Source organism: Fictibacillus barbaricus (genome assembly GCF_014635025.1).
GTDB lineage: Bacteria > Bacillota > Bacilli > Bacillales > Fictibacillaceae > Fictibacillus > Fictibacillus barbaricus.
On record NZ_BMCE01000001.1, the window covers coordinates 1,671,607 to 1,728,594 of the forward strand.

At 39.3% G+C, this 56,988-nt stretch carries 64 protein-coding genes, 1 pseudogene and 2 riboswitches (1 of these 67 only partly in view); of the genes and pseudogenes, 60 read left to right on the top strand and 5 right to left on the bottom strand.

The features are described from left to right. From deoB to IEV52_RS08370, 16 genes are all read left to right on the top strand, one after another. Positions 1-514, top strand: partial view of a phosphopentomutase gene (deoB, locus tag IEV52_RS08290; RefSeq protein WP_188401976.1) — the end only. The gene continues 671 nt to the left of window position 1, outside the view; 514 of the gene's 1,185 nt are visible here — the last part of the coding sequence; the start codon falls outside the window, past its left edge; it ends in the stop codon at positions 512-514. A gap of 18 nt (positions 515-532) precedes the next feature. Then, on the top strand, positions 533-1,345 hold the full coding sequence (locus tag IEV52_RS08295; protein ID WP_188401977.1) for a purine-nucleoside phosphorylase: 813 nt from the start codon (positions 533-535) through the stop codon (positions 1,343-1,345). A 161-nt stretch (positions 1,346-1,506) separates the two neighbouring features. Next, positions 1,507-2,811, top strand: a complete 1,305-nt coding sequence (locus IEV52_RS08305; RefSeq protein ID WP_188401978.1) for a pyrimidine-nucleoside phosphorylase — start codon at positions 1,507-1,509, stop codon at positions 2,809-2,811. Between the two features lie 175 nt (positions 2,812-2,986). Beyond that, positions 2,987-4,153 carry a D-alanyl-D-alanine carboxypeptidase family protein gene (locus IEV52_RS08310; RefSeq protein ID WP_188401979.1) on the top strand — a complete coding sequence of 389 codons (1,167 nt, stop codon included), beginning with the start codon at positions 2,987-2,989 and terminating at the stop codon, positions 4,151-4,153. A gap of 115 nt (positions 4,154-4,268) precedes the next feature. After that, a complete protein-coding gene (gene spoIIAA, locus IEV52_RS08315; protein ID WP_188401980.1) occupies positions 4,269-4,619 on the top strand; it encodes an anti-sigma F factor antagonist in 351 nt (116 codons plus the stop codon). Then, positions 4,620-5,060, top strand: a complete 441-nt coding sequence (spoIIAB, locus tag IEV52_RS08320; RefSeq protein ID WP_188401981.1) for an anti-sigma F factor — start codon at positions 4,620-4,622, stop codon at positions 5,058-5,060. Between the two features lie 12 nt (positions 5,061-5,072). After that, positions 5,073-5,831 (top strand): RNA polymerase sporulation sigma factor SigF, encoded by a 759-nt coding sequence (sigF, locus tag IEV52_RS08325; RefSeq protein WP_188401982.1) that lies wholly within the window; start codon positions 5,073-5,075, stop codon positions 5,829-5,831. Positions 5,832-5,954: 123 nt separating this feature from the next. Continuing rightward, positions 5,955-6,575 carry a stage V sporulation protein AA gene (locus tag IEV52_RS08330; protein ID WP_188401983.1) on the top strand — a complete coding sequence of 207 codons (621 nt, stop codon included), beginning with the start codon at positions 5,955-5,957 and terminating at the stop codon, positions 6,573-6,575. After that, positions 6,565-6,987, top strand: coding sequence for a stage V sporulation protein AB (locus IEV52_RS08335; protein WP_188401984.1), 423 nt, complete (start codon positions 6,565-6,567; stop codon positions 6,985-6,987). Before IEV52_RS08330 ends, IEV52_RS08335 begins: the two co-directional genes overlap by 11 nt. Before the next feature lie 15 nt (positions 6,988-7,002). Then, positions 7,003-7,458, top strand: a complete 456-nt coding sequence (spoVAC, locus tag IEV52_RS08340) for a stage V sporulation protein AC (RefSeq protein WP_188401985.1) — start codon at positions 7,003-7,005, stop codon at positions 7,456-7,458. 11 nt (positions 7,459-7,469) lie between these two features. Next, entirely contained in the window at positions 7,470-8,486 is a 1,017-nt protein-coding gene (gene spoVAD / locus IEV52_RS08345; RefSeq protein WP_188401986.1) for a stage V sporulation protein AD, read from the top strand. A gap of 1 nt (position 8,487) precedes the next feature. After that, entirely contained in the window at positions 8,488-8,838 is a 351-nt protein-coding gene (gene spoVAE / locus IEV52_RS08350) for a stage V sporulation protein AE (RefSeq protein ID WP_188401987.1), read from the top strand. A 5-nt stretch (positions 8,839-8,843) separates the two neighbouring features. Beyond that, complete coding sequence (spoVAEA, locus tag IEV52_RS08355; RefSeq protein WP_188401988.1) at positions 8,844-9,452, top strand: stage V sporulation protein SpoVABEA; 609 nt, start codon at positions 8,844-8,846, stop codon at positions 9,450-9,452. After that, entirely contained in the window at positions 9,403-10,884 is a 1,482-nt protein-coding gene (locus IEV52_RS08360; RefSeq protein WP_188401989.1) for a spore germination protein, read from the top strand. The genes spoVAEA and IEV52_RS08360 overlap by 50 nt, the downstream gene beginning before the upstream one ends. 58 nt (positions 10,885-10,942) lie before the next feature. Continuing rightward, positions 10,943-11,119, top strand: a riboswitch (Lysine riboswitch). A gap of 95 nt (positions 11,120-11,214) precedes the next feature. Continuing rightward, a complete protein-coding gene (lysA, locus tag IEV52_RS08365; RefSeq protein WP_188401990.1) occupies positions 11,215-12,537 on the top strand; it encodes a diaminopimelate decarboxylase in 1,323 nt (440 codons plus the stop codon). 73 nt (positions 12,538-12,610) lie between these two features. Further along, positions 12,611-13,045: a peptidylprolyl isomerase gene (locus IEV52_RS08370; RefSeq protein WP_188401991.1), complete on the top strand. Its 435-nt coding sequence runs from the start codon at positions 12,611-12,613 to the stop codon at positions 13,043-13,045. 301 nt (positions 13,046-13,346) lie between these two features. On the opposite strand, the gene IEV52_RS08375 is transcribed toward IEV52_RS08370, so the two are convergent. After that, positions 13,347-13,859 carry a DUF309 domain-containing protein gene (locus tag IEV52_RS08375; protein ID WP_188401992.1) on the bottom strand — a complete coding sequence of 171 codons (513 nt, stop codon included), beginning with the start codon at positions 13,857-13,859 and terminating at the stop codon, positions 13,347-13,349. A gap of 138 nt (positions 13,860-13,997) precedes the next feature. Between IEV52_RS08375 and IEV52_RS08380 the strand changes: the two genes are divergently transcribed. The 17 genes from IEV52_RS08380 (at position 13,998) to IEV52_RS08460 (ending at position 29,150) form a co-directional block, all read left to right on the top strand. Further along, positions 13,998-14,741: a segregation/condensation protein A gene (locus IEV52_RS08380; protein ID WP_188401993.1), complete on the top strand. Its 744-nt coding sequence runs from the start codon at positions 13,998-14,000 to the stop codon at positions 14,739-14,741. 6 nt (positions 14,742-14,747) lie between these two features. Further along, entirely contained in the window at positions 14,748-15,341 is a 594-nt protein-coding gene (scpB, locus tag IEV52_RS08385; protein WP_188401994.1) for an SMC-Scp complex subunit ScpB, read from the top strand. Between the two features lie 14 nt (positions 15,342-15,355). Next, on the top strand, positions 15,356-15,724 hold the full coding sequence (locus IEV52_RS08390; protein WP_188402311.1) for a hypothetical protein: 369 nt from the start codon (positions 15,356-15,358) through the stop codon (positions 15,722-15,724). A 114-nt stretch (positions 15,725-15,838) separates the two neighbouring features. Next, on the top strand, positions 15,839-16,915 hold the full coding sequence (locus tag IEV52_RS08395; RefSeq protein ID WP_188401995.1) for a type III polyketide synthase: 1,077 nt from the start codon (positions 15,839-15,841) through the stop codon (positions 16,913-16,915). Between the two features lie 34 nt (positions 16,916-16,949). Then, complete coding sequence (locus tag IEV52_RS08400; RefSeq protein ID WP_188401996.1) at positions 16,950-17,471, top strand: isoprenylcysteine carboxyl methyltransferase family protein; 522 nt, start codon at positions 16,950-16,952, stop codon at positions 17,469-17,471. A 78-nt stretch (positions 17,472-17,549) separates the two neighbouring features. Beyond that, positions 17,550-18,719 (top strand): D-alanyl-D-alanine carboxypeptidase family protein, encoded by a 1,170-nt coding sequence (locus tag IEV52_RS08405; RefSeq protein WP_188401997.1) that lies wholly within the window; start codon positions 17,550-17,552, stop codon positions 18,717-18,719. Next, complete coding sequence (locus IEV52_RS08410) at positions 18,713-19,306, top strand: nucleoside recognition domain-containing protein (protein ID WP_188401998.1); 594 nt, start codon at positions 18,713-18,715, stop codon at positions 19,304-19,306. The genes IEV52_RS08405 and IEV52_RS08410 overlap by 7 nt, the downstream gene beginning before the upstream one ends. Before the next feature lies 1 nt (position 19,307). After that, the gene (locus IEV52_RS08415; RefSeq protein WP_188401999.1) at positions 19,308-19,835 is read left to right on the top strand and encodes a spore maturation protein; all 528 of its coding nucleotides are present in this window, start codon (positions 19,308-19,310) and stop codon (positions 19,833-19,835) included. A 99-nt stretch (positions 19,836-19,934) separates the two neighbouring features. Then, a complete protein-coding gene (locus IEV52_RS08420) occupies positions 19,935-20,681 on the top strand; it encodes a pseudouridine synthase (RefSeq protein ID WP_188402000.1) in 747 nt (248 codons plus the stop codon). Positions 20,682-20,735: 54 nt separating this feature from the next. Continuing rightward, entirely contained in the window at positions 20,736-21,260 is a 525-nt protein-coding gene (gene resA / locus IEV52_RS08425) for a thiol-disulfide oxidoreductase ResA (protein ID WP_188402001.1), read from the top strand. Positions 21,261-21,273: 13 nt separating this feature from the next. After that, entirely contained in the window at positions 21,274-22,866 is a 1,593-nt protein-coding gene (gene resB / locus IEV52_RS08430) for a cytochrome c biogenesis protein ResB (RefSeq protein ID WP_188402002.1), read from the top strand. Positions 22,867-22,906: 40 nt separating this feature from the next. Further along, the gene (gene ccsB / locus IEV52_RS08435) at positions 22,907-24,091 is read left to right on the top strand and encodes a c-type cytochrome biogenesis protein CcsB (RefSeq protein WP_188402003.1); all 1,185 of its coding nucleotides are present in this window, start codon (positions 22,907-22,909) and stop codon (positions 24,089-24,091) included. A gap of 156 nt (positions 24,092-24,247) precedes the next feature. Continuing rightward, positions 24,248-24,964 carry a response regulator transcription factor gene (locus IEV52_RS08440; protein ID WP_066241957.1) on the top strand — a complete coding sequence of 239 codons (717 nt, stop codon included), beginning with the start codon at positions 24,248-24,250 and terminating at the stop codon, positions 24,962-24,964. Further along, positions 24,961-26,760, top strand: coding sequence for an ATP-binding protein (locus IEV52_RS08445; protein ID WP_188402004.1), 1,800 nt, complete (start codon positions 24,961-24,963; stop codon positions 26,758-26,760). The genes IEV52_RS08440 and IEV52_RS08445 overlap by 4 nt, the downstream gene beginning before the upstream one ends. Before the next feature lie 93 nt (positions 26,761-26,853). Next, a riboswitch (cobalamin riboswitch) is annotated at positions 26,854-27,034 on the top strand. A gap of 137 nt (positions 27,035-27,171) precedes the next feature. After that, complete coding sequence (locus tag IEV52_RS08450) at positions 27,172-27,573, top strand: DUF4430 domain-containing protein (RefSeq protein WP_188402005.1); 402 nt, start codon at positions 27,172-27,174, stop codon at positions 27,571-27,573. Further along, the gene (locus tag IEV52_RS08455; protein WP_188402006.1) at positions 27,566-28,093 is read left to right on the top strand and encodes an ECF transporter S component; all 528 of its coding nucleotides are present in this window, start codon (positions 27,566-27,568) and stop codon (positions 28,091-28,093) included. The genes IEV52_RS08450 and IEV52_RS08455 overlap by 8 nt, the downstream gene beginning before the upstream one ends. A gap of 244 nt (positions 28,094-28,337) precedes the next feature. Further along, on the top strand, positions 28,338-29,150 hold the full coding sequence (locus IEV52_RS08460; RefSeq protein WP_188402007.1) for a histidinol-phosphatase: 813 nt from the start codon (positions 28,338-28,340) through the stop codon (positions 29,148-29,150). A 101-nt stretch (positions 29,151-29,251) separates the two neighbouring features. On the opposite strand, the gene serA is transcribed toward IEV52_RS08460, so the two are convergent. Together serA and IEV52_RS08470 are read right to left on the bottom strand one after the other, a co-directional pair. Then, positions 29,252-30,826 (bottom strand): phosphoglycerate dehydrogenase, encoded by a 1,575-nt coding sequence (gene serA, locus IEV52_RS08465; protein ID WP_188402008.1) that lies wholly within the window; start codon positions 30,824-30,826, stop codon positions 29,252-29,254. A gap of 189 nt (positions 30,827-31,015) precedes the next feature. Next, a complete protein-coding gene (locus tag IEV52_RS08470) occupies positions 31,016-31,264 on the bottom strand; it encodes a ferredoxin (RefSeq protein WP_188402009.1) in 249 nt (82 codons plus the stop codon). Between the two features lie 229 nt (positions 31,265-31,493). On the opposite strand from IEV52_RS08470, the gene IEV52_RS08475 reads away from it, so the two are divergent. From IEV52_RS08475 to IEV52_RS08495, 5 genes are all read left to right on the top strand, one after another. Beyond that, entirely contained in the window at positions 31,494-32,564 is a 1,071-nt protein-coding gene (locus IEV52_RS08475; RefSeq protein WP_188402010.1) for a YpbB family protein, read from the top strand. Further along, on the top strand, positions 32,542-34,041 hold the full coding sequence (locus tag IEV52_RS08480; RefSeq protein ID WP_188402011.1) for a RecQ family ATP-dependent DNA helicase: 1,500 nt from the start codon (positions 32,542-32,544) through the stop codon (positions 34,039-34,041). The genes IEV52_RS08475 and IEV52_RS08480 overlap by 23 nt, the downstream gene beginning before the upstream one ends. An 11-nt stretch (positions 34,042-34,052) precedes the next feature. After that, positions 34,053-34,667 carry a CPBP family intramembrane glutamic endopeptidase gene (locus IEV52_RS08485; protein ID WP_188402012.1) on the top strand — a complete coding sequence of 205 codons (615 nt, stop codon included), beginning with the start codon at positions 34,053-34,055 and terminating at the stop codon, positions 34,665-34,667. Continuing rightward, positions 34,657-34,965, top strand: a complete 309-nt coding sequence (locus tag IEV52_RS08490) for a hypothetical protein (RefSeq protein ID WP_188402013.1) — start codon at positions 34,657-34,659, stop codon at positions 34,963-34,965. The genes IEV52_RS08485 and IEV52_RS08490 overlap by 11 nt, the downstream gene beginning before the upstream one ends. A gap of 97 nt (positions 34,966-35,062) precedes the next feature. Next, complete coding sequence (locus tag IEV52_RS08495) at positions 35,063-35,515, top strand: DUF2663 family protein (protein WP_188402014.1); 453 nt, start codon at positions 35,063-35,065, stop codon at positions 35,513-35,515. 6 nt (positions 35,516-35,521) lie between these two features. On the opposite strand, the gene IEV52_RS08500 is transcribed toward IEV52_RS08495, so the two are convergent. Beyond that, positions 35,522-35,737, bottom strand: coding sequence for a hypothetical protein (locus IEV52_RS08500; RefSeq protein WP_188402015.1), 216 nt, complete (start codon positions 35,735-35,737; stop codon positions 35,522-35,524). A 177-nt stretch (positions 35,738-35,914) separates the two neighbouring features. Between IEV52_RS08500 and IEV52_RS08505 the strand changes: the two genes are divergently transcribed. The 6 genes and pseudogenes from IEV52_RS08505 (at position 35,915) to IEV52_RS08530 (ending at position 42,044) form a co-directional block, all read left to right on the top strand. Then, on the top strand, positions 35,915-36,667 hold the full coding sequence (locus IEV52_RS08505; protein WP_188402016.1) for a metallophosphoesterase: 753 nt from the start codon (positions 35,915-35,917) through the stop codon (positions 36,665-36,667). A gap of 65 nt (positions 36,668-36,732) precedes the next feature. Continuing rightward, a complete protein-coding gene (locus IEV52_RS08510; protein WP_188402017.1) occupies positions 36,733-37,644 on the top strand; it encodes a MerR family transcriptional regulator in 912 nt (303 codons plus the stop codon). Between the two features lie 100 nt (positions 37,645-37,744). Then, entirely contained in the window at positions 37,745-38,335 is a 591-nt protein-coding gene (locus IEV52_RS08515; protein ID WP_188402018.1) for a genetic competence negative regulator, read from the top strand. A gap of 177 nt (positions 38,336-38,512) precedes the next feature. Next, positions 38,513-39,430 (top strand): D-alanine--D-alanine ligase family protein, encoded by a 918-nt coding sequence (locus tag IEV52_RS08520; RefSeq protein WP_188402019.1) that lies wholly within the window; start codon positions 38,513-38,515, stop codon positions 39,428-39,430. Between the two features lie 240 nt (positions 39,431-39,670). Further along, entirely contained in the window at positions 39,671-40,954 is a 1,284-nt protein-coding gene (locus IEV52_RS08525; protein ID WP_188402020.1) for a Glu/Leu/Phe/Val family dehydrogenase, read from the top strand. Between the two features lie 104 nt (positions 40,955-41,058). Further along, positions 41,059-42,044: pseudogene (locus IEV52_RS08530) on the top strand (YpdA family putative bacillithiol disulfide reductase). Positions 42,045-42,073: 29 nt separating this feature from the next. On the opposite strand, the gene IEV52_RS08535 reads toward IEV52_RS08530, so the two are convergent. Next, positions 42,074-43,042, bottom strand: a complete 969-nt coding sequence (locus tag IEV52_RS08535; RefSeq protein WP_188402021.1) for an asparaginase — start codon at positions 43,040-43,042, stop codon at positions 42,074-42,076. A 90-nt stretch (positions 43,043-43,132) separates the two neighbouring features. On the opposite strand from IEV52_RS08535, the gene prsW reads away from it, so the two are divergent. The 16 genes from prsW (at position 43,133) to spoIVA (ending at position 56,773) form a co-directional block, all read left to right on the top strand. Continuing rightward, a complete protein-coding gene (prsW, locus tag IEV52_RS08540) occupies positions 43,133-43,813 on the top strand; it encodes a glutamic-type intramembrane protease PrsW (protein WP_188402022.1) in 681 nt (226 codons plus the stop codon). A 116-nt stretch (positions 43,814-43,929) separates the two neighbouring features. Next, positions 43,930-44,787 (top strand): spore cortex-lytic enzyme, encoded by an 858-nt coding sequence (sleB, locus tag IEV52_RS08545; RefSeq protein ID WP_188402023.1) that lies wholly within the window; start codon positions 43,930-43,932, stop codon positions 44,785-44,787. Between the two features lie 19 nt (positions 44,788-44,806). Further along, positions 44,807-46,156, top strand: coding sequence for a germination protein YpeB (gene ypeB / locus IEV52_RS08550; RefSeq protein ID WP_188402024.1), 1,350 nt, complete (start codon positions 44,807-44,809; stop codon positions 46,154-46,156). Between the two features lie 103 nt (positions 46,157-46,259). Then, positions 46,260-46,925, top strand: coding sequence for a flagellar brake protein (locus IEV52_RS08555; protein ID WP_188402025.1), 666 nt, complete (start codon positions 46,260-46,262; stop codon positions 46,923-46,925). 76 nt (positions 46,926-47,001) lie between these two features. Beyond that, positions 47,002-47,169: a DUF5359 family protein gene (locus IEV52_RS08560; protein ID WP_268234764.1), complete on the top strand. Its 168-nt coding sequence runs from the start codon at positions 47,002-47,004 to the stop codon at positions 47,167-47,169. Between the two features lie 120 nt (positions 47,170-47,289). Beyond that, positions 47,290-47,964 carry a (d)CMP kinase gene (gene cmk / locus IEV52_RS08565; protein ID WP_188402026.1) on the top strand — a complete coding sequence of 225 codons (675 nt, stop codon included), beginning with the start codon at positions 47,290-47,292 and terminating at the stop codon, positions 47,962-47,964. Position 47,965: 1 nt separating this feature from the next. Beyond that, positions 47,966-48,547, top strand: coding sequence for a lysophospholipid acyltransferase family protein (locus tag IEV52_RS08570; protein WP_188402027.1), 582 nt, complete (start codon positions 47,966-47,968; stop codon positions 48,545-48,547). A gap of 79 nt (positions 48,548-48,626) precedes the next feature. Continuing rightward, positions 48,627-49,766: a 30S ribosomal protein S1 gene (gene rpsA, locus IEV52_RS08575; protein WP_188402028.1), complete on the top strand. Its 1,140-nt coding sequence runs from the start codon at positions 48,627-48,629 to the stop codon at positions 49,764-49,766. A 96-nt stretch (positions 49,767-49,862) separates the two neighbouring features. After that, positions 49,863-50,465 carry a YphA family membrane protein gene (locus IEV52_RS08580; protein ID WP_205724063.1) on the top strand — a complete coding sequence of 201 codons (603 nt, stop codon included), beginning with the start codon at positions 49,863-49,865 and terminating at the stop codon, positions 50,463-50,465. Between the two features lie 135 nt (positions 50,466-50,600). Beyond that, a complete protein-coding gene (gene der / locus IEV52_RS08585; RefSeq protein ID WP_188402030.1) occupies positions 50,601-51,914 on the top strand; it encodes a ribosome biogenesis GTPase Der in 1,314 nt (437 codons plus the stop codon). A gap of 6 nt (positions 51,915-51,920) precedes the next feature. Next, complete coding sequence (plsY, locus tag IEV52_RS08590) at positions 51,921-52,502, top strand: glycerol-3-phosphate 1-O-acyltransferase PlsY (protein ID WP_188402031.1); 582 nt, start codon at positions 51,921-51,923, stop codon at positions 52,500-52,502. 20 nt (positions 52,503-52,522) lie between these two features. Then, the gene (locus IEV52_RS08595; RefSeq protein WP_188402032.1) at positions 52,523-53,548 is read left to right on the top strand and encodes an NAD(P)H-dependent glycerol-3-phosphate dehydrogenase; all 1,026 of its coding nucleotides are present in this window, start codon (positions 52,523-52,525) and stop codon (positions 53,546-53,548) included. 119 nt (positions 53,549-53,667) lie between these two features. Beyond that, positions 53,668-53,928, top strand: a complete 261-nt coding sequence (locus IEV52_RS08600) for a stage VI sporulation protein F (protein WP_188402033.1) — start codon at positions 53,668-53,670, stop codon at positions 53,926-53,928. Positions 53,929-54,105: 177 nt separating this feature from the next. Continuing rightward, positions 54,106-54,306, top strand: coding sequence for a DUF2768 domain-containing protein (locus tag IEV52_RS08605; RefSeq protein ID WP_188402034.1), 201 nt, complete (start codon positions 54,106-54,108; stop codon positions 54,304-54,306). 15 nt (positions 54,307-54,321) lie between these two features. After that, positions 54,322-55,032, top strand: coding sequence for a hypothetical protein (locus tag IEV52_RS08610; RefSeq protein WP_188402035.1), 711 nt, complete (start codon positions 54,322-54,324; stop codon positions 55,030-55,032). 262 nt (positions 55,033-55,294) lie between these two features. After that, the gene (gene spoIVA, locus IEV52_RS08615; RefSeq protein WP_188402036.1) at positions 55,295-56,773 is read left to right on the top strand and encodes a stage IV sporulation protein A; all 1,479 of its coding nucleotides are present in this window, start codon (positions 55,295-55,297) and stop codon (positions 56,771-56,773) included. Positions 56,774-56,988 lie beyond the last annotated feature (215 nt).

Genomic DNA, 56,988 nt, shown 5'->3' on the forward strand with positions numbered 1-56,988 from the left:
CCGAACGGTAATGAACGAGCTTCAAGATCAAGGTTACGATAGCATCGCATTAGGGAAGATTTCGGACATCTTTGATGGAGAAGGAGTCACAAAGGCGATCCGTACAAAATCAAACAAGGACGGTATGGATAAGCTCATCGAGTCCATGGATGAGGATTTTACAGGGTTAAACTTCTTAAACCTTGTTGATTTTGATGCCTTATTTGGGCACAGAAGAGATCCTAAGGGATATGGAGAAGCATTGCAGGATTTTGATGCTCGTTTACCTGAAGTACTTGAGAAGTTAAAAGATGATGATCTGCTTATGATCACAGCTGATCATGGGAACGATCCTGTCCATCATGGAACTGACCATACTCGTGAATATGTGCCATTGATGGTATACCACAAAGGAATCGAAAAAGGTAAGAAGTTGGATGTTGGCAATACTTTTGCTGATATTGGAGCAACGATCGCTGAAATCTACGATGTAAAGAAACCTGAGATCGGTCAGAGTTTTTTAAGCCAGCTATAAATTAAGGGGGAAAATACCATGTCAAATCAATTACAGACGTCTGCAGAATTTATTCAATCAAAACTTACTACTACACCTAAAATAGGTTTGATCCTCGGTTCTGGATTAGGAATCCTTGCTGAAGAGATTGAAAATCCGGTTGTTATACCATATTCCGATATTCCTGAATTTCCTGTGTCAACGGTTGAAGGTCATGCGGGACAACTTGTTATCGGTGAACTAGCTGGGAAACAGGTAGTAGCGATGCAAGGGCGTTTTCATTATTACGAAGGATATTCAATGGAGAAAGTAACATTTCCTGTTCGTGTCATGAAGTTGATCGGTGTTGAAACGATCTTAGTAACTAATGCCGCAGGAGGAGTCAATAAAGACTTTGAAGCTGGAGATCTAATGCTAATAACAGATCATATTAACAATCTTGGTGACAACCCTCTAATTGGTGCAAATGATAACTCATTCGGGGTGCGTTTCCCGGATATGAGTGAGGCATATACAGCTTCACTGCAGGAAGTGGCACGTAAAGTATCCAAAGAATTAAACATCAATTTAAAAGAAGGTGTTTATGTAGGAAATACTGGACCTTCCTATGAAACTCCTGCTGAGGTAAGAATGCTTCGAATCCTTGGAGCGGATGCTGTAGGAATGTCCACAGTTCCAGAAGTTATCATCGCACGACATGCGGGTATGAAGGTGCTTGGAATTTCATGTATTTCAAACATGGCAGCAGGAATCTTAGACCAGCCGCTGACTCACGATGAAGTAATGGAAACAACAGAAATGGTAAAGGCTAATTTTCTGTCCCTGGTAAAAGGAATCGTAAAAGAAATTTAAGGGAAATCTCTTGTGTAACGGACATGGCTATTGCCGATGAACTTGAGCCATTAACACATGAACAACTAGTTGCGGTGGCAAACCGTGCAAAACCAACATTTATAAAGCTTGTTAAACAAATCGTTTCAGATGTATCGTTATAAGAAAGTGGTGTTATTTATATGAGAATGGTTGATTTGATTCAAAAAAAGCGTGATGGCAAAGAACTAACAAAAGCGGAGATTGATTACATCATTCAAAACTATACGAGTGGTGCTATTCCAGATTACCAGATGTCTGCTTTTGCTATGGCAGTCTATTTTAAAGATATGTCTACTGAAGAACGTGCTAATTTTACGATGGCGATGGTAGAATCTGGTGATCAGATAGACCTTTCTGCTATTGAAGGAATCAAAGTTGATAAGCACTCCACAGGCGGTGTAGGTGATACTACAACACTTGTTTTAGCACCTTTAGTTGCTGCACTTGGTGTACCTGTAGCAAAAATGTCAGGAAGAGGACTTGGTCATACAGGTGGAACGATCGATAAATTAGAGGCTGTTCCTGGGTTCCATGTTGAGATTGATAACGATCAGTTTATTGATCTTGTAAACAAGAATAAGCTTGCCGTTATCGGACAGAGCGGCAACTTAACGCCTGCTGATAAAAAACTCTACGGTCTACGTGATGTAACAGCAACTGTTAATTCCATTCCGCTGATTGCGAGTTCAATCATGAGCAAGAAAATCGCGGCAGGTGCTGATGCTATCGTACTGGATGTAAAAACAGGTGCTGGAGCATTCATGAAGACACCGGAAGAAGCAGAAGAACTAGCAAACGCGATGGTGAAAATCGGAAATGCTGTTGGAAGAAATACGATGGCTGTTATTTCAGATATGAGCCAGCCACTTGGTCTTGCGATCGGAAATGCACTTGAGATTAAAGAAGCGATCGATACACTTAAAGGGAATGGTCCTAAAGATCTTGAAGAGCTATGTTTAACGCTCGGATCTCATATGGTGTATCTAGCAAAAAAAGCAGATTCGCTTGAACAAGCCCGTGAAATGTTAAAAGAAGCTATCTCTTCAGGTAAAGCTCTTGAAACGCTAAAAGTTTTCTTAAAAGCACAGGGCGGAGATGAATCGGTTGTGGATCATCCAGAAAACTTGCCTCAAGCGGCTCATACTTTTGAGTTAACAGCAGATGAAGAAGGCTATGTTTCAGAGATCATCGCCGACGAAATCGGAACTGCTGCTATGATCTTAGGCGCAGGAAGAGCAACAAAAGAATCTGAGATCGATTTGGCTGTAGGCTTAATGCTTAATAAAAAAGTCGGAGACTCTGTTACAAAAGGTGACTCACTTGTAACGATCTACAGCAACACGGAAAATGTGGAAGATGTTAAGAAGAGAATCCGAGATGCTTACACGATCTCAAAGAGTGCTGTCGATGCACCACCTTTGATCTATAAGGAAATCAAACAATAAAACATGCCAGGGGCTGACTCAATAGGAGTCAGCCTCTTTTTTGTGATTCAGGAAGAACTAAAATGAACACGGCAAGTGGCCTTTTGGTTACTTTTTTTCATATAGCTAGATGGAAGATCCGGTATAAAGTGAAAAATTATGGAAAAAATAAAGCTATATGAATGGAGGGAACTGTATGAAAGCGGTAATTTCAGGTCTACTTAGCATTTGTTTGCTAGCTTCTTTTTCCATCCCAAGAGCGGATGCAGCCGAAAAAGAAAAAATGAAGCTTGCTGAACAGAGCCAATCGGCGATTCTAATGGAGCAAGACAGTGGGAGTGTACTATTTGAAAAGAATAGTCATGAAAAGCTTCCGCCAGCAAGTATGACAAAAATCATGACACTAATCTTAATCATGGAAGCGATCGATAAAGGAAAAATCAGCTGGAACGATAAGATCCGAGTTAGTGATTATGCAGCAAGCATGGGAGGATCACAGATTTTCCTCGAACCTGGTGAAGAGATGCGTGTGGAAGATATGGTAAAGGGAATTGCGATCGGCAGTGCAAATGATGCCTCTGTAGCGATGGCAGAACATATCGCAGGTACAGCTGAATCATTTGTTAATATGATGAACAATAAAGCAAAAAAATTAGGTTTGAATGATACATTCTTTAAGAATCCAACAGGACTTCCTGCAGCAGGTCATTATACATCAGCGCACGACATGGCAATCATGGGGAAAGAGCTCTTAAAACATGAAGAAGTTACAAAGTTCACCGGGCTCTATGAAGATTACTTAAGAGAAGAAACAGATAAGAAGTTTTGGCTTGTGAACACCAACCGACTAGTTAAATTCTATCCAGGTGTAGACGGGTTGAAAACAGGATTTACGAATGAAGCAAAGTACTGCTTAACCGCAACTGCTAATAAGAACGGGATGAGGGTAATCGCTGTAGTTATGGGAGCACCTTCACCAAAAGATCGAAATGCTCAAGTAACTTCAATGCTTGATTATGCCTTTACCCAGTTTTCAACAAAAAAGCTCTATGACAGACATGAAATTGTAAAAGAAGTAAAGGTGCAAAAAGCAGAAAAATCAAAACTCCCTGTTGTCACTTCTGAAAATATCTCTCTTTTATTAAAAAAGGGCGAGACAGCTAAGAAAGTAAAAACAGAGGTTAATGTTGATAAAGATTTAAAATTACCTGTCAAAAAAGGGCAGCAGATCGGTTTCCTTAAAATTTATAGTGGTGACAAACTAATTACGGAAAGTCCTGTTCTCGCTTCAGAAACAGTAAAAAAAGCATCATGGTGGAAACTTTTTAAACGAACCGCAGGACAAATGTCAAAATCCTCCTGATTATGAAGTATTCGTGACAGTTATAGGCGAATTCCCACTAGTTTTGTCAGGAGTGAAGGAATTCGTCTATTTTTATAGAAACTTCACGTTATCCAAAAAAGAAGGAGAGGATAGCGTGGGACTAGCTGTCAATCTGGAACTTAAACATACCGTATTATGTATCCGCTTAGATGGAGAACTTGATCACCATACAGCCGATATGCTTCGGTCACAAGTTGAAGATTATTTGAAAAAACATACGGTGAACCATATTGTTTTAAATTTAGAAGGTTTAAGTTTTATGGATAGCTCTGGCTTAGGTGTAATATTAGGGCGCTATAAACAGATCAAGAGTCAGAATGGGGAAATGGTTGTATGTGCCATCTCGCCAGCTGTCAAAAGACTTTTTGAAATGTCAGGTCTATTTAAGATAATCAGGCTTGAAGAAGATGAAGAGCTAGCCCTTCAGGCTTTGGGGGTGGCTTAAATGAGAAACGAAATGAAGATTCAATTTTCAGCATTAAGTCAAAATGAATCCTTTGCCCGTGTTACTGTTGCAGCGTTCATCGCACAGATTGATCCTACAGTCGATGAACTGACAGAGATCAAGACGGTAGTATCAGAAGCTGTAACAAATGCGATTATTCATGGCTATGAAAATAAGGCAACAGGTATGGTCTATATTGAAGCCGCTATTGAAGAGGATACGATCCACCTTACGATACGGGATGAAGGTATGGGAATAAGTGATCTTGATCAGGCGAGACAGCCGCTTTATACTTCAAAGCCAGAACTAGAGCGTTCCGGTATGGGCTTTACAATTATGGAAAACTTTATGGACAGTGTGGAAGTCATCTCAGAACCATCATACGGCACTACGATTCACTTGACAAAATACTTAACCAAAAATAAAGCAATGTGCAATTAAGGGAGTATGTCTATGGATGTCGAGGTGAAAGGCAGCAAAAGTGAACCGTTTCTTAAGGATGAAGAGATTAAATTATTGATCAAACAGAGTCAGGAAGGAGATCAGTCAGCCCGGGATACGATTGTTGAAAAGAATATGAGGCTTGTCTGGTCTGTGGTTCAACGCTTTTTAAACAGAGGTTATGAAGCAGATGACCTCTTTCAAATCGGCAGTATCGGTCTATTAAAATCAGTAGATAAATTTGATCTTTCCTATGATGTAAGGTTCTCAACCTATGCTGTTCCAATGATTATCGGTGAGATTCAGCGTTTCATTCGAGATGATGGAACAGTAAAAGTGAGCCGCTCATTAAAAGAGACAGGAAATAAAGTTAGGAAAGCAAAAGATGAGTTGTCAAAATCTCTCGGGCGAACCCCGACCATATCAGAAGTGGCCGAATTTCTTGATGTAGCAGTGGAAGATGTGATCATGGCACAAGATGCTGTAAGGGCGCCACAGTCAATACATGAGACTGTTTATGAGAATGATGGTGATCCGATCACACTTCTCGATCAAATCTCAGACCATTCAGAGAATAAATGGTTTGACAAGATTGCCCTAAAAGATATTATGGACAAGCTGGATGAAAGGGAACGCCTTATTGTTTACTTGAGGTATTTTAAAGATCAAACGCAATCGGAAGTTGCAGATCGGCTTGCCATCTCACAAGTCCAAGTGTCAAGGCTCGAAAAGAAAATATTATTGTTTATGAAGAACCAGATGGAGACTTAATAAGTCCTTTCTGGTTTTTTTATGTTTCTGGTAGTTTTTGGGAGGCGCTCTAAGGGAGGCATGATAAGAAATCCCATATCGCATACTAAACACAAATGCGCCTAAGAAAGAGGTGAAGTTGAATTGGATAAAACGATATACCTTCGTATGCGTCAGCGTGTACAAGTTCTTTTGCATCAGAAAGTAACGATTGGTGATGTTGCTCAGATTGTAGCATCTGATGATCTAGAAAGGAACATTAAGGGATATGTTATCCATGAAGTAACCCCTGAAGATAAGCATTTGATCGTTGTCGATGTAATGCGTGTGATCGGAACCATCCAAAAGAGGAATGAAGGCTTAGACGTTCAAACCATAGGTCCTGCTCAATCCATTTTGGAGATTCAAATGAAGCAAAAAACGTTAGCCCCGGTTTATTTTGTACTCGTTTGGCTGCTTCTTTTTATCGGATCAGCTCTAGCGATCATGAATTTTCATGAAGACGTAAGCATGCAGCTAGTTCATCAGAAAATCTATTTTATGATTACAGGGCATTATAAGGAACAGCCATTATTGCTGCAGGTTCCCTATTCATTCGGTCTCGGATTAGGAATGATCTTATTCTTTAATCATCTGTTCCGTAAAAGGCTTAATGAAGAACCAAGCCCGTTAGAAGTCGAGATGTTTAATTATCAGCAAGATCTCGACCAGTATGTGATCGTTCACGAAAACAAAGAAACAGAGAAAAAGATCAATGGGAATTAAAGTCTTGATTGTTGCTTTTATTGGGTTTGGCGGTGGTCTAACGGTTGGTTCAGGCTTGGTTGCGTTAATCACTGTGCTAGGTATAGTGCCGAGACTTATGCAGCTTTCAAAAACATACCGATTCATAAGAGGTTATGAATTAAGCATCATACTAGGTGCTGTTTTAGGCGGATGGATGAATTTAAGAAACGCGTCCATGTCCTTTCCAGCAATATTCCTTGCACCCATTGGCTTACTTGCAGGTATTTTTGTTGGGATGCTGGCTGCAGCTCTAACGGAAGTCCTGAACGTTCTCCCGATTCTTGCCAAACGAGTGGGCTTTGGTGAGAAGATCATCATCATATTAATGGCTATCGTTCTTGGGAAGATCACAGGGTCTTTGTTTCATTGGATGTACTACATTAATCATTAAGGATGTGAATGTGTTATGGCAACAAAGGAAGAACAGCAGGCATATGCCAAAAAAATTAAACCGATACAGCCTAAACCTCCGTATGTGCTGAATTGTGTAAAAGCATTCTTGGTAGGCGGACTTATTTGCTTGATAGGGCAAGCCATTCAAAAGTTTTATATGACATACTTTAATTTTTCAGAAGAGACAGCAGGGAATCCGACTGTTGCGACCCTCATATTAATTGCGGCCCTTTTAACAGGTTTGGGGGTTTATGATAAGATTGGACAATTTGCAGGTGCAGGGTCGGTAGTACCTGTAACAGGTTTTTCAAATGCGGTGACAAGTGCTGCTTTAGAGCATAAAAGTGAAGGGTTGGTACTTGGCGTAGCGACTAACCTCTTTAAGCTGGCAGGAGCAGTTATTGTTTTCGGAGCAGTAGCAGCTTACATCTTCGGAATGATCAGATATATCTTTCAGCACGTGATATAAGGAGTGAGGGCATGAATTTATTAGGCAGACAAACGTGGAAATTTCAAAATAATGTATACCTAAATGCTGCTGGAACTGCGGTAGGCCCAATGGAAAGTGAAGGACCATTAGGAAGTTACTTCGATAAAACATATAACAGCTTACATTGCGGACAAAAGAACTGGGAGTTGGCAGAAAGACAATTGATGGAAGATGCTATCGATGCTTGTTTACAAAAAGCGAAAATGCAGCCTGAGGACATTAATTTTCTGTTAGCTGGTGATCTCTTAAACCAGATCGTCTCGGCGAATTACACTGCAAGAGGAAATGGTATCCCTTTCCTGGGAGTTTTCGGTGCATGTTCCACATCAATGGAATCTTTAGCGTTAGGAGCAGCATTAGTTGATGGCGGGTATGCTAACCGAGTTATTGCAGCAGTAAGCTCACATAATGCGACAGCAGAACGGCAGTTTAGATATCCGACCGAATACGGGGGTCAGAAGCCAGATACTGCTACTTTTACGGTAACAGGAGCAGGTGCTGCTCTTGTAAGTAAAGAGATATCGGATATTAAGATCACATCGGCAACTGTAGGAAAAGTGGTCGATTTAGGAATAAAAGACCCATTTGATATGGGATCTGCTATGGCTCCAGCAGCTGCAGATACGATAGCAGCTCACTTTAAAGAGATGAACGTTCAACCAGAGGAGTACGATCTAATTGCTACAGGTGATCTGTCTGGTGTTGGTGCTCCGATCATGAAAATGCTATTAAAAGAACAAGGATATGATGTATCAGATAATCACCGCGACTGTGGACTTATGATCTATCGGCCTGATCAGCAAGTGTTTGCGGGTGGAAGCGGCTGTGCATGTTCTGCAGTTGTAACGTATGGCTATATCTTGGATGAGATTCGGAAGGGTAATCTAAAAAAAGTTTTAATGGTCGCAACGGGAGCTCTATTGAACCCCGTGATGGTTCAGCAAAAAGAAACGATTCCCACGGTTGCTCATGGAGTTGTGTTAGAGCGGGCGGAAGGAGGTCAATAAGATGGAATTTTTTTGGGCGTTCGTTATCGGAGGAGCCATTTGTGTCGTCGGGCAGTTGATGATGGATATTTTTAAATTAACCCCAGCCCATGTCACAACATCTTTTGTTGTTATTGGAGCACTGCTTGATGCCTTTGGAATCTATGATAATTTAATCAAGTTTGCCGGTGCAGGGGCGACGGTACCGATCACAAGCTTTGGTCATTCACTGCTTCATGGTGCTATGGCTTCAGCAGATGAACACGGATTTATTGGGATTGCGATTGGTATCTTTGAACTAACCTCGGCAGGGATTTCTTCAGCAATTTTGTTTGGCTTTTTAGTAGCAGTCATCTTTGAACCAAAGGGGTGATAACTATGGTGAAAAAACGGGTCATTTTCATTACGGATGGAGATCTTTATGCATTGCGAGTGGTAGAACATGCCGCCAAAGAAATAGGAGGTCGTTGTATTTCGCAGTCCTGGGGCAACCCATCGAAAAAAAGCGGAGAAGAACTTGTTGAGATGATCCGGAAAACACCGCATGATCCAGTACTTGTCATGTTTGATGACTGTGGTTTTAAAGGAGAAGGACCGGGAGAGCACGCGATGAGATATATCCACAAGCAAGACGATATAGATGTAATCGGCGCTGTAGCTGTAGCCTCAAAAACCCATTTTGCCGAGTGGACAAAAGTACATTGTTCAATGGACAGGTATGGTGAACTAACAGAGTTTGGCATTGACAAGAGCGGAATCCCTGACCTAGAGACAGGAAGGATTAATGGAGATACCGTCTATATTCTAGACGAATTAAATCTTCCCTTTGTAGTTGGAATAGGAGATATCGGTAAAATGGCCGGTTTTGATTCGGTTGAAAAAGGGGCTCCCATAACAGTAAAGGCTATTAAACTCATTTTAGAAAGGAGCGACTTCAATGAATCGAACAAAAGAGAAAGAAAAAATGCCGATAAGCAAAAAAATTAAAGAGAATGAAGAATTATTAAAAGATAGGCTGGGGATCGGGGTAACCTTTGATATCGGTGTACGAAAATTGTCGTTACTGAAAAAGGAAGTTCAAATTTATTATTTAAATGGACACTGTGAAACATTATTCATTATGGAAATCATGAAAGAGCTAATGGATATGGACCACGGTCACAGGGCCCCTTCCAATGTGAAAGAAATTATTCACAACCATCTAACCCATCCTCAAGTAGAAGTAACAAAAAACCTGAAAGATGCAATTGACAAGCTGGTTTCAGGTTTGATCATCATTCTTGTGGAAGGTGAAGATGAAGCGTTTATCGTCGACGTCCGAAGTTATCCTGGCAGACAACCGGAAGAGCCCGATACCGAGAAGGTGGTTCGGGGTTCAAGAGATGGTTTTGTAGAAAATATTATTATGAATACATCATTAATACGGAGAAGAATAAGAGACGAACGGCTACGAAATGAAATGATACAAGTTGGTGAGCGATCCAAAACGGATATTTGTATATCCTATTTAGAGGATGTAGCAGATCCCGGACTAGTGAAATTAATCAAAAAGGAAATAAATAGCATTGTAATTGACGGTATTCCTATGACGGATAAAACAATTGAGGAATTTCTCGTCAAACAAGGATTTAATCCATTTCCGCTTGTGCGTTATACAGAAAGGCCGGACGTAGCCTCACAACATATAATGGAAGGTCATGTCGTAATTATCGTTGATACATCTCCAAGTATCATGATTGCGCCTACTACCTTTTTTCACCATGTGCAGCATGCAGAAGAATACCGCCAAACTCCTGTGATTGGTGCTATGTTACGGTGGGTTCGTTTTGGCGGCATGCTCGCTTCTGTGGTTTTGCTCCCGCTTTGGCTGCTCTATGTCCTTGAACCTGATTTGCTGCCAAAGGTAATTGATTATATTGGTCCAAATAAAAAAGCGAATGTACCAATTTATATTCAAATCATGTTAGCAGAATTCGGTATCTATTTATTGCGATTGGCATCTATTCATACACCGAACTCGCTGGCTATATCCATGGGTCTGATCGCCGCTGTGTTAATTGGACAAATTGCGATCGATGTAGGATTGTTTGTACCTGAAGTCATTTTGTATGTGGCAATGGCGGCCATCGGTACGTTTGTAACGCCAAGCTTTGAGCTAAGTTCAGCAAATATTCTGATGCGATTGGTACTGCTTACCCTTGTTATGATTTTTAAATTGCCCGGTCTTGTCATTGGCCTCACAGTGTTTATTCTATATTTGGCGAGCTTAAAAAATATAAATACTCCTTATTTATGGCCGTTTTTACCGTTTAACGGAAAAGCATTCTTTCAGGTAATGGTTAGAGTGGCGGTTCCATTATCGAAGGTTCGTCCAAGTATCGTCCATCCGCAGAACAGAAAAAAGCAGCCAATTAGATAATCTGTCCCTTGCTGATCGTTGAAAATTATGTTAAATTCATACTAATTAAATATGCCTCATTTGAGGTAGAGGCGCAAAACGAATGAGTAGCATATGGAGTTTATGGAAGACGATGATATATGTTGAAAGGTCAATTTGCCGAAGTGTGAAAAGGGATCCATCCCTTTTCATGCTGGGTCGCTGCTGAATAAGCAACGGACTGTCACTACAACAGTAGTGGAGAGCTATTCCGACACATGAGGGTACGGTTATGACAGCCTGCCTTAGTTGCGGCTGTCTTTTGTATTAGTCGGGATTGAATTCTCTATCAACAACGAGAGGGGATTTTTTGTGAATTTACATGGTACAGCACAAATCGGACAAAATCATCATCTATGGATCGGTGGGACAGATACGGTTGAGCTAGCTAAAAAATATGGAACACCACTATATCTATATGATGTTGCTTTAATAAAAAATAGAGCAAGAGGCTTTAAGAAGGCCTTTGAAGAAAAAGGTGTAGGCTATCAAGTAGCGTATGCTTCTAAAGCCTTTTCATCTATCGCTATATTTCAGCTGATCGAACAAGAAGGGCTAAGTCTTGATGTTGTTTCAGGTGGAGAGCTGTTTACAGCACTTCAAGCCGAGTTTCCTGCTGAAAGAATTCATTTTCACGGCAACAATAAAAGCCCTGAGGAATTAGAATTTGCTCTTTCAGCAGGGGTAGGATGTATTGTGGTGGATAATTTTTTTGAAATTTCTTTATTAAAAACGCTAAGCAGCAAGCTAAATAAAAAGGTGAACATCTTAATACGATTAACACCTGGTATCGAAGCACATACCCATGATTACATCATCACGGGTCAGGAAGACTCGAAATTTGGTTTTGACCTTAGTAACGGTCAAGCGGATAAGGCATTAAAAGAGGTTCTTGATTTTGAGCATTTTCACGTTTTAGGCGTGCACTGCCATATCGGTTCTCAAATCTTTGAAACAGAAGGATTTACATTAGCAATAGAAAAGTTATTTGGACACTTTAAGAAGTGGGAAGAAAATTATAACTATTTTCCGAATGTCGTTAACCTTGGCGGCGGTTTTGGAATCCAATATACGTCTGAAGATACGCCGCTCGCTCCAGAACAATATGTGACAGCCATGATAGAAGAAGTGAGCAGACAAATGCATCGTTTTGAAGGAAAAGAACTTCCTGAACTCTGGATCGAGCCTGGCCGATCATTGGTGGGTGATGCAGGAACGACAATTTATTCGATTGGATCTCAAAAAGAGATTGAAGGCGTTCGCCATTATGTATCCGTGGACGGCGGAATGACAGATAATATCCGTCCAGCTCTCTATCAAGCCAAGTATGAAGCATATGTTGCCAATAAGATGAACGAAAAGCCCTGTCAGACCGTTTCAATCGCAGGAAAATGCTGCGAGAGCGGTGATATGCTGATTTGGGATATCGAGCTTCCGAAACTAACAGATAACGATTATCTGGCTGTTTCATGTACAGGAGCATATGGATACAGCATGGCGAGCAATTACAACCGAATTCAGCGCCCAGCTGTAGTGTTTGTAGAGAACGGTGAAGAACAACTTGTCGTAAAACGAGAAACTTACGAAGATCTCATTAAGAATGATTTACCGCTAAAATCAAATGTTTTTGTGTAAATTAGTTTACGGAGCGGTCAATTAACCGTACAATGGTAGGGTAGTTTATGAAGTAGAAGGAGGCCTGTTTTTTATGAAAAAAGGTTCTATTGAATTTGAAAACGGCGAAAAAATCGTATTTGATTTGTTTCCAGAAGAAGCACCTGGAACTGTAGAAAACTTTGAAAAACTAGCAAATGAAGGGTTTTACAACGGTGTAACATTCCACCGCGTTATTCCTGGATTCGTAGCTCAAGGTGGAGATCCAACGGGAACTGGAGCTGGCGGCCCTGGTTATTCTATCCCATGTGAAACGGAAGGAAACCCTCATAAGCACGTAGCTGGTTCTCTATCTATGGCGCATGCTGGCCGTGATACAGGTGGAAGCCAATTCTTCATCGTGCATGAGCCGCAGCCTCACTTGAACGGTGTTCACACTGTTTTTGGACAAGTTACTGAAGGCATGGAAACGGTACTTCGCATCAAGCAAGGCGATGTTATGAAAGAAGTTAAAGTTTGGGAAGAGTAAGTTTTACTAATGAAAGCTCCGGATTTTCCGGAGCTTTTTTATTTTTATGATAAGACTGGATGATTATTAGAAGAATGTCGGATGATGTCGATTCGCCGGTAAATGATGAAAACTCGCCGGATTGATGCTTAAACTCGCTGAATTATTGTTATTTTTCGCCGGATTATAGGCTGAATTTCTTGAATTATGAGATCGCGACATTTAAAACCCCTGTTAGCACCAAGGCAGACAGGGGTTTTTACTTATTTCATGACTGATTCTCAATAGTAGACGAGATGTGGTGCAAAGTCTTAAAAAACAGTTAAAAAACCCTGTTTTTTTTAAGTTTTTGTCTCTGCCGTTCATCAACCACAGAAGATCGGTCTCTATATGCATGTTTATGGATGATGTTTTCGTCAGCGCTATCTGTTGAGAACCATTCATCTTCAGTAACATTAGCTTCGTTCAAGCATGTTTTAAGTAGGGATGGCGTTAAAGGCAATGTGATCGGCTCAAAAGGTCCATCTTTTTCAATCTCTTGTTTTCTGCCATTCAACACGACAAAAAAAGGTTCTGTATCAATCCCCAGGTCTCGTAATCCATCTATTTCCGTTTGAAGTTTTATAACACTGCTTGTGATCATTCTCCTTGCACCGTTCTTGTTTCCTCTTCTCTGATGGTAGAGGGCCACAGCGATCTGGATAAGTCCTGGCCAAAGGTTACCTTTCATCCCTTCGTTCTTCCACTGTTCTTCAAGTACTTCATGACATTCAAAATAATCTTGTGTCGTATGAAAATGAATTAAGTATTCAAGCCATGCATTTGGATAAGTCAACTCTTTTACACACCCCTTCATAAGCTCGTTTTTAAGTTTATCATACGGTTAATGTGAATAAAAACAGGCCGCTGAATTATGAAACTATGATATAATTTTATAATACAAAAATGCTGAAAAACTGGGGAAATGTTAATAATGCAATATAGTGTGAAGCTTGATGGATTTGAAGGTCCGCTTGACTTACTGCTTCATTTAATACAAACATACGAAGTGGATATTTATGATATTCCGGTAGCCATTATAACTGAGCAATACCTTCAATATATACATACGATGAAAGAATTAAAACTGGATGTGGCGAGTGAATATTTGGTGATGGCTGCGACACTTCTTGCTATTAAGAGTAAGATGCTCTTACCAAAGCATGAGGAAGAGCTTTTTGATCACCAGATGGAACTAGAAATGGAAGAAGATCCGCGGGATGAGCTTGTTAGAAGACTTGTTGAATATCGAAAATATAAACATGCCGCAGATGAACTAAAAGAAAGAGAATCTGCAAGGAGCCTCATCTACACGAGACAGCCAGCCGACCTCAGTCCGTTTGAAAAAGAAGAGAAAGAAAAACAGGTAACGAATGTAACGCTTTATGATATGTTACAGGCCATGCAAAGAGTCTTTCAGGAAAAAGTGGCACGAGCACCTAAACAAACAACGATCGAACGTCAAGAAATACCTATCGAGACAAGGATGGAACAAATAAAAAATTCGCTTCTTTCTGTAGGAGGACGAAAAAAGTTTACTGAGCTGTTCGAAAAAGGTACAAAAGAGCACGTTGTTGTCACTTTTCTTGCGATCTTGGAACTGATGAAAGTAAAGTCGATTAATTGTGAACAGAAAGATCATTTTAGTGAAATTTATATAACGATGTTAGAGGAGTAATACGATTTGGAACGAAATGAAATAAAAGCAGTTATTGAGGGTTTGCTTTTTGTCAGCGGTGACGAAGGGATAGACAGAAAACAAATCGCTCAGGTACTTGAGATCGACGTCAAAGAACTTGACCCCTTTATAGACGAATTGAAAAAAAGCTATGAGGCGTCAGATAGAGGGATGTCTATTGTTGAATACGCAGGATCCCTTCAATTTGTTACGAAACCAGAACACGCTGTATTCTATGAACGCCTTGTTGAAACGCCAGGGCATTCGACCCTCTCCCAAGCCGCACTTGAAACACTTGCGATTATTGCTTATAAGCAGCCGATCACACGGTCAGAGATTGAAGAGGTTAGAGGTGTCAAAACAGAAAAGCCATTACAGACATTGTCGGCAAAAGGACTCGTAAAAGAAGTGGGAAGAGCAGAGGGTACAGGCCGAGCGATACTCTATGGAACGACAAAAGCATTTTTAGAACACTTTGGTCTGCAGAGCTTAAAAGAATTACCTCCGCTTCCTGAGAACATTCAGGAAGAAAGCGTTGAGCAAGAAGCTGATTTATTCTTTTCAAAGTTTCAAGAATCTCTAACTGTTGAAGATCAGTAAGGAGGAGTCGTGAATTGTTCATTCAGCATATTGACGGTATAGAGTTAGAAAAAGAAAAACCTAATACGTCTGAGGATTTCTTTAATCGTTCAGAAGCCACGTTTGATTTATCCGGTAATATCCATACTTTTCATCTGCTTTATGTCCGTTATTTTGAAGAGAAGCTTCAAGAAGAATTAACACACCAAGAATTTTGGAAAAATCATCTAAACACGTTTAAAATCAGAGAGATTGCAGCACTTGCTGCATTGAGCAGCAATAGTGCTTTTCTAAAAAGAAAACGAGTCTACATAAATGACTATGAAGAATTTAAAAATCTTTTTCTTAAAGCAAATGAAGAATTTTTGACCACTGAGTTAGATCGTATAAAGAAGATCAAATAAGCCGCACAGCCATTTTCGATATGGCTGTTTTTTTGTTTAAATGTGTCCGTTTTAAAAGGCATTTTAAGGGTAAATTACTAAATAAGTAAATGTAATTTGAAGGAGAGAGATCATTTGCCAAGAATTGCAGCAATAGAAACAGTCAATCCTCCCCATAAACTTTCTCAAAATGAAACGATGGATTTTGCAAGAAACCTTTTTCAGGATGCATTCTCAGATATTGAACGGCTATTAAAGGTTTTCCAAAACGGTGAAATACAATCACGTTATTTTGTAATGCCTATAGAATGGTTTAAGAAAAAAAGAAGTTTCCAAGAAAAAAATGATTTATACATAGATTTTGCTACGAACTTAGGAGCTGAATGTATAGAAAAATGTATGACGAGCAGAGATCTCAACATTTCATATGAAAATATTGATGCGATTTTCTTTATATCCAGTTCGGGTCTTTCTACACCAAGTATAGAAGCGAGGATTATGAATATTCTCCCGTTTTCATCTCATACAAAAAGAATCCCAATCTGGGGTTTGGGATGTGCTGGCGGTGCGTCTGGATTTTCAAGAGCGTATGATTATTGCTTAGCGTACCCTGAATCAAATGTACTTATATTAAGTGTAGAGTTGTGCTCATTAACGTTTCAGCATGAAGACTTATCGAAGAGCAACCTGGTGGGAACTTCTCTTTTTGCAGATGGTGTTGCATGTGCATTGATTTGCGGAGATGAGTCTGAAACATGTATGACATCAAAGTTATCACCATACATAAAAGATACGATGTCGACGCTAAAACCGCATTCAGAAGACGTAATGGGATGGGAAGTAAAAGATACAGGTCTTTATGTGGTCTTCTCAAGAGACATTCCAAATGTAATCCGCACATGGCTTAAACCAAATGTCGATGAGTTTCTGAGGAGAAATCAGTTGAACGGAGAGCAGATCCAGCATTTTATTGCACACCCCGGCGGGAAGAAAGTTCTACAAGCTTATGTTGATGCACTTGGATTGCCTGTATCTAAGACAGATGTTTCGCGGGACGTGTTAAAAGCGAATGGCAATATGTCTTCTGCAACGGTATTTTATGTATTGAAAAAATTCATGGAAACAGAAAAGGAAGAAGGAGATCTAGGGGTGATGGCAGCTCTAGGACCTGGTTTTTCATCGGAACTTCTTTTAGTAGAATGGAGGAAGTAGTGTGGGATGGTTTCTTCTTTTTTGGGGTTTCCTCATGATTCAAAGACTTACAGAAGTAAGGATCGCCAAATCAAACGAACAAAAGCTTAAAAGGAAAGGGGCTGTTGAAGCCGGGAAAGAACATTATAAGTGGATGGTATTGTTGCATGCTTCGTTTTTTGTAGTCTTCTTTTTAGAAGTGGCTCTAATGGATGCGAGACCTCCTTCCTGGTGGATGATCCCTTTTATTCTTTTTCTTATTGCTCAAGTTATACGTGTATGGGCGATCTCGTCACTTGGTGTGTACTGGAATACCAAGATCCTTTTGCTTCCTGGAGCTAATGTTGTAGCAAAAGGTCCGTACCGGTTTATGAGGCATCCAAACTATACAGTTGTTTCCCTTGAATTTTTCGTCATACCTCTTATCTTTGGAGCTTTTTTTACAGCAGCCCTTTTTACAATATTAAATATCCTGATGTTAAGAGTACGAATTCCTGCAGAAGAAAAAGCGCTTATGGAACTGACAGACTACGAAAAAAGCCACGGTCAAAAACAGAGATTTTTTCCTAGTCAATAAGAGCGGAAGTAAATCCCATTCATAACCTGTCCCTGTTTGCATAAACTTTTACAAAACACCTAAAGGGCGGGATTATGAATGAATCTTACCATAAAACCATTGCTGCTCGTTGTGATCTGTACGCTTATCCTTGCTGTATTCCCGCAAGAGGCAAAAGCTGAACCTGGTGTGTCAGCAAAAGCTGCTGTGTTGATGGAGCAATCTTCAGGAAGAGTATTATATGGACGTAATGAACATCGTCCGATGAGAATAGCGAGTATTACAAAGATCATGACAGCTATCATCGCAATAGAATCAGGAAAGATGCATGATACGGTTACAATTACCGAGCATGCTGCTCGAACGGAAGGATCCTCACTATATTTAAAACCGGGTGAAAAAATCCCCTTGATGGACCTCGTTTATGGATTAATGTTACGTTCAGGAAACGACTCAGCAGTAGCAATTGCTGAACATGTTGGCGGAAGTCTGGATGGATTCTCTTACTTGATGAACCAAAAAGCTGAAGAAATCGGAATGAAACATACTCGCTTTAGAAATCCTCATGGACTTGATACCCACGAAGACCATTATTCAACTGCGTACGATATGGCTCTTTTAACAAAGTATGCAATGAATAATGATACCTTTAAAGACATTTCATCTACGAAAGTGTACCGTTCAGAACAAACTGGTGAAAAGTGGGACAGAGTGTGGAGAAACAAAAATAAGATGTTAAAGCTATACAGCAATTCAACAGGCGGAAAAACAGGATATACAAAGCGAGCAAAAAGAACGCTGGTTTCTACAGCAGAAAAAGACGGTATGGAATTGATCGCTGTAACTTTGAACGACCCGGATGATTGGGAAGACCATCGAAATTTGTTTGAATGGGGATTCCATTCTTATAAGATGACAGAACTCATTAAAGAAGGGGAAGTTTCCAGCATTAAAGATAAAGGATATAAAGGAAAAGTGGAAGCAGCTCGAACGTTTTCGTATCCCTTGTTAAAAGAAGAGATTAGTCAGATCTCTTCTTCCATTCATTTGTATAAACTGCCCAAATCAGGCAAGTGGGAAGATAGCGAGGTCCCTAAGCCTGTAGGCAGATATTTTATTGATTTAAACGAAACAAGAATAGCAGATCTCCCACTCTATTACGACGGCAAAACATTGATAAAACCAGATCAAGATGGACTATGGACTACCTTTAAAAATATGTTGAATAAGCTTTTCTTTGTTGCCAAGGAGCAAGAGCGCCTATGGTGAATTATATTTGGGTAGGAATGCTGGTTATTGGTTTTATTGTTGCAGGGATTAACGGAACTATGGATAAAGTGAATGAAGCCATATTTACTAGCGCTAAAGAAGCAGTAACCCTAAGTTTTGGTATGATTAGTATTCTTGTATTTTGGCTTGGCATTATGAAGATAGCAGAAAAAGGTGGATTATTAGACGTTTTGGCCATACTTTTTCGTCCCATAGTAAAAAAACTTTTTCCGGATATTCCAAAAGACCATCCTGCTCAAGGCTATATTTTATCTAATATGGCTGCAAATCTTCTCGGTCTAGGAAATGCTGCTACCCCAATGGGCATAAAAGCAATGGAACAATTAAAGATATTGAACGGGGGCAAAAATGAAGCGAGTCGGTCGATGATTACTCTTCTTGCCATCAACACTTCAAGTATCACACTTATTCCTACTACGATCATTGCAATAAGGATGAGCTATAATTCACAGTCACCGACAGATATTGTAGCACCTACACTTATAGCTACTGCGATCTCAACGATAGGTGCTATTTTAATAGATAGGTATTATTATTATCGCTCCTTGCCAAAAGGAGGAAAATAGAATGTCGATCGTTCAATCGTTTTCCATTTGGTTTATTCCTTTTTTGATCGGTTTTATTCTTTTGTATGGTACCTATAAGAAAGTTCCAACCTACGAAACATTCGTAGAAGGCGGCAAAGAGGGATTCTCGATCGCGATAAACATAATACCATTCTTGGTAGGCATGCTGGTTGCTATATCGGTTTTCAGAGCATCTGGTGCATTGGATTATGTCATGATGGCTATGCGTCCATTGTTTTCATTGTTTCATATTCCAGCAGAAGTCGTTCCCTTAGGGCTGATGAGAACTATCTCAGGAACAGGAGCATTGGGCATGACTTCAGATCTGATCGCGACACATGGAGCTGATTCATTTATCGGCAGACTGGCTTCTACGATCCAAGGCAGTACAGATACAACGTTCTATGTACTGACGGTTTATTTTGGGGCAGTAGGGATCAAAAAGATGAAATACGCCCTTAAAGTAGGTTTGTTAGCGGATCTCATCGGCTTTTTGGCTTCTATAGCTGTAATCTCTCTCTTATTTTAATCATAAATCGACAAAAAAGAGCCTTAAGGGTTCTTTTTTACGTTTATCGAGGTTGAGAATTACGAATAATGAAGGTATGATGAGACATGAGGTGAAATGATGGAACGATTGCAAAAAGTGATTGCCCAAAGCGGTATTACTTCCAGAAGAAAAGCTGAGGAATTAATTCGTGAAGGCAAGGTGAAAGTGAACGGAAATGTTGTGACAGAACTTGGCACAAAAGTAGGTACAAAAGATAAGATTGAAGTGAACGAGATTCAAATTCAACGGGAACAGCCCGTTTATTTTTTGTTGTATAAACCTTCTGGCGTTATTACAGCGGTTTCTGATGATAAGGGAAGAAAAGTAGTAGCTGACTATTTTAGAGACATCATTGAACAACGAGTTTTCCCTGTGGGCAGATTGGATTACGATACAACAGGTGCGATCATCATGACCAATGATGGTGAATTTGCAAACGTGCTTATGCATCCCCGTTACCAGCTTGATAAAGTGTATATTGCAAAAGTAAAAGGAATTCCTCCAAGAGAAAAGATCAAACAGCTTGAAAGAGGGATTCGTTTAGAAGATGGTATGACTGCTCCTGCAAAAGCAAAGGTAACTTCCATCGATAAGAAAAAGGGTACTGCTATCGTAGAATTGACCATTCATGAAGGAAAGAATCGTCAAGTAAAACGGATGTTGGAAGCAATCGGTACTCCAGTTATGAAACTAAAACGTGAACGTTACGGATTTTTAGACCTTAAAGGCCTTAATCCTGGAGAGTTTAGAGAGTTAACACCACATGAGATCAAGCAGCTGAGAAATCTCGCTGTCACACAAACGTCAAAAAAAAGCCGTAGATAGGCTTTTTTTTCAAGTTATAGTAAAATGGAAGCGGCTTAAAGGAGCGGATGAAAGTTGAAGAAGAAAAGATTGTGGTTTCGCTCTGCTTTGCTTGCCATTTTAGTTTTGGCGATCGGTTATACGATTTACAACAGTATCTATGAAGAATCAGGTACATACATAAGCAAAGGGGATTCGGCTCCTAACTTTGTACTTACCGATCTAGATGGCAATCAGGTAGAACTAGAGGATTATCGCGGAAAAGGGGTTTTCTTAAATTTCTGGGGAACATGGTGCAAGCCTTGTGAACGTGAAATGCCTTTTATGCAGCGACAGTATGAGAAATATAAAGAGCAAGGTGTAGAGATCCTTGCCGTAAACGTTAGTGAAACGAATGTTTCGGTTAAGAATTTTGCAGATCGTTACCGGTTATCTTTTCCTATTCCATTGGATAAGCAAAGAGAAGTAACGAAAGCTTATGGTATCGGACCTATCCCAACGACTATCTTAATTGATAAGAACGGAAAGGTTGTCGATCGGACCAGCGATTCACTATCAGAAGAAAAAATTATTTCCTTTATGGAAAAAATCAAGCCGTAAACGGGGTGATATGATGCAAACGATAACATGTGAATGCGGCCACTCCAACCCATACGGAACAAGTCTTTGCCAAGCCTGCGGAAAACCGTTAACGCAAGACGTTGAAGTACTGTCAAGCATGAGGTATGAAGGAAGCGCCAGACGATCCCAAACGTATAATAAAACGTTTGTGGATCATGTTTGGAACTTCTTTTCGTCTGTAAAAGTAGGGGTTTGGTTAATCGTAATCATACTAGTCGCAGCTGCGATTGGAACGATCTTTCCACAGGAAACGTTTATTCCTCCCAATGTAGATCCTGCGACTCATTATGAAAGCGAATACGGAACACTTGGGCTGATCTATTATTTATTAGGTTTTCATAATCTTTATGGTTCTTGGTGGTTTATTATTTTACTAGGAATGTTGGGCCTATCCATCATCGTTGCTAGTTTGGACCGGGGAATTCCCTTATATAAAGCATTAAAGCAGCAAAGAGTAACAAGACATGACCAATTCATGAAAAATCAGCGATTGTTCTCTGTAAGCAAGGACGTCGAAATGGAAGAGGTCAAGTATACGCTTGAATCCTTACGGTATAAAGTACGAGAGGAAAACGGCAATATTTTTGCTGAAAAAGGACGTTTCTCAAGATGGGGAGCTTATGTTAACCATGTGGGCCTTATCATCTTTTTAACAGGGGCGATGCTTCGTTTTTTCCCAGGGATGTATGTCGATGACATCCTATGGGTGCGAGAAGGAGAAAAAGCTTCCATCCCAGGCACTGCAACAGATGAAGGCCAGTACTACCTTGAAAACAATGAATTTATTTTAGAGATGTATGATAAAGAAGAAAAGAAGTTTAATAGTGCATTAAGTTCTGTTGATGGTGAAGTAGCTAAAAACTATCAAAGCAATGTAACACTATATAAAACAAAACCTGATCATACGGTTGGTGAAGATCCTGAACTTGTAAAAGTTAAAGATGGAGAAATTCGGGTCAACGAGCCATTTAAATTCGATTCTTTTGCACTATATCAGACTGATTTCAAGTTAAATGAGTTTTATAAGATGAGTTTTGAACTTGAAGAGAAGGAATCAGGAAAGAAATTTGGCAAGTTAACCGTTGATCTGCATGATCCTAAGCAAGAGTATGACTTAGGAAATGGTTATAAAGTAAAGATTGAAGAATATTTTCCAAATTTCATATTAGATGAACAAAATGAGCCTTCTACCGTTAATAATCTACCGGATAATCCTGCCTTTGTCTTTTCAATGTATTCACCTGAAACCCCAAAAGGTGAAAAAGCATTTGTAGGTATTCAAAAAAATATTGAATCGGGTGAAAACCAATTCAAGATGTCATTTGCGGGAATTGAGACAAAGGATCTGACAGCACTTACTGTAAGAAAAGACCATACACTTTGGATCATCGCGCTTGGCGGACTTATTTTTATGATCGGTGTTACACAGGGCTTATATTGGAATTATAGACGAATTTGGATTAAACAGAATCAAGATGAAGTGTGGGCCGCCGCTCATACGAATAAGAACTGGTACGGCTTGAAAAAAGATGTAGAGTTCCTTTCTAATAAGACAAGTCTTATACCTTTAGAAGAAAAAGAATAAGGATAAAAATAGTAATGCCGTTCAAGCGGGAGGGTTAATGATGGCGGAAATAAGCAGTACGCTTCTATACAGTGCATTTATCATTTATTTGTTCTCTACTCTATTTTTTGCAATGTCTATATCTGATAAAAAGAACAAAGATGCAGCTCATACGAAAAAGTGGGGTAAAGTTGGCTTTATTAGTTCATGCATAGGGTTTGTGTCTCAGGTTGGCTATTTTATTACAAGATGGATGGCAAGCGGGCACGCACCTGTCAGTAACTTGTTTGAGTTTACAACATTCTTTGGCATGATGATGGTGCTTGCCTTCATCATTCTATATGCGATCTATCGCACAAACGGATTAGGTGTTTTTGCGATGCCAGTTGCTCTTCTTGTTATCGCATATGCAAGTATGTTTCCAAGAGATATTTCACCTCTGATTCCTGCACTTCAAAGCGACTGGCTGAAGATTCATGTTACAACCGCAGCCTTAGGCGAGGGAATTCTTGCAATCTCTTTTGTATCTGGACTCATTTATTTAATTCGAACGGTTGACCAATCTGTATCGTCTAAGAAAACGATGTGGCTTGAGATTATTCTATACAGTTTAATTTCTGTCGTTGGTTTCATAGTTGTTTCATTGGCCTTTAAAGGTGCTGGTTATCAATCCGCCTTTGAGATCATGAACGACCAGAATCAACCAGTCAAGATCGTTTATGAAATGCCGGTGATAGCAGGACCAGCAGATGGGAAACAATTGGATGACTCCTTTGGTCCTCTGTTTTCAACTCCATCATGGATGAACGGTGTGAATGCGTCGATTAAGTTAAATACGTTCATTTGGTCTCTTTTATCTGGAGTGATACTTTATGGTTTACTTCGTTTAATACTAAGAAAAAGAATATCAGCAGCACTTCAGACTAAAGTGAATATGAATTCAGATCTCCTTGATGAGATCAGTTATCGTGCCGTAGCAATTGGTTTTCCTATTTTCACACTTGGAGCACTAATATTCGCGATGATCTGGGCTCAGCAAGCATGGTCTAGATTCTGGGGATGGGACCCGAAAGAAGTCTGGGCATTGATTACGTTCTTGTTTTATGCCGCTTATCTTCATTTGAGACTGTCTAGAGGATGGCATGGTGAGAAGTCAGCATGGCTATGTGTACTAGGTTTCTGGATTATCACCTTTAACTTGATTGCTGTAAACCTTGTTTTAGTGGGCTTGCATTCCTACGCGTAAGGCTTGAAAATAGTCTCTCTTTTATAAGAGGGACTTTTTTTGTAAAAGATGAATAGCAGAGAACGTGTCTTTGTTTGTTTGCAATGGTTTACATCATGTATGATAGAAGCAGGATAGTAGAAGCATGGTTTATCATGATTTTTTGGAGGATTGAATATGGATACAGAAGCTAAAATACTGGTGGTTGATGATGAGGAAAGAATTCGAAAGCTGTTAACGATGTATCTGGAAAGAGAGAACTATGAAGTTCATGAAGCAGAGAATGGGGAAGATGCCCTTCAGATGGCCGTTTCCATTAATTTTGATCTTATTCTGCTCGACCTGATGCTGCCGGGTATGGATGGGATAGAAGTATGTGAAAAGTTAAGGGAGAAGAAAGCAACACCTGTAATCATGCTGACCGCAAAAGGGGAAGAACTAAACCGAATTCAAGGGTTTGAGGCTGGAACAGATGATTATATTGCAAAACCATTTAGCCCCAGGGAAGTTATTTTGCGTGTAAAAGCACTTCTGAGAAGATCATCGCCAACCAAATTCCTGCAAACAGAAACGGTAGCAAAAAATGTGGTCGTTTTTAAGCATTTAACGATTGATCATGATGCACACCGTGTAACAGCAGGAGGAAAAGAAGTTAACTTAACACCTAAAGAGTATGAGCTCCTTTATTACTTGGCGAAAACTCCGGACAAAGTATATGCTCGTGAACAATTATTAAAAGATGTGTGGAACTATGAGTTTTTCGGAGATTTGAGAACAGTGGATACACACGTGAAAAGACTTCGTGAAAAACTGAATAAAGTGTCTCCTGATGCGGCATCTATGATTGCGACTGTATGGGGAGTAGGTTACAAATTCGAGGCGGGAAATGAATGATCTGGAGAAGTGTAGTTGGTAAGCTCTGGATTACAATTTTGTTGTTGGTATCTGTAGTACTAACACTTCTAACTATTCTGCTCACACAATTTTTTGAAACGTTCTATGATGAACAGGCAGAGGATCAGCTTACAAAGATGGCAGACCGGCTTGTCCTTATCATGGAGAATGATGAAAATAAAGAAGAAGCCATCCGGATAACAAGCGAGATGGCTGAAGCATATTCTATGTCCATTATGATTATTGATGAGGATCAGGAATCATTCATGTCTAAAAATTCGTACGATGATGCCCCTTATATTCCTGTATCCGTGTTTAATGAGAACGATAGACTTTCAACCGTTACAGAGGATGGCAAGAAAATTTATTTGAATGGTGATTTTCCTGTATTAAATAATAATGATGAATCTCTGCAAAGGATGATTATCTACGGAGAACCTTATGATACGGGAGATACAAAAGGCGGCGTATACGTCTATCAGTCGATTGAGAATGTGGAAAAGACGACAAACCATACGAAATATTTGATCTTCTTAGCTGCAGGAATAGCGATAATCTTAACTACGATCTTTGCGTTCTTCCTATCAACTCGTATTACAGCCCCTTTAAGAAGAATGAGAGAAGCTGCAACTTCAGTGGCTAAAGGCGAATTTGACATGAAAGTGCCGATCTTAACTCATGATGAGATAGGAGAACTCGGTATGACGTTCAACCGGATGGGCCGACAGTTAAAAAACAACATTACAGCCTTGAACCAGGAAAAAGAACAGCTTACCAGTGTACTGAGCTCTATGGCTGATGGCGTGATCACCTTTGACCGAAAGATGAACATACTCGTTACCAATCCACCTGCAGATCGTTTTTTACAAGCATTTTATTACGAATCTGGTATGAATACCGAGGTGAACGGAAATGTACCTGAAGCGGTCAAACAGCTTTTTCAGCAAGTAGTCTCACTTGAAAGTGAACAGATGACAGAGATCGATATGCAGGGACGTTCCTGGGTAGTTGTTATGACGCCTTTGTATGACCAATCAGTTATTCGAGGGGCCGTTGCCGTATTACGCGATATGACAGAAGAACGTCGAATGGATAAACTGAGAGAAGATTTTGTTGCCAATGTTTCACACGAATTAAAGACGCCAATCGCCATGCTGCAAGGGTATAGTGAAGCCATTGTGGATGATATCGCAGAGTCTGAAGAAGAGAAAAAGGAATTAGCAGGAATAATTCTAGATGAGTCTAAACGAATGGGTAGACTTGTTAATGAGCTTCTAGATCTTGCCCGACTAGAAGCAGGGCATATGAAACTACATTATTCATCACTATCAATCGTGCCCTTTGCTGAAAGGATCGTTCGTAAGTTCCAAGGGCCTGCAAAAGATAGAGAGATTCAATTAACCCTTTCTATAAACGGTGAATTAGACAGAGAGCATGATGAAATGGAAGTAGATCCCGATCGGATCGAACAAGTTTTGACCAACCTGATCGATAATGCGATACGTCATACTTCACAAGGCGGGGCTGTAAACTTATCTGTTGATTCAAACAAGAACAATGTTACGTTTTATGTGAAAGACAATGGTTCTGGGATAAAAGAGGAAGATCTGCCATTTGTTTTTGAACGTTTTTATAAAGGGGATAAAGCAAGAACGAGAGGGAAATCTGGTGGTACTGGTCTAGGACTAGCCATAGCAAGAAACATTGTAGAAGCTCATAGCGGGCAGATTAATGTCCACAGCAAAAACAATGAAGGAACGACATTTTCCTTTGTTATCCCTCGAACAATGAAATAAATTAGCAATACTTCCCGATAAATCTTGTTTCATAAGAAACAAAGATTTTACATGGTTCTTCAATAAGCTATACAATAATTTTAATTTAACTAATGGAATAGGTGTTAAACAGGTGCTGTCCTTTATAGGACGAGCTTCATAGGGAAAACGGTTAGAATCCGTTGCGGTCCCGCCACTGTAATTGTGAGAATCCTAAATATCTCTGTGATAAACGAGAAGGTGCTAGGAGACGAAGAGCAAGAGCCAGGAGACCTGCCTGTTTGTTGTAACATGACCTACGAGGATAGGAAGGTGTTTAGCAGGAACAGATGTTGACTGCTGTTATTCGCCTTTTTCATAAATTCTCCTTCGTAGCCGAAGGGGATTTTTTTTGATCTTTGCTTGAAATTAAAGATGAGGAAGAGGTTTTTTATGAAACAATTACTTTTAATAGTGACAGCGATTATGATGCTGCTGGCTGGCTGTGGAACAAATGAAACAAAGAAGCCTGCTGATCAGCCAAAAACAGAAGAGAGTATAAGAGAACAGGTAACCGTTCAGATTACAAAAAATAACGGAAAAGAGAAAATAACGGAAAAGAAAGTTGAGATTACTGACGAAACAACCGTGATGGACGTAATGAAAGAGAATTTCGAGATTAAAACAGAATATGAAGATTCATTTATTACTAGCATCGAAGGAATTGAAGGAAGTCAGAAGGATAAAACTTCATGGTTCATCTCTGTCAACGGAGAGGAAGCGATGAAAGGTGCAAAAGAGATCACTTTAAAACCAGGTGATTCTGTAGAGTTTGATCTCCATCCATATGAATAAGTTTTCTGTTAGAAGAATGACGATCATCGCCCTGTTAACTTCTTTATTAACAATTGGGCGCATCTGGTTTGCGGTCATACCGAACGTTCAGCCAAACACTACGATACTAATATTAGCATCTTTTGTGCTTGGTCCAATACAAGGGCTGTTGTTAGCCATTCTGAGTACGATAACCACCAACTTGGTCTTAGGACATGGCCTATGGTCATTTGGCCAGATGGTCGCTTGGGGCCTGATTGCTGTAATGAGTGGAATACTAGGCAGGTATCGACATAAGATACCGTGGCTGCTTCTAACACTTTACGCTGGTTTCTGCGGGTTTCTTTTTGGATTCATCATGTCTATTCTCATGGGCGGAATTATCATGCAAAAATTCTGGCCCTATTATCTAGCAGGTCTGCCGTTTGACCTAAACCATGCGGTCGGAAATGTTGTTTTCTTTGTTGTTTTATATAAACCACTTTTATTTGTGATGGAACAATATATGAATAAGGATGTAAACAAGAAAGCTGCCTTATGATAGGGAGCTTTTTTGTGTTAAAAAAATGGTTCAAAATGAATGACACATGAATAGGATAGTAAAGTTGATTTATAAATTTCTAGGAGGACAAAATGAGAGATTATCTAAACAGATTTTTTGCCGTGTTATTTTTAATGATGTGTTTAAGTGTTTTATTTATTGGTGGTAAATTGGGAGCATAAACACTTGATTGTAACAGCTTTTCATGATACATATGGTAAAACGTTTTTAAAAGGAGATCACTATGTTAACAGATTACCATTCTCATCTCGAAAAAGGGACTTTAACAATCGACTATCTAAAAAAATTCACAGATACCGCTAAAGAAAAAGGAATTCAAGAGTTTGGGATTTCTGAACACGCTTATCACTTTTATGAAACAAAGAACATTGTATCAAAACGATGGATGGAAGAAAGACGCTATTACAAGATGGATGATTATGTGAACTTGTTCAAACTAGCTGATCAACAAGGGCTGGATGTTAGGATGTCTATTGAGATGGATTATACACCTGGAAGCCATAAAGAGATGGAATCGTTCATCAAGTCCTATCCCTTTGATTATGTGATCGGATCAGTGCACTGGGTAGAGGATTTTGGTATAGACTTGGCAGAATATCGAAAGGAATGGGACCGTCGTGATCTATATGAAACGTATCGTGGTTATTACGATCAAATCGTGACACTCGCTGAATCGAACCTTTTTGATATTGTCGGGCATCTTGATCTTGTGAAAATCTTTAATTATGTGCCGACTGATCAAGAGTTTTTACTTGAGCAGTATGATCGCGTGACAGATGCTCTCAAAAACTCAAAAACATGTGTTGAGATATCATCAGCAGGTTTGCGAAAACCCGTTGGAAAACTATACCCAGAGCCAGAGCTGCTTTCTCTCTGCTATAAGAAGGGAATACCGATTGTTCTCTCTTCTGATGCACATGAACCCCATCAAGTGGGAGAAAACTATGAAGCTTCTGTTCGTTTCGCAAAAGAGACTGGATATACTACATTGATGACTTTTCAAAATGGCGAGAGGAAAGAGGTTGAGTTAGGGTAAGGGATTTGACTCGGATACCTATATAGAAAACGAATATCCATAAATAAAAAAGCTCTTTACCATAAATTTAATTGGTAAGAGCTTTTCTATCATTTTACAACTTATAAATCCAGCGGTTTACATACAAGAAGATCTTCTATGCTTCTAAGCTCTTTTTGAGTCGATTCTGACAGCTGGCTATCGAATGTTAAAACCATCATTGCTTCTCCGCCAGCAGATTTTCTACCCACATGCATCGTCGCAATGTTAATGTTTCGTTCACCTAAGAAAGCACCAACTTTTCCGATTATCCCAGGTGTGTCACGGTGTTCGATGTAAAGAAGTGAACCTTGTGGAACAAAGTCTACCGTATATCCGTTTAATTTTATGATTCGGCCGCCAAAGCCTTTTACAAGGGTCGCAGAAAGGGTAAATGTTTGATTAACACCCGTCACTTTTACATGAATAATATTCGGATACCCATAATCATCTGTACCGCGCTTTTCTCCTACTACTATTCCCTGTTCATTCGCAGCGATCATACTGTTTACATCATTAACAGGTCTGTCGAGCCTCGTTTTTAAGAACCCACAAAGAAAACTGCGTGTTAATGACGTTGTATCGGTTTCTGATAAGGTGCCTCCGTAGCCGATAGAAATTTCTGAAACGGGTTCTTTGAAGAATTGAGTTGTAAAAGAGCCAAGTAAGTTTGAAAAATCATAATAAGCAATCAGTTTCTCATAGGTGTCTTTTGATAGTGAAGGGAAATTAACAGCATGCTTTAAAGGTTTGTTCAACAGGTATGATTTAATTTCGTCGCTCGCCATATAGGCCACATTGATCTGTGCCTGAACGGTAGAAGCTGCGATATGCGGAGTAACAATCACATTTGGATGCTCGACTAAAGAACGGCTCACTGGCGGTTCTTGCTCAAACACATCAAGTGCGCATCCTGAGAGATGTTCATTATTTAAATAGTGGAGAAGTGCTTCTTCATCAATGATGCCTCCGCGAGCACAGTTTAAGATAAAAGCGCCTTTTTTAGCAAACTTTAGGTTGTCAAAATTAAGTAGTTTCCGTGTATCTTTTGTAAGTGGGGTATGGACGGTAATGATGTCACTATGTTGGATAAGGGTATCAAGGTCAACAGTAGTAACAGATAATTCTTTTTGTTTTTCTGCAGGAAAATACGGATCAAATACGAGCACGTTCATAGAAAAGCTTTTTGCACGTTTTGCAAGCTCTGAACCGATTCTTCCCATACCGATGATACCGAGTGTTTTTTGGTAAAGTTCTTGACCAGTATACTTCTTTCGATTCCATTCACCTTGTTTTACAGATTGATTAGCTTGGGGTATTTTTCGTACTAAAGACATCATCATTGCCCAAGTATGTTCAGCTGTTGAAATCGTGTTTCCCTCAGGTGCATTTACAACGAGTACACCTTTTTTGGTAGCAGCATTTATATCAATGTTATCTACTCCTACACCGGCACGTGCGATGATTTTTAGTCCTGAGAATTTCTCTAAAACGTCCTCTGTAATTTTTGTTGCACTCCTGACCATTATTCCGTGAATGTCTTGTGGGTTACTAATTTCATCAAGCTTTCCAAAGATCAGTTCTACTCCTTCAAGCTTAACTAAAGGTTCAATGCCATTACTCGTAATTCCATCACAAACTAATATGGTTGCTGTCACGGTTCCACCCCTTGTTTTTCTTGATCAATAGTATCAATATTTTGATAATTTAACACATTCTGAAGAAGGGTACAACAAGGATTTTTAAGATAGCGGTTTCATAAAACAAGAAAACTAATTGACAATGATAATCATCCTTAATAAAATAAATAAAAAACCCTCTAAAAGAGGGTTGGGTAGAAACCTGAACTATTCGAATTTTAGAGCATCTCCATCAAAAGGCTCTTCAGCTACTTTAATTGAGTCTGTAGGACAGCCTTCAAAAGCATCTTGCATATCTTCTAATAATACATCTGGAATTTCAACGATTCCTTGGTTATCGTCTAGAGTTACAAATGCAATTCCTTCATCGTCGTAATCGTAAATGTCTGGTGCTGCAGCTCCGCATGCTCCACATGCGATACAAGTTTCTTTGTCAACAATCGTATACTTTGGCATAATGAATACCTCCTAAGGAATTGGAAAAATAGCCGGCAATACAAATTTAACCATTTTAAATTAAGGGTCTACTAATCATATTGTAATAAGTATCCCTCTACATTTCAATAGAAAATTAGTATCCTCATCTTATCTTTTATTCCCATCCTTCCTCAAAATATAACTCATTTACTCTTAAATTCCTTAAATCTGATAAGATAGATTATATGATAACGTGTGGTGATTTAGTATGGATATTTGGCATGTCATTATATTAGATATATTAAATAAAATGAATGGCAGCAGGAGATGTACAGGCATTTATTATATTCTAACAGGAAAGAAAACCTCTCAATCATTATCTGACAGTCAATGGTTCGGTATAGAGCATTATTATGCATCCTTTAAAGGAATGGCTTATTCCGCTTTTAATGATGCGTTAACTGAGCTGCAACATGCAAGGATGATCGTTAAAAAGGAGGATCAACTATACCTGGTCACGAAAACAGGTGAACAATTCCTCTTAGATCAAAGAAAGAGGCTATCATTCTTGGAAAACTTGAACGGTTTAAAGTATTCATCAATAGAGTCCACTTGTTGGCATGTAATCACTTTATTCGTTCAAGCACTCTCTAACGCTCTATATCTACAGGGTGATTACTCACCTGTGGTAAGAGAACGTGAGGCTGTTCGATTAGTGAAAACTCTATATCCTAGATCTGAAGAAGAACGAAGGAAGAAAGCTGATGCCCTATATCGTGAGATGCATTTTTTGCTTCAACACAGTGATTCTGCTTCAGCTGGTATCTTTATAAAAAAGCTTTCAGGATACAAACGTATTGGAAATACCTTTGAACAGATAGGACGAGAATGGAATATGAGTCAAGCGGAGGCCATTCTTAGATTCCGATCTGTACTTCACTCGTTCATACAACATTCCGCAGCACTGAAATCGGATTTTCCGGTGCTGCATTCTTTGATAGGTTCATTTACTGAAATACCAGCGCTAACTAGATCGGCATCACTTACATATGACATGTTGTCTAAAGATATGTCCCTTCAACAGATTATGAAAATTAGAAACTTAAAGGCAAGCACACTTGAGGACCATCTCGTTGAAATTGCCCGAGAGATTCCGGAGTTTTCTATCAGTCCCTTTATTAGTAAAAAGGAGAGCGATGAAATTAAGCACTTTTACCATAAAACGAAAGAAAATAAACTCCGGCCGATGAAAGATGCGTTTCCTCATTTATCATACTTGCAAATTCGGCTGGTTTTAGCTAAAGAAGGTGGAACACATGGAGCTGGAAGCAGCACTTAAACAACACTTTGGATTTACAGCGTTCAGACCTGGACAAAAAGAAATCATATCGGATCTGATAAGTGGTAACGATGTTTTAGGAATGCTCCCAACTGGTACGGGAAAAACGTTAATATATCAGATGGCTGCTGTTTTATTAAAGGGCAGGGCGCTTGTTGTCTCGCCTTTGGTCTCATTAATGCAAGATCAAGTGGATCAGTTTAAGCAGGCGGGCTTTAAAAGAACTGTGGCGTTAAACAGCTTCTTGGATCATTCTGATAGACAGGCAGTCTTAAAACAGATCGATCATTATCAATTTGTTTTTGTAAGTCCTGAGATTATTCAGAACCCGTTTATTCGTTCTGTACTTTTATCGGTGGAATGGTCTTTATTTGTTGTAGATGAAGCTCATTGCATCTCACAATGGGGACACGAGTTCCGCCCCTACTATCTAGATTTAGCAGATATGAAAAAAGAGATGGGTAATCCTCTCTGTCTAGCACTAACTGCCACTGCTACGAAAAAGGTTCAAAGGGATATTCTGGATCATTTGAAGATGGAAGATGCAAAGATTCATATTCATAGTGTGAATCGGCCGAACATATCTATCTTTGTTGAGACTTTTGACGATTATGAGCAAAAGCTTGATCGAACAATGAAACTTGTAAAGCAATTAAAAGGCCCTGGAATTATATACACTAACACAAGGAATGCTGCAGAAAAGCTAGTCTTTGCTCTCCAGAATGAGGGGATGAACGATGTGTCTTATTACCATGGCGGTATGGATTCAGATGAAAGATTGCTGGTTCAAAAGCAATTTCTGGAGTCTCAGTTACACGTAATCGTGTGTACGAATGCTTTCGGCATGGGAATCAATAAACCTGACATTCGGTATGTTATTCATTATCACACGCCGTCAACGATCGAAGGATACGTTCAAGAGATTGGGAGAGCAGGAAGAGATTCTGAGCCGTCTGCAGCGGTTTTGTTGCACCATCCAGCTGATCTGGAAATTCCATACCATTTTGTAGAACAGGAACTCCCAGATAATACTCAAGTGGATTATGTATTATCCGACCATGAACCATTAAAAGAAAATTCGTTTGCAGAAAAGATAGAGCTTGCTGGTTTATCTGAAACTGGTCAACGATTTATGGAGTATCATCTGAAAAAGGCAGAACTCTTGAACCGTCCAGATGTTTCTATAGAAGAAAAAACTGCAATAAAAACAATGCTAATAACTAAAATTGAAGAAAGAAAAGCAGAAAAGATTAAGTCTTTAAAGCTTATTGAAAGATGGGCAACAAGTTCTGAGTGTAAACGTAAAGAGTTATTGCGATATTTTGGAGAAGCTGAAGCGGATGATGTCGAAAACTGCTGTAGCTCTTGTGATGCTGAGATCTCTCACTTTTATGGTAAACAGAGACTGCCTGGCACTTCTTTTGAGTTTTGGGAAGATGAACTGAAACGATTATTAAGACAGGAAGTGTACAGCTAAGAATGAGGAAAATGAAGAAAAATAACTGGATTGATCAAATTACTCCGAAAGAACTTGTACTGAACGTTTATATTTCTCAGGTCATTTTTATCGTCGCTGCAATAGGTATCGCTTATTTGTTTCATGTTCCTTTTCCATGGACGCTGACCGGTATGAATATCTCAATTGCCCATTTGTTTTTAGCAGTGGGAACGGGATTATTTCTCCCTTTTTTATCGATACAGCTAAAGAAATGGCTGCCTCCTCATGCTTTGGATGATGGGGGCATCAATGAGAAAATATTTAGTTCTCTTTCTTATCCCCATATATTTTTTCTGACAGGAATTATTGCGTTTGCTGAAGAATGGTTATTTCGTGGTGTCTTTCAATCACTAGTAGGTCTGTTTTTAACGAGTCTCATCTTTGCTGTTTTACATGTTCGATATTTAAAGAAACCCATCTTGTTTGGAATTGTTACTGGATTAAGTTTTTGGCTCGGGATCTTATATGAATGGACAGAAACCATTTGGGTTCCTTTCTTAGCACATTTCTTAATTGATTTTATATCAGGATGCTGGATCTCGAGGCAATACGAAAAAGACAAAAAAGATAGCGGGATATGGAGTGTGAATGAGGATGACGAATGATCAAGCTGATGAACTCAGAAGAGAAGCTAGTAATAGCGAACGAGTTGACAAAACTAGCGTTCAACCTCTTCCGTCTAGAAGTGAAGTGCATGGAAAGAGAAGAGAGATTGAAAAAAAACAAGAACATACAAAAAAAGAAAAAAGAAAAAAAACATTTGTAGTCACTCGTTTGCTCTTAGGAGCTTTCATTCTTTTGATCGGAATCACATTAACATATAAGTACTGGTCTCAAAATATGTATGTACCAGTACATAGTGAAGATAACAAAGGTGTAGAACAAGTCGAGATCGAGCGTTAAAAGACCGTCTGGGAATATCGTTCCTGACGGTCTTGTTTTTATAATAAAGCATGAATCTGCTTGTATAGGCATAGTTATTCTACAGGAGGTTTTGTGTATGAATGCATTAAATCACTGGAAGATAAAGCCTTTTGTAAATGAACTTACAAGTATTGTTTTAGCTCAGCTTGTTGAAAAAAAAGCAGAGAAAGACCGATGGAAAACAGCAATCAATCAATGGGGACTATCTATGATTTTTGTTGTGATCGCGACTTTCGTTTATCTCTATTTTTATAAACTTCCTACAGCCCCATCGTTTGCGAACCCTTTAACATTACTCTTTTCCGATGAAATGGTATGGATTTGTACAGGGTTTCTTATTTTTTCAAGTTTTCATATGATTTGGATGAAAAAGAAATACAAAAAAGCTGACGATGATTTTGAAGCGATCAGAAAAGATTTTATTGATCGTAATGAAGAATGGTGGAGTGATGAGGAACAATGGGATAAGAGGCATGTTGTTTTCGATTTTATGAAAAAGGAATATAACATTAATATATTTCACAAATAGTTTATTTTACTGGCAAGGACAGCCGAAAAATAGACAAGAATCTCTATCGTGTTTTTTACCTTGAATGACAACAGTCATTTCACAAAAATGGTCAATTCTTCCGAAAGCAAGTGTCTCATGCCTCTCTGTACAGTAAACTTCAATTGGAAGACCCAGTCGCAAACTGTAAGAAAGATCAAGGTCGGTCACGAGAGATTTGTTCTTTAATTTCGTTAATGTCATGATGTTTTTCCTCTCCTAGTATTTTGGTTAATCATGTAAACTAATCATACGATAAATTTACAAATTTTTCAACTCATCTTTTTTAAATATTCAAAAAACTTAAAGGCGATTTTTGTATTTTAGGCCTGTTATGAATAGTGTGGTATGATCATTTAATCCCGTTGCAGGAGGCCCATAATGATCCTTTTTTATTTCTTAGTAGCTGCTCCTCTATCTCTTTTCATTTATATGTATATTGAAGCACATCGAAATCGTGTCATATTCGATACCGTAAAACTAGACAGGCTGCCTAGTGCTTTTGAGAATTTTAGAATCTTTTTTATTTCCGATGTTCATAAAAGAAGGATATCAGAAGAAATTGTTAATAAAGCAGAAAAAGCGGATTTGGTTATAATCGGAGGAGATCTCGTTGAAAAAGGAGTTCCGATGAAGAGGGTAGAAGATAACATAAAGCTGCTTTCAACATTGGGTCCTGTAGTATTTGTATGGGGAAACAATGATTACGATGTTGACCCTTCAGTACTTGCACGAACACTTCTTGAACAGGGAGTGCAAATCCTAGACAATACAAGCTATTGCATGAAAAGAAATAACGATCAAATTGATATTGTTGGAGTAAACGATACTTCTTTACGCTATGATTCTTTAAAAGACGCTATACGACCATGCAGTTCTTCATGCAGGATATTGATCAGTCATAATCCTGATATATCAAAAAAGGTAAAAAATGAGGATGAAATATGTTTAATTTTATCAGGCCATACACATGGTGGCCAAATCCGGTTAGGACCGCTGGGAATCGCAAAAAGAGGCGGTTGGTATGAAATTGGGAAACACAAGCTATTAGTGAGTAATGGGTATGGGGCGACACATTTGCCGCTTCGGTTAGGTGCACCAAGTGAGTCCCATATCCTACTACTTAATAGGTAAAAAGTTTACAGTATAATGTTTTTTCAGATATACTCTTCTTAACTTATTTATTGGAGGAAGTCCGGATGCCATGTGAGGGGAAATATAACATTAAAGCGGTTTCTAAAATGCTTGGCATTCAAGCGGGTACACTAAGAGCTTGGGAACGACGCTATTCTATTGTTCAGCCTCACCGTAATGAAGCTGGTCATAGACTATACACAGATGAACAAGTATATATACTAAAATGGCTAGTGAATAAAGTGGATCAAGGATTTACGATCAGCCAGGCGGTTGACGTTGCACAAAATGGGGAACTTTATAAGGAAGCAGCCCCGTTTGCTGCTGAAAATACAGATCGGGCAGCAGAAATGGGCAACTTGATCTTAGCTGCTCTGCTTTCTTTTCAAGAAAAGAAAGCCAATGATCTATTAAGTCAAGCGTTTAGTATGTATAATTTGGAAAAAGTCATTATTGATATTTTGGGTACATTATTAGTACGGGTAGGCCATCTTTGGGAAGAACAAAAAATCACTGTTGCTCACGAACATTTTACTTCCTCATTTTTACGGAGTAAAATTGGACAACTTATACAATGGCTTCCATCTGATCCATATTTGCCAAAAGTTATCGCAGGCTGTGGATTAGATGAGGAACATGAATTGGGACTTCTTATGTTTACACTGTTTTTAAGACGTAAAGGATTTGAAGTCATTTACTTAGGTCATGGTATTCCTCAAAAAGATTTTGAGGTTGTTATAAAAGAAGTAGAACCAAAGATGGTATTTTTCTCGTGTACGATAGCAGATTCTTCTACAAAAACACTTCGATGGGTAGAAGGACTGCAGAAACATTTTCCAGATATCGCATTTGGCGTCGGCGGTGCAGCAATTAGTCATATACCATCTGAAGTTCAAAAAAGGTATGAACCATTCTTAATTGGAAATGCAAAAGTAGAGTGGGATGACTGGATTTCACAAAAATTAAAAAATAAATAATATTCGGTTTTATATTTGCTTGGATGTTTATCACCAACTTTTCGCAAATTCATATATTGATATTAAGACATAATAGCGCCGATCGTAAGGGGGACCAGTGATGCGGGTAGAACGGTTAACCTATAACAAAATAAAAATCTTCCTAACTTTTGATGATCTGAATGAACGTGGTATTTCCAAGGAAGAAATATGGCAGGATATTCCTAAAGTACATCAGCTTTTCCGTGACATGATGACTGAAGCTGATGATGAGGTAGGATTTAAAGCTGACGGTCCTATTGCGGTTGAAGTTTTTTCACTTCCAGCACAAGGCATGGTTGTTATTGTTACTAAAGGAATAAATGAGTACGACCTTGAAGAAGAATACGATGAAGATTATATAGAAATGCAAGTCACATTGGATGAGAATGATGAGATTTTTTACGAGTTTTCATCTTTTGAGGATGTTATTTTACTTGCCAAACGTCTTCACTCACTAGAAATAAAAGGTGGCAGCCTGTATTCTTTTAATAATCACTTTTACTTAAAATTTGAAGAGGATGATGTTAAACCATTGGACCTTGATTTGTTCATTGCTGTTTTAGCCGAATTTGGCAGCTCTTCAACCATTACGAGCTATAGAGTGATTGAGTATGGAAAACTGTTAATGAAAACAGATGCAATAAGCGAACTGTACCGTTACTTTAAATAACAATTTAAGAAGGAGGACGCATACATTGCGTCCTCATTTGTATTTATCATTTATTTATCATTGTTATTTTGCTAAAAAAACATGTTATGATTAGTAATATTTTTCATCCCATGAACCGTTATTTTGACTGGGAATATAATATATACATAAACTTTTGGGCTAGGAGTGACCATAAAAATGAAAATTGCAGTCTTATACGGCGGTGTTTCTGCTGAACGTGAAGTATCACTATCTACGGGAAAACAGATCATTTCTGCCCTTGAAAGCAAGGGCCATGAGGTAACGGGGATCGATTTCCATCCTTCTCGTCTTCAAGAACTACTTAGATTAGAAGCCGATGTTGTTTTTCTTGGGCTTCATGGAAAATTTGGTGAAGACGGCCGTCTGCAAGGTTTGTTGGATATGCTTGAGATCCCCTATGTTGGATCTGGTGCTTTAGCATCTGGAATAGCTATGGATAAAGCAAAATCTAAACAATTTTTTAAAGACGCTGGAATAAATATCGCTAAAGAAAAAGTACTTTATAGAAAATCGTATGTAGAGAATCAATTGGAGCTGGATTTCGATTTTCCTGCTGTTGTTAAACCTAACCGGGAAGGTTCAACTATCGGTTTAACGATTGCACAAAACCATGATGAACTTCTAAAGGGTATTGCTGAAGCATTTTTGCATGATGATACTATTCTTGTGGAACAATTTATAAGCGGTAAAGAGGTTACTGTTGCTGTTATGGGGGAACATGGGAAGTACAAGGCACTTCCAGTTGTCGAGATCGAACCAAAAAATGCTTATTATGATTATGAATCAAAGTATGCAGAAGGTGGAAGCATTCATTATGTACCTGCAAGACTAGATGATGAAACAACGGCGTTATTGCAAAAACAAGCAGTTCGGGCACATGAAGTATTAGGATGCGAAGTCTATTCTCGAGTAGATTTTATCGTACCTCATGATGGGACTGAACCTGTTATTCTAGAAGTGAACACACTTCCAGGTATGACACCAACAAGTCTGTTTCCGGATGCTGCAAGAGAGATCGGCATGGATTATCCAACTATGATTGAAAAGTTAATCGAACTATCTTTAAAGAAATAAAGCTAAAACTGGTTCCCCGCCTGTGTATTCAGGTGGGGAGTTCTTCAAAAAAGCAGTGGACAAGCCGAATAGGTATATTGGCAGAAAATTAGATATATTCTCAACAGTCCGTGACTTAAGAAAGCGTTTACTTTTTAGGCGAAAATCACTAATTTTCTCTTCTCATTGTTTATGCAAAGGTGTATACTGAGTTCGAAGCTTGACTAAACTTTAGAGGTGACGAATATGGGAGGTAAACAAATGACAGCCCAAAATACTACAGACCAAAAATCCGACAATCATCATGAAAATGACAATGTGCTCCAATCCACGCAATCCGTAATCGCGGATGCGCTTGATAAATTAGGGTACTCTTCCGAAGTTTATGAGTTATTAAAAGAGCCGATTCGTATGCTTACTGTTCGAATCCCGGTTAAAATGGATGATGGAAGTACGAAGATTTTTACCGGATATCGTGCCCAGCATAATGATGCTGTTGGTCCGACCAAGGGCGGCGTTCGTTTTCATCCGAATGTATCAGAAACAGAAGTTAAAGCGCTATCAATCTGGATGAGCTTAAAAGCTGGAATTGTTGATCTGCCTTATGGCGGAGGGAAAGGCGGAATCATTTGTGATCCGCGTACAATGTCGTTTAGAGAACTTGAAAGATTAAGCCGTGGGTACGTTAGAGCGATCAGTCAATTAGTAGGACCTACAAAGGATATTCCTGCTCCTGACGTCTTTACAAACTCGCAGATCATGGCTTGGATGATGGACGAGTACAGCAGAATCAGAGAGTTTGATTCTCCAGGATTTATTACAGGAAAGCCTTTGGTCCTCGGTGGATCTCACGGCCGTGAGACAGCGACTGCTAAAGGAGTTACCATCTGTATCCGTGAAGCTGCAGCCAAAAAAGGCATCCAGCTTGAAGGGGCTCGTGTAGTTGTACAAGGATTCGGTAATGCGGGAAGCTTCCTTGCAAAATTCATGCATGATGCTGGCGCAAAAGTGATCGCGATCTCTGATGCATACGGCGGACTTCATGATCCAGAAGGCTTGGATATCGACTATCTATTAGAACGCAGAGACAGTTTTGGTACTGTCACGAAATTATTTAAAGACACGATAACAAATCAAGAACTTTTAGAACTTGATTGCGATATTTTAGTACCAGCAGCTATTGAAAATCAAATTACAGAGAAAAACGCACACCAGATCAAAGCTGCGATCGTTGTTGAAGCAGCGAATGGACCAACAACACTTGAAGCAACTAGAATCTTATCAGAAAGAGGGATCCTGCTCGTTCCTGATGTTCTAGCTAGTGCAGGTGGTGTAACGGTTTCTTATTTTGAATGGGTTCAGAACAATCAAGGTTACTATTGGACCGAAGAAGAAGTAGAAGAAAAGCTTGAAAAGGTTATGGTTAAGTCTTTCGATACTGTATATACGACAGCGATGAACAGAAAAGTAAACATGAGACTAGCCGCTTATATGGTTGGTGTTCGTAAGATGGCTGAAGCATCACGCTTCAGAGGCTGGATTTAATTTTTTGCAAACTTATACTAAATCTCCTATCATATGATGATAGGAGATTTTTTTGGCATGATAAAAAAGAATTTTATGATTTCGTTTTATGGAGTGGTGAAGAAGTGAATACAGATGTTTGTATTATTGGAGGAGGTCCATGCGGCTTAGCGGCTGCCCTGGCATTACAAAAGAAAGGGATCTCATATTGTGTGATTGAAAAAGGGAACGTTGTTAATACAATTTATCAATATCCGACCCACCAAACGTTTTTTAGCTCGAGTGAAAAACTTGAAATTGGAGATTTCCCTTTTGTTCATGAAGAGAGCAAACCAAAGAGGATACATGCCTTAACGTACTACCGGGAAGTTGTAAAAAGAAATAAACTTCATGTGCGTTCTTTTGAAAGAGCAGAATCTGTTGTGAAAAATTCTGATGGGACATTTACAATTCGAACCGTAAACCGTAAAAAAGAAAAATTGGTTTATAGTGCCAAATGGGTTGTCATTGCAACGGGTTATTATGATAATCCAAATATGATGAACATTGAAGGAGAAGATCTGCCTCACGTTTACCATTACTTCAAAGAAGCTCATCCTTTTTACGACTTGGATGTAGCGGTTATCGGCGGGAAAAACTCAGCGATAGATGCAGCACTTGAACTGCAAAAAGCTGGCGCGCGTCCTCATGTGTTCTATCGGGGGAGTGAGTACTCATCAAGTATTAAACCTTGGGTACTTCCTGAATTTGAAGCTTGTGTAAAATCAGGAACCATAAAGATGACATTTAATGCCCGCGTAAAAAAATTACGGAAGATGGTATATTTGCCGAGGAATCTCGAAAAAAATCGTTCTATCCTTATCATGCAGTTTTTGCGATGACAGGGTACCATCCAGATCATAAATTTTTGGCTAACATGGGAGTTGATATGGATTTGGAGACAGGACGTCCTTTTTTTTCAGAAGAAACGATGGAAACGAATGTTGAGGGACTTTTTATCGCAGGGGTACTGGCTGCTGGCAACAATGCCAATGAGATCTTTATTGAAAATGGAAGGTTTCATGGAGAGATGATCGCTAAAACAATTGAAGAACGGGAAAAAAACCGATAATCCTTTTGGACGATCGGTTTTTTTACGTTCTATTCCAGGAAAAGCTGTTGCAGTTTTGCGGATTCACTCGTATTCTCTAAAGCGATCATCAGTTTCAATCTTGCTTTTTGCCCATTTAAACCATTTGAGAAGATTACACCTAGTTCTTTCAGATGTTTTCCTCCGCCTTCATAAGAATAAATATCTTGAGCAATCCCGTTAAAACATCTTGAAACGAGCACGACAGGTACTTCTCTTGATATAAGGTCTTTTAGGGCAGGAACGGTTGCAGGTGGCATGTTACCCTGTCCTAACGCTTCGATTACTACCCCGTCAGCTCCGTTTGCTGAAGCTTTAATCAAATTGCCATCCATACCTGCATATGCTTTTAGTAAGATGACGTTCTTAGAGAAATCTTTTACATGAAAACGACTAGAGCGCAAAGGTGTATGATGAAAGAGTACACCTCTTTTTGTAACTATTCCGATCGGCCCGTATTGAGGACTTTGAAAAGTAGCGATGTTGCTTGTATGCGTTTTTGTAACGTTTTTTGCTGAGTGTATCTCATCATTGAAAACGACAAGAACACCTTTTCCTAAAGATTGATCTTCACAAGCAACTCTAACTGATGAAATCAGGTTATATGGCCCGTCAGATCCGTGTTCGTTGCTAGATCGCATAGCACCTGTTACGATAACTGGAATGGAAGTTTGTAGCACGAGATCTAACACGTATGCTGTTTCTTCGAGCGTATCTGTACCGTGCGTGATCACGATGCCCTCATATTGATCAGAATTTGTTTCATCTGAAATAAATTTAGCTAACTCCAACATATGTGCAGGGGTAATATGAGGAGATGGCAGGTTAACATAGTTTTTAACCGTGATCTCTGCAATATCAGACAGTTCTGCAATGGTTGCTTCTAGAGGATGTGTCTCTTTTGTGTTGACGCCGCCTGTAGTTTTGTTTTCTTCCATTGCAATGGTGCCGCCTGTATGAATAAGTAGAACCTTTTTCATGGCTGCCGCCCTCCTTATCTCAGTGTTCTCTATTCCACTTCTTAAAATATCATGTTACGATAGAAAAAAACAGTAGAAAAGAGGCAGGACATGCTAGCTGTAATTTCTGCAGCGGTGGCTCCGGCTATTGCTCTATTATCATTTTTTTATTTAAAAGATAAATATGAGACCGAACCTTTATCATTAGTGGTTAAAGTGTATATATTTGGAGTACTTCTCGTTTTTCCGATCATGGTTATTCAGTTTGGAATAAAAGAAGAGATGAATATCTCCTATCTTTCGGATGCATTTTTTGTAAGTGGTGCATTCGAAGAGTTCTTTAAATGGTTCTTAGTATTCTATGGGGCATATCTTCATGAAGAATTTAATGAACCTTATGATGGAATCGTATACGCATCTGCTCTGTCATTAGGTTTTGCGTCTTTAGAAAACATCTTTTATCTCTATACGTTCGGAATTGAAGAGGCTTTAATTCGTGCGCTGCTCCCGGTTAGCGGGCATGCTCTTTTTGGGGTAATTATGGGATACTACTTGGGTAAAGCAAAATTCTCTTTTGGCAGAAAGAAAAAAATCTATCTTACCTTATCCCTTGTCTTGCCTATCCTATTGCATGGGACGTTTAACTTTTTGTTATCATCGAGTACAAAATACATCTTCTTCTACATGTTTCCGTTTATGATTTTCCTATGGTGGTTTGCTCTCCGAAAAGTGAGGTTAGCCAATGCTACAATAAATCCATATCCAAACGCTGACGCGAAGACCGGTATATAGCCGGTCTTCTTTTATTTTTTAAGAACAACGAGACTTTGAAAGCTGAATAAAATAAAACAGATTACAAATGATACTTGTATAACAAGGAGATTAAATTACAGGAGGCTCATTTTCTCATGAAAAGAAATTCAGCTTACATAAAGGGAGTACTATTTGCAATCGCCCTTTGTTTTGGGCTTTTTGCTGGATTTGGTCAAAACAGTGCACATGCGTTTTCAAACCAAGTCATTCAAGTAGGTGCAACCGGTGAGGACGTAATAGAACTTCAATCCCGGCTTCAATATTTAGGTTTTTATACAGGCGACATTGATGGTGTGTTCGGATGGAGAACATACTGGGCATTACGAAACTTTCAATATGAATTTGGTTTGCCGATCGATGGTCTAGCAGGGGGTACCACGAAGAATAACCTCGCAAAAGCTTCAAAGTATGATAAAGCCTGGGTCAATAAACAAATCAATTCAGGAAACAAATTTTCTTATTACGGCGGGGTTCCAAAAAGCAAACAATCAAAAAGCGGTGCAGCGAAAGGCGGTACGGCAAAGGGCGGAAAAGGCGGCGGTCAAGCTAAAGCTAAGCCTGCTCAAGTTAAACCTGCTAAAAACGTACCTGATGGCTACTCTCAAAATGATCTTAACTTAATGGCCAATGCAGTGTATGGAGAATCAAGGGGAGAACCTTATATCGGACAAGTAGCTGTTGCAGCGGTCATCATAAACCGAGTAGAAAGCCCGTCCTTTCCCAATACCGTTGCAGGCGTGATTTTTGAGCCAGGTGCGTTTACAGCCGTAGCGGACGGCCAGATTTACCTCACACCAAACGCACAAGCTAAAAAGGCTGTCATGGATGCTTTAAACGGATGGGATCCTACTGGAGAAGCTGAATATTATTTTAACCCGGATACGGCTACTTCCGGTTGGATATGGACGCGTCCTCAGATTAAAAAAATCGGAAAGCATATTTTCTGTAACTAATAAAGGGGTGAAATGAAATATGATACGCACAATCCTAATCGTACTGCTGTTCGTTGCTGTAGCAGGAACAGGCTATTGGGGCTATACGGAACATCAGGAAAAGAACGCTGTACTTCTGCAAGCTGAGAACAACTATCAACGTGCCTTCCATGACTTAAACTTCCATATGGACGCGCTTCATGACAAGATAGGTGAAACAATAGCGATGAACTCTAGAAATCAGCTTTCACCAGCACTTGCACAAGTCTGGAGACTAACTTCAGAAGCTCATAATGATGTAGGCCAACTTCCGTTAGCTCTGCTGCCTTTTAACAAAACAGAAGAATTTCTTGCTAAGATGGGAGAATTCAGTTATCGAACCGCAGTACGCGATCTAGATAAGAATCCCCTTAGTGATAAAGAATACAATACTCTTAAAGATTTATATGCAAATTCAACAGAGATCCAAAATGAACTGAGAAAAACAGAATCATTGGCGCAGAAAAATAACCTACGCTGGATGGATGTTGAGCTGGCTCTCGCAACAAACAAACAGCCAGAGGATAACACGATTATCGATGGATTTAAAACGGTTGATAAATCAGTTGAAGGATACTCTGATGTAGATTTTGGACCTGAAGTTTCAAACAGGGAGAAAATGAAGAATCGAAATCTCAGCCAGCTTAAAGGAAAAGAGATTTCAAAAGAAGAAGCAAAAAAAATCGCAATAGACTTTTTTGACTTAAAGAAGAATGTGAAGATTACTGTTGAAGAAACAGGTAAAAAAGCAAAATATCATGCCTATTCACTAACGCTCTATAACCCGGATACAAATGGTACAACCTATATGGATCTTACCAAAAAAGGCGGTTACCCAATGTGGGTGCTATATGACCGAAACGTAGGAGCAGCAAAGATATCATTAAATGAAGCAATGCTGCAAGCAGAGGATTTCTTGGAAAAGCATATGGAAAGCAAGATGGAAATGGTAACAAGCGACCAATATGATAATATCGGTGTTTTCACTTACGCACGTCTTGAAGATGATGTAAGGATCTATCCAGAAGTTGTAACTGTAAAAGTAGCTCTAGATAATGGAGATATTATGGGTTATGAGGGTACTGATTTCCTTTTAGCACACAAAGACGAAAGAGTTCCGAAATTCAGCCTCTCTGATAAAGAGGCGAGAAAGAAATTAAACCCTAATTTTGAAGTGAAAGAAGTAAGTAAAGCGCTTATCCGAAACGACATTAACGAAGAAGTATTTTGTTATGAATTCTTTGGTACTCTTGGAAATGATACCTACAGGGTGTTCATTAATGCCGAAAATGGAAATGAAGAAGAAGTTAAAAAGTTGAAGGATGCAGAACCATCTTATAACGAAATTTAAAGAGTGAAAGCAAAATTTCGCAGTTAGAAATTTTGCTTTTTCTTTCTTTTAATAACTGTCATAATAAGGTAGGAAGTTTAAGATGTGTTTTGGGGGAAAGATTATGATTTCTGTAGGGGTACCATTGTATTTAGAGCCTTTATTTTCAGACAAAAAAGATAAATATCGCTGTAAAGTATATGATATAAAGGGAGAGCATCTTTATATCGATTATCCTAGCAATGAAAAAACGAATCGTACGGAATATTTTTTTGATGGCACTCAATTTAAGGCTTCGTTTGTAGATAAAGAAAAGAATGTGTACACGTTTCGTACAGAACTCTTAGGAAGGAAGATTGAGAACATACCTGTCCTGATGATCTCTTCACCTAAAGAAGACGAAATACATAAAGTTCAACGCAGAGAATATGTAAGAGTGGAAACTATGCTCGATGCCGCAATCACAAACAGCAGTGATTCTTATCCTCCATTTAATTCCGTTGTTCTTGACGTAAGTGCTGGAGGCATGCTTCTCTCACTTCCGATTGGGCATTCTGTAAAAAGTGGAGATAAATTGGACTGTCTTGTTGTACTTCCAATGCAGTCAGGGGAAAAGTATTACCTTGACTTATCATGTGTTGTTTTAAGGGTACTCGATAGCCATTCGTACAGCAGAGAGCGGGCATCACTTCAATTTGAACAGATTACTCAGAAAGATAGACAGCACATTATTCGATTCTGTTTTGAGCAGCAGCTCTTAATGAAAAAGAAAGAAACGAAAATTTTTTAAACCACTGACAAATAGGATATTTTATCTTACTTAGGGGAAACTACTCCCGAAAGTAAGGTGACGGAGCATAAAACATATTGAACGAAAACTCATCCAGCTTGCCATTGTTCATTTTATTCTTTTAATTGCAGCTCAGTTTTTACTTGAGATTCCATCATTTAAAATGTATACCAACAAAAGCATCTATTATGAGGGTGTCGTAAAAAGCGTTAAAGAACCCGCTTTGGAAACAATAGACCGTTAAACAAGATATATGGTAAGATACCTATAGAATGAATCTGATATTTTCAGATTTTGCACAGAAAAAAAGCAGGGGATTTTCACCTGCTTTTTATTGCTATGTAGGTATGGGGTAGGAGGAAACATGAAAAAATTATTATCAATCGCCATTGATGGCCCAGCTGGTGCAGGAAAAAGTACGGTAGCCAAGCAAGTAGCTGAGCGCCTCTCTTTTATTTATATTGACACAGGTGCCATGTATCGGGCATTAACGTATAAAGCTTTAACAACAGGAACAGATTTAAACGACGGAACAGCTTTAGAAGCTCTCTTGCATTCTACTGATATCGAATTGGTAATTACAGAAACGGGTCAAGCTGTAATCCTTGATGGAAAAGATGTATCAAAAGAAATTCGAACAAGTGAAGTAACAAATAATGTATCTTTTGTTGCTCGTCAGCCAGAAGTTCGGACAGAGATGGTTAAACGACAGCAGCTGCTTGCAGAATCTGGCGGGGTTGTAATGGATGGCCGTGATATCGGCACTCATGTTATGCCAAAAGCTGAACTCAAAATTTTCTTAATTGCTTCTGTAGAGGAGAGAGCCCGCAGAAGGTATGAAGAAAACATGTCTAAAGGTTTTGAATCAGATTTTGAACAATTAAAAAGTGAGATCGCATTAAGAGATAAACGTGACAGTGAACGGGAAGCCGCTCCACTAAGAAAAGCAGAAGATGCCATTGAACTGGATACAACAAGTATGACGATCGAAGAGGTAGTTTCAAGCATCCTTCATTATGCAAAAGAAAGGGCACTATAACATGAAGCTTTATTCTTTCGGTAAATGGCTGTGTGGGACTTATTTCAAAGGAACCTATAAACCTGAAATAATAGGAGCGGAAAATATGCCGAAAACAGGCGGTGTGCTCCTTTGCACCAATCATATTCACAACTATGATCCCCCGCTTGTAGGGGTGGCTTCACCAAGAGAAGTTCATTTTATGGCAAAAGCCGAGCTGTTTTCTGTACCCGTATTAAAGTATATTATGCCTATGATCAATGCCTTCCCGGTAAAACGGGGAATGAGTGATAAAACAGCATTGAAGACAGGGATGAACCTTTTAAAGGAAGGAAAAGTAGTCGGACTCTTTCCAGAGGGAACTCGGAGCAAGAACGGTGAGATTGGTGAAGGATTAGCCGGAGCGGGTTTCTTTGCGTTGAAATCTGATGCTCATATTGTTCCTTGTGCGATTGTTGGCGAATACAAAAAAGGGAAAAGCTTAAAAGTTGTATTTGGCAAACCGATAGACTTTACACATTTTCGGGAGCAAAAAGCTTCCGCTAAAGAAGCTACAGAGCTTATAATGAAACATATAGGTCAATTGAAAAAAGAACACGAATAAGAATACCCTACGATGTTAATGTTCTTTCATTGAGAAAGTTCAATAAATTACTTTTCTAATTTATGAGGAGGGCACGAACATGACAGAGGAAATGAGCACAAGTTTAACGAATGCTACCACAGCCGAAAAAGGTGAAATCATTAAAGGTACTGTATTAAAAGTGGAAGACAAGCACGCGTTAGTTGATATCAGCGCTAAGCAAGACGCATTTTTACCGATTAATGAAGTTTCAAGTCTTTTTATTGAAAAGGTAAGTGATGTGCTGAATGAAGGAGATCAGATCACTGTTAAAGTACTCTCAAACACAGAGGACAAGCTTCTTGTTTCCAAAAAGGCAGTAGATACGGAAAAGTCTTGGAGTGAGCTCCAAGAAAAGTATGATGCCAAAGAAACGTTGGAAGTCGTCGTTCACGATGTAGTTAAAGGCGGACTTGTAGTAGATTTAGGAGTTCGTGCTTTCATTCCAGCTTCTATGGTTGAGTCTCATTTTGTTGAGGATTTTTCAGATTATAAAGGAAAGAAGCTTTCTGTGAAAATCGTAGAGCTGGATGAGGAAAAGGGCCGTGTTATTCTTTCACATCGTGCTGTTACGGAAGAAGAATCGGTCGCAAAGAAACAAAAAATCTTAGATCGTTTAAAGCCAGGTGAGATCATCGAAGGAAAAGTTCAGCGTTTAACGGACTTTGGCGCTTTCGTAGATATCGGCGGTGTTGATGGTTTAGTCCATGTTTCACAGTTATCACACAACCGTGTTGATAATCCTTCTGAAGTTCTCAGCGAAGGAGATTCAGTTAAAGTAAAAGTCTTGTCTGTAGACCGTGATAATGATCGCATCTCTTTATCAATCAAAGAAACGCTGCCAGGACCATGGGAGGAAGCGAGTTCTTCTATCAAACCTGGAAGTGTAATTGAAGGTACAGTAAAACGAATTGTTGCTTTTGGAGCCTTTGTTGAAGTAGCACCTGGTATTGAAGGCCTTGTTCACATTTCAGAGATGGCTAACCGTCATATCGGGAACCCGAGTGAAGTTGTAAAAGAAGGTCAGCAAGTATCAGTAAAAGTACTTGATGTTAACAGCCAGGAAAAAAGAATGAGTTTAAGCATGAAAGCTGTTCAAGACGAGAAAGAAAAAGCAAATCTTAAAGAAAACCTGCCCAAAGAAGAAAAAGGTTTTTCTTTAGCTGATATGATTGGTGACCAGCTAAAAGGATATAAGTAAATCTAAGAGTTCTCGATTTCTTAAAAATCGGGAGCTTTTTTTATTTGCGGTTAGAGAGAGGTGTAAAGTGGCAATAATGCTACCGAGGTGAAAAGGATGAATGATGGTACGCTTTATTACTGGTTCATGTGGATGGGGTGGGTGATTACAACCTTTCTCATAGAAAAAGGAAGAACAAGAGATAAAATGGTTTTAGTACTGTTAGTTGGAATCATCTTGTCTGGATTATCAGTTCCGTTTCCGCTCGGTTCGGTTAATACAGCTTTTCTCTTTTTTTTATGTGTAGGATTAGCTTATGTCATCGTGCAAAGCAATCAGCTTCTATATTATGTGACGAGTTGTTTTATCGTGGCAACTGCTTATGTTTCTTTAGAGCTCTTTGCACTATATGATCCAGTAAAGCTTATATTTAACAAGAAATATATGATCATTTTAATTCTGACAGCAATGCTGATCGTACTGTCAAAAACAAAAAAGGACCAATTTTTCATTCCGTTGATCGGGCTTTTTATCGGGGATACCCTCCACAAGCTTATCATCTATAGACTCATAGGCAAGATCGAAATAGGTTCAATGTATGTGATGGATATCCTTGCCTCAACTTCAATGATGCTCATATTTATGGTAGTATTGGTAGATATGTTCAAAAAATTAAGACGTGCTGCTTTTAAAAAGGTTCAACCTGCAAAACAGATTTAAGGATATTAAGTTGTCTTATGCCTGAAGAATTTGCTAAAATAAGTGGACTTGTCTATTTACACTAGAGATGCTAGATAGAACGTATAAAAGAAAAATTGATGATTGACTTGATCAGGAAAAAAGGGAAGTGTCTACATGACGAAACCAGTCTTAGCCATAGTAGGAAGACCGAACGTAGGAAAATCTACTATTTTTAACAGAATTGCGGGAGACCGTATATCCATTGTAGAAGATATGCCAGGGGTAACTCGTGACCGCATTTACAGCTCAGCAGAGTGGCTGAATACAGAATTTAATTTAATTGATACAGGCGGTATTGAAATTAGTGATGCACCGTTTATGAGTCAGATGAAAGAACAAGCAGAACTTGCCATTGAAGAAGCGGATGTAATTCTTTTCTTAGTCGATGGCATGAACGGTATTACAGCTGCAGATGAAGAAGTAGCTAAAATGTTGTTTCGTTCGAAAAAACCTGTGGTTCTTGGAGTAAATAAGATCGATAACCCAGAGCGTAAAGAGCTTTTATATGAGTTTTATAGTCTAGGAATGGGTGAACCGATCGGTGTATCAGGGACACATGGTATTGGACTAGGTGATCTATTAGATCAAGTTGTAAGCCATTTTCCTGAAACAGCTGAAGAAATAAAGGATGAAGATACGATCTACTTTTCTTTAATCGGAAGACCGAACGTAGGAAAATCCTCACTCGTAAACGCGATCCTTGGTAAGGAACGTGTAATCGTGAGTAATATTGCTGGAACAACAAGAGACGCGATTGATTCTAGCTTCGAACGTGAGGACCAGAAGTATGTGATCATTGATACAGCTGGTATGAGAAAGCGCGGAAAAGTGTATGAAACGACTGAAAAATACAGCGTTATGCGTGCTATGAAAGCGATTGAACGTTCTGATGTTGTTCTTATGGTCATTGATGCTGAAGAAGGCATCATTGAACAGGATAAAAAAGTTGCTGGATTTGCACATGAAGCTGGTAAAGCAGTAGTGATCGTGGTTAATAAGTGGGATGCGATCGAAAAAGATGACAAAACGATGCAAAAGTTTGAGCAGAAGATTCGCGACCATTTCTTATATTTATCGTATGCACCGATTGTTTTTGTTTCTGCTAAAACGAAACAACGTCTTCATCAGCTGTTTCCGGTGATCAATCAGGTGGCTGAGAACCACGCGTTAAGAGTTCAAACAAACATCTTAAACGAAGTGATCATGGACGCTGTTGCCATGAACCCAGCACCGATGGATAACGGAAAGCGGTTAAAGATTAATTATGCAACACAAGTGGCGTCAAAACCGCCAACGTTTGTTATTTTCGTTAATGACCCAGAGCTCTTCCACTTCTCTTATAAACGATTCCTAGAGAACAGGATTAGAGAAACATTTGGTTTTGTGGGAACGCCGATCAAAATCTTTGCTAGAAAGAAGAACGATTAACATTTTATGATAAAAATGGCTCTCTTCCTCTTATCTTATTTGATAGGGTCGATCAGCTTTAGCTACTTGCTGACAAAGATCTTAAGAAATGAAGATATAAGAGAACATGGCAGCGGAAATGCAGGTGCTACGAATACGTTAAGAGTACTCGGGAAAGGACCTGCGATTGCTGTATTGCTATTGGACTGTTTAAAGGGAATCTTGGTCGTTTCGGTTGTATCTTGGCTGACTGATTCTTCTGTCCTGGCTGTAATTAGTGGTTTAATCGCTGTCATCGGTCATAATTATCCCGTGTTTTACGGTTTTAAAGGCGGAAAAGGAGTAGCAACGGCTATCGGGGTGTTTGCAGCAATTGCTTTTATTCCTTCTTTACTAGCAGGCGTAATAGCTATCATAACTATTTGGGTTACACGGTTTGTTTCGCTGGGCTCCATTGTTTTCTTAGTATTGACTCCTTTTATTATGCTTTACAAGTATGACTTGCCCCTTGATGCTGTCTTGGCAAGTTTCTGCCTTTCTCTCGTATCACTATGGAAACACCGGGAAAATATGGTTAGACTTTGGAGAGGAAACGAACGCAAAATATAGATATGTGGAGTGTGACATGTATGGAGAATGTTGCTGTTTTAGGTGCTGGGAGCTGGGGGACAGCTCTTGCCATCGTATTAGCTGACAATGGTCATGATGTCCGTTTATGGGGCCGAAGAGAAGAACAGGTTTTAGAGATTAACCATGAACATACAAATGAACGATACCTTCCTGGTGTTGAGCTTCCTGCAACTATTAAAGCTACAGCAGAACTGGAAGAATGTATAAAGGGTGCAGATACGATTGTGCTCGTTACGCCAACAAAAGCAATGAGAGATGTTTTAGGTCAGTTGAAGAACGTCTTGACTTCTCCTGTAACAATCGTTCATGCCTCAAAAGGAATAGAACCTGGTACATATAAGCGGATCTCTGAGATCATTGAAGAGGAGCTGCCTGAATCGATTCTTGAAGCAGTCGTGGTACTTTCTGGACCCAGTCATGCGGAAGAAGTTTCATTAAGACAGCCAACAACTGTAACCGTATCTTCTGAAAATAATAATGCTGCAGAAAAGATTCAGGACCTGTTCATCAATCAGAACTTCCGCGTTTATACGAACCCGGATGTTATTGGTGTTGAACTTGGTGGTGCACTAAAGAACATTATTGCCTTAGGAGCTGGCCTGTCAGATGGATTAGGGTATGGTGATAATGCAAAAGCGGCATTGATTACGAGAGGATTAGCTGAGATTGCCCGTCTTGGAACACACATGGGGGCAAACCCGCTTACTTTTTCAGGATTGACAGGAATTGGAGACTTGATCGTTACATGCACGAGTGTACACAGCCGTAACTGGCGTGCCGGTAACATGCTTGGAAAAGGTATGGCTCTCGATGATGTGCTTGAGAATATGGGAATGGTAGTCGAAGGTGTAAGAACTACACAAGCTGCGTACGAACTTAGTAAGAGGGAACAAGTTGAAATGCCAATTACACAAGTTCTCTATGATGTTCTGTTTAATAATAAAGGCGCAAAACAAGCTGTAGATGATCTGATGCAGCGCACCAGGACGCATGAAGTTGAGGATGTTTCATCGTTGAAAAGTTAAACCAAAGGTCAGCATGGGCGAATGTCTAAAAAATTTTAGGCAATCGCCTTTTTTTCTTTCACGCTTCTTCTTTTATTGCATAGGATAGGGATGAAAAGGAAGTGGGAGGAGGACTTCAGGTGGAACGTGAACAACAATTTTTTGACAAGATCGAGAAGAAAACAAGTGTAAAAAAGGATGACATTTTTAAACTTGCGCAATCCGTAAGCGGCTCTAATCTTCGCGACGAGCGCACGATTCGAATGCTGATTTCCCAAGTTTCTTCTATGGCCGGGGTAGCGGTTACGAAACAAAAAGAAGACCAGATCGTTCAGGCTGTACTTAACAACAACATCCCTCTTGACCTGGCAACATTATCAAAAATGTTTGAAGGTAAGTAGACGGTATATGGAATAAACAAAAGGCAAGAAGCACGCAACAATTATGGAAGTGTTCGAAAAATGAAGGAAGTATTTAGTCAAACACCCGGTATGTGCCGGGTGTTTTTTTATTCCTGAAATAGTAAGGAAAACCGTAGAATTATGCTATAATGTACGCTGTGGACAAGGAGGATACATATGAGTGAAGGTTTAATGAAAATGTGGGTGGCATTGTCTGCCATCGGTCTAATGTTTATTGCTGTTTTTTCCATTATGCTCAGCCGTTCAAAGTTATCAGGCATCTTTCAGGTGATCGTTTCTTTGTTTGCCTGGATCTGTATGATTGTAGCAGGGATTCTTATCTTAATAGTTGTATTCAGCGGGCCTGTTAAAGGGTAGAAGGAGGAAATCAAGATGTCAAAAAAATGGTGGATTCCTCTATGTCTTATCGTATTGACTCTTTCAGGGTGTCTTTTTCCCGAAGAGCGTAAAACCCAAAATCGAGTTCCTTATCAGGATCAGATTACAGCTGTACAGCAAGCTGTTGAGAGTTTTCAAAAAGATACTGGCGTACTGCCGATCAAAACAAAAGAGGCAGATACAGATGTCTATCAAAAATACCTAATCGATTTTAATAAACTAGTACCAAAATATATGCAGGAGCCTCCTGGTAATTCGTATGAGAAGGGCGGAACCTTTCAATACGTTTTAATTGATGTGGAGACTAATCCTACAGTTAAACTGGCAGATCTTGTTCTGACGGACAAGGTTCAGGATGTTCAGGTAGCTTTAAACATCTATATGGATGAACATCAATATCCCCCATTTAAAAAGATCGAAGCACAAGGAAGATACAAACTGGATTATAAAAAGTTAGGTTTTAAAGAAGATCCTTATGTTACAAGTCCTTTCACAGGTAAGAAGTTGCCTTTATTGGTAAATGGGGATGCCAAGATTTTTATAGATTACAGAAAAGATCTTACATCTGCTATTACAAGCTATTCAAAAGAATTAGATAAACATGAGGATATCCGCCATTTATTAGCGGTACATTCCTTCTTTGTACCTGTCTATTCGGTTCCTTATACAGTCGAAAACAATAAGCCTGTTTTTTTAATAAAATAGGCATGAACTCTCCCTTTTTCTAATACATTCATAGAAAAGGCGGAGAGATTTTTTTTGGTAATCCTTCTAACGAAACAAGCTTTATAGTTTCATCGGTAGGCACGTTAGTGCGCCCTCCCGGTTTATATGGAACTATACAACAGTGAAATGCAAGGATCCAATAAAAATTTCCGTACCTTTGTCATAATCAATAGGACAAAATCATACGATATATTGTCCAAGACTAGCATCCGGAACTTTATTTGGATCGGGAGGGAAACGAATGGAAAAAATCGATATTTTCAAAGATATCGCCGAACGGACGGGCGGAGATATCTACTTAGGCGTAGTAGGAGCAGTTAGAACGGGTAAGTCCACTTTTATCAAGAAGTTCATGGAACTTGTGGTGCTGCCAAACATTGAAAACGAAGCAGAACGTCAACGTGCTCAGGATGAATTACCGCAGAGTGCAGCTGGACGCACCATTATGACCACTGAGCCCAAATTTGTTCCAAACAACGCGGTGAAGATCAATGTAGGTGAGGGGCTTGATGTTAACATCCGTCTGGTAGACAGTGTAGGTTACGCTGTTCCAAGTGCGAAAGGGTATGAAGATGAAAACGGCCCTAGAATGATTCATACGCCTTGGTATGATGAGCCGATTCCGTTTCATGAAGCCGCAGAGATCGGTACACGAAAAGTTATTCAGGAACATTCGACACTTGGAGTGGTCGTAACAACAGATGGCTCGATTGGAGAAATTCCTAGATATGATTATGTAGAATCAGAAGAGCGTGTTGTCGAAGAGTTAAAAGAGGTTGGAAAACCGTTCATCATGCTGATCAACTCTACACAACCGCATCATCCAGATACACAGAAGCTGCGCAATGAGCTTTGTGAGAAGTACGATATCCCAGTATTAGCAATGAGTGTTGAAAGTATGACAGAACATGATATTAACAATGTTCTTAGAGAGGCGTTATACGAGTTTCCGGTGCTAGAGGTCAATGTAAATCTCCCAAGCTGGGTAATGGTGCTCCGCGAAAACCATTGGCTTCGTGAAAGCTATGAAGAAGCAGTAAGAGAAACGGTGCAGGACATTAAACGTCTCCGTGATGTTGATAAAGTAGTCGGTTTCTTTGCAGACTATGATTTTATTGATGATGCTAGACTTGCAGGAATCGAAATGGGGCAAGGGATCGCAGAAATCGATCTGTTCGCTCCTGATTATTTATACGATCAGATCTTAAAAGAAGTAGTTGGAGTAGAGATTCGAGGAAAAGATCATTTGCTTCAGTTAATGCAGGAATTTGCATATGCTAAAACAGAATATGATCAAGTGGCAGATGCCCTAAGAATGGTTAAGCAAACGGGTTATGGAATTGCCGCACCAGCTATTACAGATATGAGTCTTGATGAGCCTGAAATCATCCGACAAGGTTCAAGATTCGGTGTAAGGCTGAAGGCGATCGCACCGTCTATCCATATGATCAAGGTTGATGTAGAGTCAGAGTTTGCTCCAATTATAGGTACAGAAAAGCAAAGTGAAGAAATGCTAAGATATTTAATGCAAGACTTTGAGGAAGACCCGCTATCAATCTGGAATTCTGATATCTTTGGAAGATCACTAAATTCTATCGTAAGAGAAGGAATTCAAGGCAAGATTTCATTAATGCCAGAGAATGCTAGATACAAATTAAAAGAAACGCTTGAACGTATTATTAATGAAGGATCAGGCGGATTAATTGCCATTATTTTATAAGTTTGAGACTCCTATAACCGGGAGTCTTTTTTTATTAGGCTCTTTTTAACAGATTTGTTTTTTTTAAGTAGCTTTTGTAAAAAGTACCCCATTGATAAAGAAGTTGATTCGAACGGGAAAGTGCGAGACTACTGCTGAGGTAGACAGGTGAGACCCCGCAGGCTCACCTCACGCCCAGCGGAAAACAAGTATCATGTAAGCAGAAATCAATCACT

Coding starts and splice junctions, on each gene's coding strand:
- IEV52_RS08295 (WP_188401977.1), top strand. CDS start 533: ATGTCAAATCAATTACAGACGTCTGCAGAATTTATTCAATCAAAACTT.
- IEV52_RS08305 (WP_188401978.1), top strand. CDS start 1,507: ATGAGAATGGTTGATTTGATTCAAAAAAAGCGTGATGGCAAAGAACTA.
- IEV52_RS08310 (WP_188401979.1), top strand. CDS start 2,987: ATGAAAGCGGTAATTTCAGGTCTACTTAGCATTTGTTTGCTAGCTTCT.
- spoIIAB (WP_188401981.1), top strand. CDS start 4,620: ATGAGAAACGAAATGAAGATTCAATTTTCAGCATTAAGTCAAAATGAA.
- sigF (WP_188401982.1), top strand. CDS start 5,073: ATGGATGTCGAGGTGAAAGGCAGCAAAAGTGAACCGTTTCTTAAGGAT.
- IEV52_RS08335 (WP_188401984.1), top strand. CDS start 6,565: ATGGGAATTAAAGTCTTGATTGTTGCTTTTATTGGGTTTGGCGGTGGT.
- spoVAC (WP_188401985.1), top strand. CDS start 7,003: ATGGCAACAAAGGAAGAACAGCAGGCATATGCCAAAAAAATTAAACCG.
- spoVAD (WP_188401986.1), top strand. CDS start 7,470: ATGAATTTATTAGGCAGACAAACGTGGAAATTTCAAAATAATGTATAC.
- spoVAE (WP_188401987.1), top strand. CDS start 8,488: ATGGAATTTTTTTGGGCGTTCGTTATCGGAGGAGCCATTTGTGTCGTC.
- spoVAEA (WP_188401988.1), top strand. CDS start 8,844: ATGGTGAAAAAACGGGTCATTTTCATTACGGATGGAGATCTTTATGCA.
- IEV52_RS08360 (WP_188401989.1), top strand. CDS start 9,403: ATGAATCGAACAAAAGAGAAAGAAAAAATGCCGATAAGCAAAAAAATT.
- IEV52_RS08370 (WP_188401991.1), top strand. CDS start 12,611: ATGAAAAAAGGTTCTATTGAATTTGAAAACGGCGAAAAAATCGTATTT.
- IEV52_RS08380 (WP_188401993.1), top strand. CDS start 13,998: ATGCAATATAGTGTGAAGCTTGATGGATTTGAAGGTCCGCTTGACTTA.
- IEV52_RS08400 (WP_188401996.1), top strand. CDS start 16,950: ATGATTCAAAGACTTACAGAAGTAAGGATCGCCAAATCAAACGAACAA.
- IEV52_RS08405 (WP_188401997.1), top strand. CDS start 17,550: ATGAATCTTACCATAAAACCATTGCTGCTCGTTGTGATCTGTACGCTT.
- IEV52_RS08410 (WP_188401998.1), top strand. CDS start 18,713: ATGGTGAATTATATTTGGGTAGGAATGCTGGTTATTGGTTTTATTGTT.
- IEV52_RS08415 (WP_188401999.1), top strand. CDS start 19,308: ATGTCGATCGTTCAATCGTTTTCCATTTGGTTTATTCCTTTTTTGATC.
- IEV52_RS08420 (WP_188402000.1), top strand. CDS start 19,935: ATGGAACGATTGCAAAAAGTGATTGCCCAAAGCGGTATTACTTCCAGA.
- resB (WP_188402002.1), top strand. CDS start 21,274: ATGCAAACGATAACATGTGAATGCGGCCACTCCAACCCATACGGAACA.
- ccsB (WP_188402003.1), top strand. CDS start 22,907: ATGGCGGAAATAAGCAGTACGCTTCTATACAGTGCATTTATCATTTAT.
- IEV52_RS08440 (WP_066241957.1), top strand. CDS start 24,248: ATGGATACAGAAGCTAAAATACTGGTGGTTGATGATGAGGAAAGAATT.
- IEV52_RS08445 (WP_188402004.1), top strand. CDS start 24,961: ATGATCTGGAGAAGTGTAGTTGGTAAGCTCTGGATTACAATTTTGTTG.
- IEV52_RS08450 (WP_188402005.1), top strand. CDS start 27,172: ATGAAACAATTACTTTTAATAGTGACAGCGATTATGATGCTGCTGGCT.
- IEV52_RS08455 (WP_188402006.1), top strand. CDS start 27,566: ATGAATAAGTTTTCTGTTAGAAGAATGACGATCATCGCCCTGTTAACT.
- IEV52_RS08460 (WP_188402007.1), top strand. CDS start 28,338: ATGTTAACAGATTACCATTCTCATCTCGAAAAAGGGACTTTAACAATC.
- IEV52_RS08470 (WP_188402009.1), bottom strand. CDS start 31,264: ATGCCAAAGTATACGATTGTTGACAAAGAAACTTGTATCGCATGTGGA.
- IEV52_RS08475 (WP_188402010.1), top strand. CDS start 31,494: ATGGATATTTGGCATGTCATTATATTAGATATATTAAATAAAATGAAT.
- IEV52_RS08480 (WP_188402011.1), top strand. CDS start 32,542: ATGGAGCTGGAAGCAGCACTTAAACAACACTTTGGATTTACAGCGTTC.
- IEV52_RS08485 (WP_188402012.1), top strand. CDS start 34,053: ATGAAGAAAAATAACTGGATTGATCAAATTACTCCGAAAGAACTTGTA.
- IEV52_RS08490 (WP_188402013.1), top strand. CDS start 34,657: ATGACGAATGATCAAGCTGATGAACTCAGAAGAGAAGCTAGTAATAGC.
- IEV52_RS08495 (WP_188402014.1), top strand. CDS start 35,063: ATGAATGCATTAAATCACTGGAAGATAAAGCCTTTTGTAAATGAACTT.
- IEV52_RS08500 (WP_188402015.1), bottom strand. CDS start 35,737: ATGACATTAACGAAATTAAAGAACAAATCTCTCGTGACCGACCTTGAT.
- IEV52_RS08505 (WP_188402016.1), top strand. CDS start 35,915: ATGATCCTTTTTTATTTCTTAGTAGCTGCTCCTCTATCTCTTTTCATT.
- IEV52_RS08510 (WP_188402017.1), top strand. CDS start 36,733: ATGCCATGTGAGGGGAAATATAACATTAAAGCGGTTTCTAAAATGCTT.
- IEV52_RS08515 (WP_188402018.1), top strand. CDS start 37,745: ATGCGGGTAGAACGGTTAACCTATAACAAAATAAAAATCTTCCTAACT.
- IEV52_RS08520 (WP_188402019.1), top strand. CDS start 38,513: ATGAAAATTGCAGTCTTATACGGCGGTGTTTCTGCTGAACGTGAAGTA.
- IEV52_RS08525 (WP_188402020.1), top strand. CDS start 39,671: ATGACAGCCCAAAATACTACAGACCAAAAATCCGACAATCATCATGAA.
- IEV52_RS08535 (WP_188402021.1), bottom strand. CDS start 43,042: ATGAAAAAGGTTCTACTTATTCATACAGGCGGCACCATTGCAATGGAA.
- prsW (WP_188402022.1), top strand. CDS start 43,133: ATGCTAGCTGTAATTTCTGCAGCGGTGGCTCCGGCTATTGCTCTATTA.
- sleB (WP_188402023.1), top strand. CDS start 43,930: ATGAAAAGAAATTCAGCTTACATAAAGGGAGTACTATTTGCAATCGCC.
- ypeB (WP_188402024.1), top strand. CDS start 44,807: ATGATACGCACAATCCTAATCGTACTGCTGTTCGTTGCTGTAGCAGGA.
- IEV52_RS08555 (WP_188402025.1), top strand. CDS start 46,260: ATGATTTCTGTAGGGGTACCATTGTATTTAGAGCCTTTATTTTCAGAC.
- cmk (WP_188402026.1), top strand. CDS start 47,290: ATGAAAAAATTATTATCAATCGCCATTGATGGCCCAGCTGGTGCAGGA.
- IEV52_RS08570 (WP_188402027.1), top strand. CDS start 47,966: ATGAAGCTTTATTCTTTCGGTAAATGGCTGTGTGGGACTTATTTCAAA.
- rpsA (WP_188402028.1), top strand. CDS start 48,627: ATGACAGAGGAAATGAGCACAAGTTTAACGAATGCTACCACAGCCGAA.
- IEV52_RS08580 (WP_205724063.1), top strand. CDS start 49,863: ATGAATGATGGTACGCTTTATTACTGGTTCATGTGGATGGGGTGGGTG.
- der (WP_188402030.1), top strand. CDS start 50,601: ATGACGAAACCAGTCTTAGCCATAGTAGGAAGACCGAACGTAGGAAAA.
- plsY (WP_188402031.1), top strand. CDS start 51,921: ATGATAAAAATGGCTCTCTTCCTCTTATCTTATTTGATAGGGTCGATC.
- IEV52_RS08595 (WP_188402032.1), top strand. CDS start 52,523: ATGGAGAATGTTGCTGTTTTAGGTGCTGGGAGCTGGGGGACAGCTCTT.
- IEV52_RS08605 (WP_188402034.1), top strand. CDS start 54,106: ATGAGTGAAGGTTTAATGAAAATGTGGGTGGCATTGTCTGCCATCGGT.
- IEV52_RS08610 (WP_188402035.1), top strand. CDS start 54,322: ATGTCAAAAAAATGGTGGATTCCTCTATGTCTTATCGTATTGACTCTT.
- spoIVA (WP_188402036.1), top strand. CDS start 55,295: ATGGAAAAAATCGATATTTTCAAAGATATCGCCGAACGGACGGGCGGA.